Below are 57,671 nucleotides of genomic sequence, written 5' to 3'. Positions count from 1 at the left end.
ATCAACAAATATGAAAGAATAACTAAATCTGTTTCTTGAAAAAAAACCGGACATTAAGTCTAAAATTATTAATTAATTCACTTCTGTTATGAACATGTAAGATAGTAACAAAAAAGTCTGTATGCAAAAGTAGTATTTTTTTGTACAAAAAAAACAATAATACATCCAACAAAATTGTCTTTTGCCATTATCTTTACGAAAGTAATGAAAAGGTCTGTAGCCTTATTTGACACAAAAGTATTATCTTTGCATGTTTACCATTGTGCATTTCGATAAATGAAAGTATTTCAAGTTATTACTGTTTCCGAATATGGAGGCGCCCAATCAGTTGTTGCGAACTTGTTGGAGGAAATGGCTAAGGATGAGTCTAATACATTATTTGTGCTCTCCGGCGGTGAAGGTGAGTCGTGGCAGCATCTCGATTCAAACATCAAGCGTATCAAGCTGGATAAACATCGAAAGAGTATTTCGTTGAGAGACGTGCTTGTCTTCTTTAAACTCATATATTACAGGCTGAAATACCGTCCTGACATTGTACATCTACATTCCTCTAAGATGGGTGTTTTAGGCCGTTTGGCATTCAGTAAGAAAAAAATAGTATACACAATACACGGGATAGATTCCGTAAGAAAGGCGTTCCGTAAATATCTCGTCTTCGAAAGATGCCTGCAAAAAAGGTCGGCAAGTGTTATCGGGGTGAGCAAGTACGACATAGAGTGCCTGAAAGAAGAAGGCATCACCCACAATCTGTCTTTGGTGTATAACGGTGTGATAGACCATAGTGGTGAAAAAGCGAACGCCCCCAAGTTCGGGCCGGAACTGGAACGGATAAAAAGAGAATATGCTAAAGTGATAATGTGTATATCGCGCATATCGCCCCAAAAAAACTTCCCCTTGTTCATCGAAATTGCGAAACAAATGCCTCAGCATGCGTTTGTTTGGATAGGAAATAAAGAACCCGTAGATAACCTGCCCGATAATGTGTTTTGCTTGGGCGAGTGTGGTGCTGCACATCAATGCCTTACGTATTCTGACGTATTCATTCTTCCTACCAACTACGAGGGTATGCCGATTTCGGTAATCGAAGCCTTGTCGTATTCCCGCCCCACGGTTGTTTCGTCGGTGGGAGGTTTGACCGAAATATTTGACGGGACAAATGGTTTTGCTTTGGAAAATAAAGTGGAAGAATTTGTCGATAAAATCAATTATATATTAAGTTCCGACGATGTATACGCTCAAACTTCGGAGAATGCAAGGAAAACCTATCTTGAACATTTTACTATCGACAAAATGATGTCGGGGTACAAAACTATTTATGAAAGCGTATACAACAGAAATAATAAGCTAAAATAATGCAAAATAAGCCATTAGTATCGGTGTTGATGCCTTGCTATAATGCGGAAGCGTTTGTGGAAGAAGCACTTCTGTCTATATTAAATCAGACGTATAGAAACTTAGAAGTGATAGCGATTAACGATTGCTCGAAAGATAATACACTTGGGGTATTAGAAAAAATAGCGGCAAAAGATAGTCGTGTGAAAATATTCAACAACGATACCAATCTGAAGCTGATAGAAACGCTAAACAAGGGTATCGACCTATGTTCGGGAATCTACATTGCCCGGATGGATGCTGACGATATTTCGCTGCCCGAACGTATTGAAAAAGAAGTTTCTTTTCTGGAGCAAAACGCTGATTACGACATAGTAAGTACAAATTTTTCGACTTTTCGAACAGGCAAGAAAAAGCTATACCCGCATGTCAATCCATCAAAATTTGAGGATATACAGGCATTCACCCTGTTTAAGTCGTGCGTTTGCCATCCTGCGGTTATGATTCGCAAATCAATGTTTTCCCGGTTCAATTTGAGATTTGAGGAAGATTATCTGCATGTTGAAGATTATGCCCTATGGTCTAAGGCTGTTTATCTGACCAAAATAGCAAACATAAACGAATCGCTTTTGCATTACAGGGTGCATGGTTCGCAGATTTCAACAAAACATGAACAAGAACAGCTAGAAAATAAAAAAAAGGTTTTCATTATACATTGCAATCATTTGGGCTTAAGAAAAGATCCCGAATTTTTGGATATTTATGCATCTGTGGCAGAAAGTGTGCCCAAAGAATCGAGCTTCGAATATCTGGAAAAATGCGAGTCGTTTATGCTCGATTTAATAGATTTAAATAAACGTAAGCCATTTTGTTCACATACATATCTTCAAAATATGTTATCTTTGCACTGGCTTAGATGTTGTGCCAATTCTCGGTTGGGGTTGAAAGTTTTGAAAAAATGCTTTTCATCAACTTTATACCGTAAAGAGAATTATAAAACGCAAGACTATATAATTCTATACGTAAAGTGCATATTCAGGATGGAATATAAAAAGTCATTTATTTATAAGTTAATATTTAGATAGATAAAACTATAATGAAATATATCTTTCGATTACTTTTTTTCGCATTAGTTTTTTATCACATATTTCCTCAAGGATTGTCAGTCTTTGGCTCTTCTTTCATTTTTGCATCCGGAGTTATAGGCTTGGGATTATTTGTTTATGAAAGGGCTCCTGTGCCGGAAACCAAAAAGATTTTTGCAGCTTATCTGCCCATAACTTTTATGTGTCTGCTCACATTTCTGATAAATAATTTATATTACGATCCGTTTTGGTGGGACTCTGTAAAAACAATATTTGGGTACTATTTTTCGGCCTATCTGATTATCATGATATTCAATAAGCTACATCCCAACGGAAGCATTCAAACGATTGTAATCTATATTGTTGCAGCTATCATAGCTCAAGGTATCATCTCCATACTGATGGATAGAATTCCGGTCGTAAATAGTTTCTTCGAAGACTTGATGCTTATGGATGAATTGACCAAGTTTAAACGTCTGGAAACAAAAGGAGAAAGATTGCTGGGATATGGAATCGCGTTTTTTGGTGCGGGTATCATATATGGGTTTGGCCTCATTTTGCTCATATTTATTCTGATGACAAAAAAAACGAACCAATTAGGACGAATATTTTTGGCCATCTGTTATGCTTTTATTTTCTATGTCGGACTGCTGTCTGCCCGTACCACGATGATCGGAGGAGGAGCTAGTCTTGTATTGTTAATACTTCTTTTTGTTAAAGGAAAACAGGTGAAGATTTCTACCGAGCAATTGATACTCTTTTTTGTTATCATTATAGTTATATTAGGAATCGGTCAGACGCTTTGTTATCTCTATTATCGTGATTTCTACGATTGGGCGTTTGAGGCATTCACTAACTACAAAGAATCGGGAGAGTTGCGAACAGATTCGTCCGATGGACTCTCTAATATGTGGGCTTTTCCTCAAACTGTACAAGGATGGATATTTGGAGATGGACACATGTTGTTCAGGGGAACGGATATCGGATTTTCAAGGCTTCTACTATACATCGGAATTCCCGGGACATTGGCCTATTTCTATTTTCAATATGTTGTGATGAAAACTACTTTCACTCAATATAAGTCACTTAATTACACGGTTACAGTGCTCTTTCTCTATAATTTGTTTTTGAATGTTAAAGGTTTAGCGGATATAAACACCGTGACATTTATTATCTTTTTTTATGTAATGTATCACAAATACTATATTGTTATACCCGAAAGACAGAAAGTAATTGCCATGCAACGCAAAGAGGAATATTACAGGCAAAAAGAACGAAAAGAAGAATTAGTTGAGACTGAAAGAAAAGGCCCTATCTTAGAAAAAAAATGAGTCTGAAAGAATGTATCGTATTGGCAGGAGGATTTGGGACGAGACTACAAAATGTAGTGAAAGACGTTCCGAAATGTATGGCAGAGGTTGCAGGGAAGCCTTTTCTGTATTATGTGATAAAATATCTGGAAGCGCAGGGTTTTACTCATATCGTTTTATCTTTAGGATATAAGTGGGAAATTGTTGCAGAATGGCTTACAACAAATGAATTTGGTGTAAAGATATCTTACGTAGTGGAAGACGAACCTCTAGGCACAGGTGGGGCAATCGGATACGCTTTTCAGAAAACAGAGTCGGAAAACGTTTTTGTTCTGAATGGTGATACTTTTTTCGATGTCGATACAAACTCACTCTTAGACTTTCATTTGCGGGAAAAAGCGGAAATATCAGTGGCATTAAAACCTATGATAAACTTTGACCGCTACGGAACCGTTGAATTAGATCGGCACAACAGGATCAGGGCTTTTAATGAAAAGCAATTCTGTGAGAAAGGTTTAATAAATGGAGGTATTTATTTGATAAACAAGTCTGTTTTAACGAAATATCCCTTACCCCGTAGATTTTCTTTCGAGAAAGATATTCTGGAAAGTCATATCGGCGATACAAAAATATACGGATTGATACAAGACTCATACTTCATAGACATCGGTATTCCGGAAGATTATGAGAAAGCAAACAGCGATTTCTTGAAATTTGATTTATGACGCAATTCGAAAAATATAAATATTTGTTTCTCGATAGAGACGGCGTAATAAATGTTGAGCGCAAAAACGATTATGTGAAAAATATTTCGGAGTGGATATTCGAAGAAAAAGCGCAGGAAGCTATCGCAATTTTATCCGAAAAATTTGAATATATCTTTATCATAACAAATCAACGAGGTGTTGGCAGAGGAAAAATGACTGAAAACGACCTTGCCGATATACACAACGCAATGTTGGAAAGTATAGCCTCCGTTGGTGGAAATATATCATCAATATATTATTGCACAGACTTAAAGCCGGAGTCAATTAACCGTAAACCCAACACTGGCATGGCTTTCAAGGCTCAGGCTGATTATCCGTTTGTCGATTTCAGGCAGTCTGTGATGGTAGGTAACAGCAAGTCTGATATGGAATTCGGTCAGAAATTGGGTATGTATACCGTTTTGGTGGGAGATAAATACTCCCGGAATGATAAAATATATGAAGAAGTTGACTTATATTGCGATAATCTATATAAGTTTGCAATAATAACAAATGCCAAGTAATGAAATGAATATAATATCTCGAAGGTTAAAGGAATCGATTGCTGTGAAACAACTTATCATTGAGGATGTTGAGTTACAGAAAAAGATTGAAAGTTCCATTGATACCATACTTGAATGTTTGCGAAATGGCGGTTCCGTCTATTTTTGCGGCAATGGAGGGAGTGCAGCCGATGCTCAGCATTTGGCCGCAGAGCTGTCCGGACGTTTCTATTTCGACAGGCAACCACTTTCGGCGGATGCCCTTCATTGTAATACATCGTTTCTGACAGCCGTAGCAAATGATTATTCGTTCAACATGGTCTACTCCCGTTTGATTAGCGGAATAGGTAGGGCAGGAGATGTTTTGGTCGGATTATCCACATCGGGCAATTCGGAGAATATAGTGAAAGCATTTGAAAAAAGTAAAGAGTTGGGACTTAAAACAATAGCCTTTACGGGTGAATCGGGTGGAAAACTGAAGCAATTGGCAGATATCACCATTAATGTTCCATCGTCGGATACGCCACGGATTCAGGAATCGCACATCACAATAGGGCATATTATTTGCGAAGTGATAGAGGAAAAAATGTTCGGCAAGAAGTAATATGTATATCTTTAGACAATGATAATAAGAAGCAGAGCACCTTTCAGGTTAGGATTGGCAGGAGGAGGATCGGATGTTTCTCCATATTCCGACATATATGGAGGCTGTATTTTAAATGCAACAATAAGTCTCTATGCTCATGCCAGCATTGAGCCTCGCAACGATGGTAAAATTGTGTTTACTATTCCGGCACATAACGAATACTACGAATACGATTCGCTCGAATATCTCCCTATCGACGGAGGCAAAGCCGATCTGATGAAAGGTATATATAACAGGATAGTAAAAGATTATGTACATAAACCTCTGTCTTTCACCTTGACATGCAATCTTGAAGTGCCTTTCGGTTCGGGATTGGGCACATCATCCACCTTTGCGGTTGCAATGCTCGGAGCATATACCGAATGGCTGAGGCTTCCCCTTGGCGAATACGACATTGCATATCTTGCATACACAATTGAGCGTGTTGACCTGAAACAGGCCGGAGGCAAGCAAGACCAATATGCCGCAACTTTCGGCGGGTTCAACTTCATGGAGTTTTTTGGAGACGACAAAGTTATTGTCAACCCCCTGAGAATAAGAAATGAACTTATAAATGAGTTGTCTAACAACATATTATTATATTACACAAATTCGAGCCGCAATTCGGGAGACATTATTATTGAACAACAAAAAAATGTGACCAATAAGAAAAATCAGTCTATCGAGGCCATGCACCGTATAAAACAGCAGGCTACCGAAATAAAAGAGGCAATATTGAAAGGCAAGCTCGACGATATAGGATATATTTTACACGAGGGTTGGGCGTATAAAAAAGCTATGGCCGATGGTATTTCCACGCCGTTTTTCGAAGAAATATATGAAACGGCAATCAAAGCCGGAGCCATCGGAGGTAAAATATCCGGAGCCGGAGGTGGAGGTTTCGTTTTCTTCTATTGCCCTTTGAATACCCGTTATTCCGTAACTCAGGCTTTAAACAAACTGGGCGGGGGCGGACATGTTCAGCCGTATACATACACAAAAAAAGGACTTGAAACTTGGATAGCAAAATAAAAATAGCAGTTCTTATAAGAGTTTACGACAGGATTGAAGATTTGAAATACAACCTGAAAATCATTGCCGATACTTGGACCGAAAATGAGTATTTCGTGATAGTTGTCAGCAACGGAAAATCGAAAGGGTATGTTGTTGACGAATCTTTATATCCGTATATCAATAAGTTGGTTGTGTTGGAAGCCAACGAAGGGCATCTGAAAGGTAACTCGCAGCTATTGAAAGAGGGAGCGAAATTTATTCCGGCAAATTGTGATTTCACCTTGGTGTTAGAGGCTGACACATGGCTCTATGGAGACAGCCTTATATCGAAATATACTAAGATATTGACTGATTCGGATATCGTATGGGCTAGCGCCGATTGGTACGATAAATATATATCGGTGGCAACGGATTTTGCGATTATCAAGTCCGATTACATCAAAAAAAATCCCGACTTGTTCGATTTTGGACGTTTTCCGGAGTGTTATGTGTCCAACTATATGCGCGATCATCAGGACAAATCAATCTCGATAGAGGAAAATATGCCCGTACATGTGCCCAGCTATGTGTTGAAGTACCCTTATGTGCATAACAAAGAGAGGCGGTTTTATGCTTTTCCTAAATCGAAAATGGTAACACACCACGTAGAACACCTGAAAAATGGAATGTTGCAAAAGAAGCGATACTTCAATATAATTTCACAATCCGACTATTTTGAAGACGCATCTGTAAAATGCAAAAAATGGGAGTTATTCAAGATAAAATTCTGGATAAACCTCAGTCGTTTTTTTCTGAAAAGAACTTGGTACAGCAAAAAATATTATAAGACTTTAGATAACCAGAAAGATTAAGAACCGGATGTTTGTAGTTAATGGTAGATTTCTGACTCAAAAAATAACAGGTATTCAACGGTATGCTTTCGAGATATGCAACAAGCTGCACGAAATGGGTGTGGATTTTTTCGTAGCCCGGCCAAAAGAAATAAATCCTGATTATAAGTTTTCGTTCCGAACTGTCGAATGTGGTTCGCTTGATACACATTTGTGGGAACAAATAAGCCTGCCCAGATACTTGAAAAAGATTGGTAATCCATTGCTAATCAGCTTTTCGGGTTGTGGGCCTCTCAATTATGATAATCAGATAATTACAATACATGATGTTTCTCATGAGCGGTTTCCGCAATGGTTCTCAAAAAATTATAACCGGTACTATCATTTCATGATTCCACGGATAGGGAAAAAAGCACATGCCGTTCTTACTGTCAGTGAATTTTCGAAAGAGGAAATTGTTGATTCCTTGAAGATTGATGCCGAAAAAATACATGTGGTTCATAGCAATGTTCCTTTTCATGATGTGCCATCGGCAGAAGATATAATGAAATATAAGCGTCCGGAGAATATTGAAAAATATATTCTCACCGTTTCGTCTATGGACCCGCGTAAGAATTTTATTCGATTGGTGGAGGCGTTTAACCGGATTGAAGATAAATCTATAAAACTTTATATCATTGGAATGCAGTTTAAGGCATTCAATACACCCGATTTGCAGAAGCTAATAAGCGAAAATGTTGTTCTTCCCGGATATATTTCGGACGAAGAATTGGTGAAAATGTATCAAAATGCCCTGTTTTCCATCTATCCGAGTCTGTATGAGGGTTTCGGGCTTCCTCCGTTGGAGTCTATGACTTTCGGTTGTCCGGTCATAGCTTCCGATATTCCCGCCTTACGAGAAATAAGCGGTGATGCAGTCCTTTATGCCAACCCTCTTGACATCGACGATATGACCGCAAAAATGAACCAAATGGCAAATGATGAAAATTTGCGGGAGACGCTTAAAATCAAAGGATTGGAACAAATAAAAAACTACTCTTGGGAAAAATCGGCAAAGCAGGTATTGGAAATTGTTAAGAAGTACTCTTAAGAAAAAACATGAAAGTTGCTGTATTAATCCACGCTCATCGTGAACCAAACTTAGTGAAAAGATTGGTTGCATGTCTGCAACATCCTCAAATTGACGTATATATAAATGTGGATGCGAGAGTTGATATTTCAAACTTTTCGGACATAATCGCAGATGTTACTTTCATGAAGAATAGGGTAGAGGTTGTCTGGGGCAGATTTTCTCAGGTGCAACAAATACTAAATTCTTACGAAGAGATATTAAATACCAATATAAAATATTCTCATATTCTGTTTATCAGTGGTCAGGATTATCCTGTAAAATCAATGGATTATATTGTTAATCAGCTATCTACCAATATCGAAAAAAGCTATTTGGACTTTCATTTATTGAAAGATAGTTCTTGGGATAGAATGATAAGGCAGCGCTACGAATACTGGTATTTCTTGCCCGAATCGGATATCAGAAATAAGCGTTTTGTGAAAAAAATATTGAATAGATTGAAGTTCAAACGCAAATATCCGCTCACGCCTTATTACGGTTCGTGTTGGATGTGTTTGACTCTGGATGCCGTGAAATATTCTTTGAAATATACGTCCGAAAATCCCGATTTTGTGAAGTTTAATCAACACACAGGCTGCCCCGATGAACTTTATTTTCAATCTATTTTGGTAAATTCTCCCTTAAAAGACAGTTTAATAAACAACATACACCGATATATAGATTGGTCGGACGAAGGTAAAAGCCCCAAGGTGTTAACAATGAGTGATTTGGAGAAGATAAAAAACTCGGATTCTTGGTTTGTGAGAAAAGTTGATTTGGAAACAGACTCTTCTTTTCTGAATAGTCTTGACAATCTGCGAGACGAAAGTTGTAACCCGTTGAGTGTTTAGAAAACAAATGCTAACTATTTGGAATACAGTATAAATTGTTTTGTCATCCTGAGTAAAACGAAGGATCTGTTACAGAAAATATCCGAATTCTTCACTTCGTTCAGAAACAACGTTCGAGGAGCGAAGGCGACTCAAAGACAAATTTGGTATGTGATAATATTCTAAAGGTTGAATTTATAGTTCAGCCTTTTTCTTTTCTTATTTTTTGATACAAAATATTATCTTTGTTTTAGAACAATTTTAAACAACACAAGATGAAAGGAATTATTCTTGCCGGAGGTAGTGCAACACGTTTATACCCACTATCGAAAGCTATATCGAAACAAATAATGCCGGTTTATGATAAACCGATGATATATTATCCGTTATCAACGTTGATGTTGGCAGGAATCAGGGAAATTCTGATCATCTCAACACCTCGCGATCTGCCCATGTTCCGTGAATTGCTGGGTACGGGCGAAGATATGGGTATGAAGTTCGACTATGTTGTACAGGAAACACCTAACGGCTTGGCTCAAGCCTTTGTGTTGGGAGCCGATTTTTTGAATGGTGAAGCCGGTTGCCTCATTTTGGGCGATAATATGTTCTACGGACAAGGATTTTCTGCCATGCTGAAACGTGCTGCCGAAATAGAAAAAGGCGCATGTATTTTCGGATATTATGTGAAAGATCCCCGGGCGTATGGAGTTGTGGAGTTCGACAACAATGGCAAGGTTATTTCATTGGAAGAAAAACCCGAAAAACCGAAATCCAATTATGCTGTTCCGGGTTTGTATTTTTATGATAGCTCTGTGGTTGAAAAAGCAAAAAGCCTAAAGCCTTCTGCCCGTGGCGAATACGAAATAACCGACTTGAATAAAGTATACCTGAGCGAAAACAGTTTGAAGGTAGAATTGTTTGGACGAGGTTTTGCGTGGTTGGATACGGGAAATTGCGACAGCTTGCTTGAGGCGGGCAATTTTGTTGAAACAATTCAGAACAGGCAAGGCTTTTATATTGCTTGTATAGAGGAAATTGCATGGCGCAACGGATGGATTGATGATAAACAGCTTAAACTCTTAGGAGATAAATTAGACAAAACAGCTTACGGAAAATATATTTTAAGTTTATTGATTTGATTATGGCTAAGAAATATAACGAGTTGGACGATAAGGACTACGAAGACGGAACTTTTGAAGCGGAAGGACGGGTAGTAAATTATAAAAAGACAACGGTCGATTATGTCAAACAAGATTATATAAATCTGAATGAAGCAGATAAAGAGTTCATCAATTATTGTTTAGGCGATGCCGATGATCTATTGCGCACATTGCCGGATGATAAAAACCTGGAGAACTATTCTGCTAAAGATTTGGATGAATTGCTTTACAGGTGGAACAATAAAAAATACGATTTTAAGTTCTTCGACGAAGAGCAATTTGTCAATGCCATAGGTGCTGCTTTCGGAAAATTTCTGAATAAAGAATTTCAGACAATATGGAATGTAATCAGCGACGAATATGGAACCGATTATGCATGTGTTTCTACGGGAGAACATAGTTTTCAGTTGTTTCCGTTTAGTTCGGCATGGAAGGCTGTGGAGCAAAACAGGGAAGACTCTTTGGATGCAATCGTTTTGATTGTGAAGAAGAATATGGAAGAATGGAAAAAGAGCAAATAAGTAATATAATGAAATTTACAGAACAGAAAATCAAAGGAGTTTGGGTTATTGAACCTCGTGTTTTTAATGACGATCGTGGCTATTTCATGGAATCGTTCCGATTGGAAGAATTTGAAAAATATGTGGGGAAAACAGACTTTATTCAAGACAATGAATCTAAATCGACACGAGGTGTGTTGAGAGGCTTGCACTATCAGACAGGAGAATTTGCACAGGCAAAACTTGTGAGGGCAATAAAGGGCAGTGTGTTGGATGTTGCCGTTGATATTCGAAAATCGTCCCCAACCTTCGGGCAATATGTTGCTGTGGAATTGACCGAAGACAACAAAAAGCAACTATTTGTTCCCCGGGGCTTTGCTCATGGTTTTGTAGTTCTCAGCCAGGATGCGATATTCACGTACAAGGTTGATAATGTGTATGCTCCGCAACATGAAGCCTCAATAATATGGAACGATCCGGAGATTAATATTGATTGGGGAATTGATGCAGAAGAATTGTTGTTGTCGGAAAAAGACCGGACAGGGCGGCTTTTATCCGAGGCAGTTTTGTTTGATTAGTAGAAGATATGCAAAAAAAGCAATTGAAAAGAATCAAAAAGATAGCTGTTGTAGCAGCTATTTCTTTCATTTTGATTGCCTTGGCTTTTTTCTTTCTGAAGAAATATCAACAAAAGTTCAACTCATTCAACAACACGGATTATTCCAATAAATATTTTGTAAAGGGAATAGATTTGTCGCATCACAATCCCATAATAGACTGGGGGGCAGCGAAAAATGAGAATATAGCTTTTGCATACATCAAATCGACAGAAGGAATAGGCCACTTGGATAGGAATTATCCTTACAATTACAAACTGGCGAAAGAGAATAATATAAAAATAGGCTCGTATCACTTCTATACGTTTGGGGTATCGGGATATAAACAGGCTCAACATTTTATTAAAACGGCAAAGTGCCAATCGGGAGATTTGATTCCTGCGATTGATGTTGAACACTCGCCATCCAATGTCAATTCGAATGACACGGCGTATATGTCTTTGGTGAAAAAAGAACTGAAGATATTGGAAAAAACCTTGTATGAACATTATGGTATGCGTCCCATAATTTATACGAATAAGGATTGTTACAAAAAATATGTAAAAGATTTGTTCCCTGCAAATCCCATCTGGATATGCGATTTGCACAACGAACCTTCGGATAAAGAAATAAAAAACTGGATAATCTGGCAGTTTTCGCATACAGGAAAGATTCTGAAAATAAAGGAAAATATAGACCTTAACTATTTCAGGTACAGTTTCGAAGAACTTAAGAAATATACACTTCCATAATCAAACATCACTTTGTCTATGAAATATAGATTACTCATACTGATTTGTTGCATACCTCTGTTTTTTTCGTGCTTCGATGAGCAAGAATACGATAATACTAAAAGAGGAAATTTTGATGCGTTGTGGCAAATATTGGACGAACGTTATTGTTTTTTCGAATATAAGGATATTGATTGGAATGCTATTTACGACAAATATTCTATAAGAATAGATGAAACGATGAGTCAGGATGCCTTTTTTTCGATGATGGCAGAAATGCTTACCGAACTGAAAGACGGTCATGTAAACCTGTCGGCTAGTCACGATTTGGGTCGGTTTTGGGGATGGTATGAAGATTTTCCCCGCAATTTCGATTCAAATTTGTTGTATGACAACTATCTCGGAACAAATTATATGATAGCCAGTGGATTGAAATATAAGATATTGGATGACAATGTAGGCTACATTTATTATGAAAGTTTTTCGGATGGAATCGGGGACGGTAACCTTAGTCAGGTTATAGACAGGCTTTCGTTGTGTTCTGGCATAATAATTGACGTGAGAAGTAATGGTGGTGGCCAGTTGACCAATGTTGATAAAATTGTGGCACGTTTTGTCAACGAAAAAACACATGTGGGCTATATAATGCATAAAACAGGAAAAGGGCATAACGATTTTTCGAAGCCTTTCAAAAAATACATTGAGCCGTATGATGGTTTACGTTATCAGAAAAATGTTGTGGTATTGGCCAACAGGGGCAGTTACAGTGCCACCAACGATTTTGTGAATGCAATGAAGTATGCGCCCAATGCAATTATTATGGGCGACCGCACAGGCGGAGGAAGCGGGTTACCTTTTTCGTCAGAATTACCCAATGGATGGAATGTCCGTTTTTCGGCTTGTCCGATGTTAAACAGAGAGATGAAACACCTTGAGTTTGGCATCGAACCCGATTTGTACGTCGAAATGAACGAGTTGGAAAGATTGGCAGGAAAAGACTCTATGATTGAAAAGGCGAGGGAATATTTGAGAAGTACGGGAGACGCATTGTAAATGAGAAAGATACTGATATTTAATGATTGCTTTTACATGGGAGGCACAGAAGTGCTTCTGGTGAATGTTTTGAATCATTTAGCAGAAAAAAAATGCGAGGTAACACTTTTGCTTCCAAATCCTTCGGAACGTAATGTATTGTTATCGGGTGTTTCGTCCAAAATACAAATCAAATATATATATCCTAAGATGCAGAAAGGCTTTAAACATGCTTTTTTCAGGCATTTTATGATTCTTTTTCCCCGTTTATATGCAAAACTTGTCCTGAAAATGGACGGATCGGAGTACGACCAGATTGTTTGTTTCAAAGACACGCAATATTCAATTGTATTCAGCAGAATGAATATGCCTAAAATACAATGGGTACATAATCAACCATTTATACACGAATATAAGTATAAGTCGCTGAAAGTTTGGTTAGCCGTGCAGGTGAATAAACGACATTTGCGGAAATTGGAATTATCATACAACCGCTTCGATGAAGTTGTATGTGTGTCGGATTCGTGCCGGGATAAATATTTTGAGATTTATGGGCGTAACATTTTTAAAACAGACGTAAAGGTTCTGTACAATGCTTTGAACCTTGATGGCATAGCCGAAAAATCGGAATTGCAAGTGCCTGGTTTACCTGATTTTAATGGTATGGTATTCATTCTGGTTACACGCATATCTCCGGAAAAAACAGTAGACAGAACTGTGAAAATGACCCGAAAACTGATTGACGAGGGGTACGATTTTCGTGTAATGATTTTAGGCGACGGACCTGAATATGAGTATATAAATCAACTGATTAAGGATGAAGGATTGTCGGACATAATGAAAATGTATGGGCGGGTTCTGAATCCTTTTCCGTATATGAAACGTGCCGATTGGCTTTTGTGTGGATCTTCAAGGGAAAGTTTTTCACTCGTATTGCTTGAAGCCATATCGCTGGGCACGCCTGTTCTGACTACGGATTGCGGAGGTCCGGAAGATGTAATAGCCAAAGGTAAATATGGATTATTGCTCGAAAACAGTATCGATGGGGTATATCAAGGCATGAAAAAAGTTCTTGACAATCCGCAACTTAAGGATTATTACAATTCACTTGCGCCCGAAAATCTGGCTCGCTTCAATTATGACAATTGGATAAAGGAGGTGGATAAGCTTCTGCAAGTAGAGAATCTTTAAAATAAACACAATCAACGTATTAAGTCATATTTACAAGGAGGGGTGTCAAAAAGTAAATCTCAGTGTCTTTTTGTCATCCTGAACGGAGTGAAGGATCTGTTTTTAGAAAGTCCAGATTCTTCGTTGCACTCAGAATGACAAAGATGTGTAACACTTTGATTTTTTGGACAGCCCCTTGTATTTAGAGAATCGAACAATAGTCTTTATTCGATTTTAATCCAATCTCATGATATTTGCACCCAATTGATTCAGACGGGTATCAATATTTTGGTATCCCCTGTCAATTTGTTCTATGTTCAGGATTGTGCTTTTTCCATCGGCACACATAGCAGCAATGAGCAAGGCTATACCCGCACGTATGTCGGGAGAAGTCATTGTTGTTGCTCTCATCGAACGTTTCCCATTCCCGATAACTGTTGCACGGTGAGGATCGCACAATATAATCTGCGCACCCATGTCAATCAGTTTATCGACAAAGAACAAACGGCTTTCAAACATTTTCTGGTGTATCAGTACGCTACCTTTGGCTTGAGTTGCCACAACCAACAAAACACTGATAAGGTCGGGTGTCAGACCCGGCCACGGAGCGTCTGCAATTGTAAGGATTGATCCATCAATAAAGGTATCTATCTCATATTCTTTTTGTGCGGGAATGTAAATATCATCGCCTCTGCGCTCGATGGTTATCCCTAAACGACGGAACGTATCGGGAATTATACCCAGTTCGTCGTAAGCTACATCTTTGATAGTCAGCTCCGAACTGGTCATTGCCGCCATACCGATAAAACTACCTATTTCAATCATATCGGGAAGAATACGATGCTTTGTTCCTGATAAAGAGTCTACTCCCTCGATGCGTAATAAGTTGGAGCCAACACCCGATATTTTTGCACCCATCTGGTTCAACATTTTGCTCAATTGCTGAATATAGGGTTCACAAGCGGCATTGTATATGGTGGTTTCTCCTTCGGCTAATACAGCGGCCATCAGAATGTTGGCTGTCCCTGTCACAGAGGCTTCGTCCAACAGCATGTATGTGCCTTTCAGCTTATCTGCCGATATATTGTATATCTGATTGTTGACATCGTAGTCAAAATTTGCCCCAAGTTTCTGGATTCCAATAAAGTGTGTGTCTAGGCGACGACGACCAATTTTATCGCCTCCCGGTTTTGGCAGTAAGGCATAGCCAAATCTGGCAACCAAAGGACCGATAATCATTACCGAACCTCGCAATGATGCGCTTTTCTTCAAGAAATCAGGACTTTGAAGATAGTCGATATTCACATTTTCAGCTTTGAATGACCATGTATCTTCCGATAACCGTTTGGTTTCTACGCCCATATCGCTCAATAAGGCAATAAGGTTGTTTACGTCCAGAATATCAGGTATATTTTCAATAATAACTTCTTCGGGTGTAAGCAACACTGCGCATATCACTTGTAGAGCCTCATTCTTAGCTCCTTGCGGTACTATTTCTCCTTTTAGGCGACAACCACCTTCAATTATAAAAGATGCCATATTTTTTTTAGTTGTAACTGTGTTTTTATAATATTTTTACTTCCGGTTCAAGTTTTATACCAAAATCTTCTTCCACCACTTCTTGTATTTCTTCCATGAAGCCTACAATTTCATTTCCGTCGGTTGTCCCATAATTAACAATGATAAGCGGCTGATTGGGATATGTTCCGATATTGCCTATCCGTTTGCCTTTATATCCGGCTCTGTCGATCAGAAATGCGGCAGAAGTTTTCACCAAACCATTCGGTTGTGGATAGACAGGCAGGTCGGGATATATACCCAACAAGGTATCTGCTTTTTCCGGATCGATGGATGGATTTTTGAAAAAGCTGCCACAATTGGGCAGTTCTTTATGATCGGGTAGTTTTCGTTTCCTGATCTGTATTACCGCCTCCCTTACGTCTTGTATTGTTGGTTCTTCAACATCTTCCAATTCTTTGTTCAGATCAGCATATTTTGGTTTATAACTGAACGATTTTTTCAGTTGAAACACAATAGAAACGATTATGTACCGGTTTGTTTTCTTGAAAATGCTGTCACGATATCCAAACTGGCATTCCGCATTGGAAAATGACACTGCCTCGCCTGTATTTATATCAATAGCCACCACTTCACGTATACAGTCTTTCACTTCAGCCCCGTATGCACCTATATTTTGCACGGGAGAAGCTCCGACCGTTCCGGGTATGTATGATAAATTTTCAAGACCTGAAAAACCTTTATTTACGCAATATTCAACAAATTCGTCCCAATCTTCGGAAGCCATCACCTCCAAAAAAACAATATCATCATCGTCGTCGTCATCCGAAACGTCACGAATCCCTTTGATATTAGGCTTAATGACAAGGCCGTCAAAATCTTTTGTGAAAAAAAGGTTGCAGCCTCCGCCTATGATAAGTTTCTTCTCGTTTGGATACTTTTCTAAACACTCTCTCAATTCTGCCACATTATTTGGTGCGCAGAATATTTTTGCAAGAGCTTCTGTTCTAAATGCATTGTAATTTTTCAACTGGATGCTTTTCTGATGGTCGTCCATATTTACGTTTTAAAATGAATACTATGCTACTCCTTATTTTTTCTGAATTTCAATATAATCCATATAAGAAGAGCGATAACAGCAATACCACCGATGGTGTAAAGTATTGCAACTATGTTTTTTATAACAAATACAATGAGAAAAATCAATGCAACTACAACCAGGGTAATTACACAAACTTGGATAATCCGTTTTATATTTTCCTTGTTAATGGGGGAATTATCGCCCCTCGCTGTTTCTATTTCGGTTTTGTCCGGAAATATTATTTTATCGGGATAATTATTATCTGTCTTTTCTTCTTCAAATTGCCCGTTGATTATCTCCAATTGCTCCACATCATCGCCAAGAGTTGACGGGGTGGGAGTTTCGCTCAGCCTGATAACAGCATCTACACGAGACGACGCCCTTTTGGTATCAAAATCGTCTACATTTACCATTTCTATCAGTTCGTCTTCTATGGCAGGATATCTAACCATAAGAGATTGGCATGCGATTGCAAATTCACGGAACCGTTGAATTTTATCCATCCGTCCTTTTACATCGTAGCCACCATCCGATGATATATCAATGATTTTGTCAGCTAAAACAGACTTGAGTCGTTCCATTTTTTTACTATCTATTTTCGTACATCTCCTGATAATACTTCATGTAGTCGCCGGAAGTAACTTCTTCCACCCAATCCTGATTGTCAAGATACCAATAGATAGTTTTCACGATACCTTCGTCAAACATGATTTGCGGCAACCAACCCAACTCTTCTGATATTTTAGTAGGGTCGATGGCATATCGGTGATCATGCCCCTGACGGTCACGAACAAAAGTTATCAGGTCGTTATTTATCCATGAAATATCAATACTTCCGTCCGATAGAACTTCTTTTTTCTTCAAAGCTGAACGGTATTCGGGTTGTTTATCCATTATATCGTGGATGGTAGAAATCACCAGTTTAACGATATCTATATTCTTTTTCTCGTTATGTCCACCCACATTATAAACTTCACCAACTTTGCCTTTATGCAATACAACATCAATGGCCTTGCAATGATCTTCCACATAAAGCCAATCGCGAACATTGCTGCCGTCTCCATATACAGGAAGCGATTTTCCTTCCAGAATATTCCTGATAATCAGAGGTATTAATTTTTCGGGGAAATGATAAGGCCCATAGTTATTCGAACAACGGGTTATGTTGACAGGCATTTTATATGTTTCGGCGTATGCACGGACAATCATATCGGCACTAGCCTTCGACGCACTGTAAGGCGAGCGAGGGTCGAGTGGGGTAGTCTCGGTGAAAAAACCGTCATCGCCCAACGAGCCGTATACTTCGTCTGTGGATACCTGCAAAAACTTCACGCCTTTTCTCCATATCGGGTAGTTGTTTTCGTCTTTACCTTCTGTCCAGAATTGTTTTGCCGTGTCAAGTAGGTTTTGAGTACCCAATATATTTACCTGTAAAAACAGTTGGGGATCTTCGATACTTCTGTCAACATGGCTTTCCGCAGCAAAATTGATCACATAGTCAATATCATAATCCGTAAATATTTTGTTGGTTACTTCCCTGTCTCTGATATCTCCTTTGATGAACGTGAGTTTCGGATTTTTCAGATCGTTGGTCAATGTTCCCAGATTTCCCGCATAGGTAAGAGCATCAAGAACTATGATTTGCTTGTCTGTGTGAGCCGAAAGAAAATGTTTTACAAAATTGGAACCAATAAAACCGGCTCCACCGGTAACAAGGTATGACATACTATGATTAATGTTGTTTATAAATTATTTCATGCAAATGTAAAAAATAAATCTGTGCTTTAGATATTATGAAATAAATAAATGTATACTTTTGCACCTGTATATATTTGATTAAGATTATTTGATAGTTTTTAAGACTATGAGATTGTTTTTTGGGATTGTTTTCCCAATTCTCCTCTTTTGGGGGTGTAGCAATAGAAAAGATAGCAGCGGGGAAAAGGATATTAAGATCGTTGTTCCTGCCGAGGCTGCTTTCAATGTAATAGATGATACTATTATAGAGGAGATTAAATTGGCCGATAGCGATATCTTGTTACCATTTTCTAAAAACATCAACTTTTCAAAATTACGACAAGACACCTTATCTGCTTCCGGCATCAAGGGGCTGGACAAATATGCTTGCGGAAAAGATACTCTGACCTACATTCCATTTCCCAAGCAAGATACCATCAGCGTGATTGTTGTTCCGATGAAATGCGGAGGGTATGCTCATCGCTACATGATGCTCACTATATGTAAGGATAGCATTGTTTCCGACCTGATGATCGAAGCCGAACGTATCGAATCGAAAAGTAAAAGAACCAACGTTTCTTTCGTGATCGACAAAAATTACCGCATACTGGTAACAACCGTGGAGCAAGACGAAAACCGCCAGTTTTTCGACTATAAAAGCTATAAAATAAGAGGCGACGGTGTGTTTATAGTCATTCCTGAAAATGCGTTGGACGGAGATTGTTTTGAACACAGATCTGATGTAGAATATCCTATTACGTCCGAAAACCTGATGGATTTGGATTATTTTCTGTATACGTGCAACAAAGTAGACGGGATGGAAAATTACAGTTGCCATGATGGAATCAACTACATTACCTTGAAAAAAACGGAGGATAATAAATATTATGTGCTGGTCAACACCGAATGTGGCGATTATGCGTACACCGACTTGTTGGTGATACACAACAACAGGATAATATCGGGAATGACCATCGACACGGCATCGTATGACGACGGAGATGACAGCGAATATTCGGGCGACGAGACTACATTCCTGATAACGGAAGATTTGCAGATAGAACTGACCTTTTCCTCTATAAAAAACGGTCAGGTAGCATCTTCAAGGAAAGCTAGTTATAACATTGAACCGGACGGGCGGATAGTGAGAATATAATTGAGTTTATTGGGGCGTGACAACTTAAACAGTTACCCTCGAAAACGGAGCGGCATCCATCCCGCAGAATTCGCCATCCAAATATTTATAATACCCCGAAATGGCAACCATTGCCGCATTGTCGGTAGTATATCCAAATTTTGGAATGTGAATTTTCCAACCGTATCTTTTCTGAAAATCTTCGAAAGCCGAACGCAATCCGGAATTAGCTGAAACACCTCCGGCAACAGCCACTTCCTTGATATTTAAATCTTTGGATGCTTTCAACAATTTAGCCATCAAAACATCAATGATTGTCTTTTGAAGAGATGCACATAGGTCTTCTTTATTTTTTTCAATAAAGTCGGGGTCGTTTTTCAATTCGTCCCTGAGCAAATAAAGAAATGAGGTTTTCAACCCGCTGAAACTATAATCATATCCTTTTATTTGTGGTTTGTTGAATTTGAACTTATCCGGATTTCCTGATTTAGCCAACCGGTCTACGATAGGTCCACCGGGATACCCCAAGCCCATCACCTTGGCGCATTTATCAAAAGCCTCTCCGGCCGCATCATCAATAGTTTGCCCAATGATTTGCATATCCTTGTATGACTTTACAAGAATTATCTGCGAGTTTCCTCCCGAAACCAGAAGGCACAGAAAAGGAAAAGATGGCAACTCCTTTTCAGGATTGTCCGCATCCTTTATAAAATGCGCTAATACGTGCGCTTGCAGATGGTTTACATCCACCATCGGAATATTGAGCGATGTAGAAAGTCCTTTGGCAAAGGAAGTAGCAACAAGAAGAGAACCCATCAATCCGGGTCCACGCGTGAATGCGATTGCGCTTAGTTCTTCTTTGTCAACACCTGCCGATTTCAACGCTTCGTGCACTACCGGAATTATATTTTGCTGATGTGCCCTCGATGCAAGTTCGGGAACAACACCGCCAAAATTCTCGTGCACTTTTTGACTTGAGATAATATTTGAGAGTAGAACCCCGTCTCTGATAACGGCTGCGGCAGTATCGTCGCACGAAGATTCAATACCTATAATTGTAATCATTTTTTTCTCCTTGATTTTGATTTACAAAGATAATATATCTCATATTTCAAAACTAATCAAATCTCTTTATTTGTTTTTGCAATACGTAAACAAATGCATATAATGAATTGATGATAAAAAACAATAAAGTTTAAATTTTCTTTTTTTTACATAAATATATAAAAATAATACTTTGTACGTATTGTGTTTAAATAAAATTCACTCTACTTTTACGCTTCGAAACAAACACTATTACAAAAATACACTAGATTCTAACATTTTTATAGAACTTAATAAACAATCCCCGAACTTATATGTTATAAAAAGAGCAATTGATAAGGAAATTAACGAAAATTGTAATGAAATCTTTTTATATAATATTATTTGTTCTCTTTTTTTCAATAAGTGCAATCATGGCTCAGGGAAAGGATATATATAGTTATAAGGTTAAGAATATTGATGGGGAAGAATTTGATATGTCTTCTTTGAAAGGGAAAAAAGTACTCATTGTGAATGTTGCATCAAAATGCGGCTTTACACCTCAGTATGAACAATTGGAAAAATTGTATCAAATGTATAAAGACGAAAATTTTGTGGTTATCGGATTTCCATCAAACGATTTCAAGGGACAAGAACCGGGAACAAATGCCGAAATAAAAGATTTTTGCCAACGAAATTATGGTGTAACATTCCCCATTATGTCTAAAATATCAGTTACCGGGAAAAATATAGCGCCTATATATAAATGGTTAACTGAAAAAAAAGAAAATGGTAAATTAGATTCTAAAGTTTTATGGAATTTTCAAAAATATATGATTGATGAAAGTGGAAGTTTAGTGGATATGGCTCCTTCGAAAGAAAGTCCGCTTTCAGATAAAATTATAAACTGGATTGAGAAATAGCAATTTTGAATTAATAATAAATTTTTTAAACAATAAATTAAGATGAAAAAAATTATTTTATCTGCTGCGATAATGTTTACAGCAGTATCAGTTTTCTCTCAAGAGAAAGCAATTAAGGAAAACGGATTTTGGAATAACTGGTTTATCCAAGGACAAATAGGTGGATCTTATATGTTTAGCGAAAACACAAGAGATGCTAAATTTGGTGATCTTTTAAATCCTGCAGCATCAGTATCTGTTGGTAAATTCTTTTCGCCAATTGCAGGAGCTCGTATCAACGCTACCGGATGGCAAGCCAGAAGTTGGGTAAAAGCAACAGACACATATTACAAGAACGAATATGTTCAAGGAAGTGTGGACGGATTATTGAGCTTGACAAACTTATTCTTACCATACAATCCGGATAGAGGTTTCAATTTGATTGGTATCTTAGGAGTTGGATATGCTCATGGATTTAAGAAAGAAAAAGCAGGTGTTCCTGAAACAAATATGATAGTACCTCGTGCCGGTTTGGCTGTGGACTTCCGTTTCACTAACAAGTTGAGCTTTAACCTTGAAACTAATGCAAACTTGCTTAGAGATAACTTCAATGGACAAGAAGGTGGCGACAGCTACGACATTCCGGTGAATGTGATGGTAGGTCTTGCATACAGATTAGGTAAAAGCGGTTTTGAAAAAGTTGACGTAGTAGACCCAACTGTAATCAACTCGTTGAACAGCAAAATCAATCAACAACTATCTCAGTTGAATGAAAAAGACAGGTTGATTGAAAGCTACAAAACTCAATTAGCTAACAAACCTGAGCCTACAAAAATCATAACTGAAGTAGTGAAAGAAGATACAGAAGTGTTGATGAATGCAGTAGTAGTGTTTAAGTTAGGAAGTGCTAAATTGGAACACAACCAAGATATCAACGTATACAATGCGGCTAAATATCTTCAAGAGAACCAAAAAGTACAAGTTACTGTAACAGGTTATGCTGATAAGAGTACAGGTACGGCTGCTGTTAACCAAAGATTATCAGAACAACGTGCTCAAGCCGTTGCCGATATCCTTACTAAAACATACAACATCTCTCCGGATCGTATTACAGTACGTGCAAGCGGAGATAAAGAACAACCATTTGCAAAAGATGAATGGAACCGTGTTGTAATATTTACTGCTAGATAAGTTAGTATCTAAAATAAAATTTCAAAAGTCGCTTCCGGTAATAGGGAGCGACTTTTTTTTATCAAAATAAAGTGAGATGGAAAGAATAGCAAACATACCCGATCCGGGATCAAAGAAGCGGGTTGTTATTATAGGCGGAGGATTTGCGGGACTGCAAATAACAAAGAATATATCTCCCGAACACTATCAAGTAGTTCTGATAGATAAGGTAAATTTTTATCAATTTCAGCCTCTTTTCTATCAAGTGGCATCGGGAGGATTGGAACCAAGCTCAATATCTTATCCACACAGAAAGACTTTTCAGAAAAAAAACGATTTTCATTTCAGGATGTGCGTTGCCGAACAAGTGAAACCTGAAGAAAAAAGAGTTGAAACAAATATCGGTTATTTAGACTATGACTATTTGATTATTGCCACAGGTTGCGACACAAATTATTTTGGCAATGATAAGTTGAAAGACAGTACATTTGCTCTGAAATCTGTATCCGAATCTCTTTTGGCACGAAATCGGATATTGTTGAGTTTTGAAGAATCGTTGAGTGCAAAAGATGAAACGCAACTGAAAGAAATATTAACTTTTGTTATTGTTGGCGGCGGTGCTACGGGTGTAGAATTAGCCGGAGCATTGGCAGATATGAAAAAATCTATTTTGCCGAAAGATTATCCCGAAATGGATTTCTCTAAGATGGAAATACACTTGGTAGATGCTTCACCCCGATTGCTGTTCGGAATGTCGCCCGAAGCCTCGCAAGCGGCAGCAGATACCCTGTCGAAACGAGGTGTAATATTGCATCAGAATATTCCGGTGAAAGATTATGTATATCCATACGTAGAGTTGAATACGGGCGAAAAGATACGTTCCCGAAATGTTTTCTGGGTGGGAGGAATCCGTGCCAATAGTCTGGCAGGATTGAATGACGATTCTTATTTCAAGGGACGGCTTATTGTTGACAACTACAACAGGGTTAAAGGATATAGCAACATTTTTTGTATTGGAGACACAGCCATACTGAAAACGGATAAATATCCAAATGGGCATCCACAAGTGGCTCAAGTGGCTATGCAAATGGCAAAACGTTTGGCAAAAAATCTGAATTATGAAGCCAAAGGCAGTAACGAATGGCGGCAATTTGAATATAAAGATAAAGGTTCATTGGCAACCATTGGGCGTAATGCTGCAGTTGCAGATTTAGGAAAATTCAAATTTAAAGGACGATTGGCTTGGTGGCTGTGGCTATTGGTGCACTTGCTTTCTATTGTTGGCATGAAGAACAGAGTCTCTGTTTTCCTCGATTGGGTTTGGAGCTATCTTAATTATGATGTGTCGTTACGACTGTTTATCCGTCCTAAGGACAGTTCGATATATAAACATCTGGATGAAAAGGAATAAAAAAAACAGCGAAGGCATTTCTCTGTAAGAGACGCGGCAGAAGAAAAAATAGATCGAATAAAGAAGAACGTTTTTCAAATACTTGATTCGCATTATTAATATTTTTGTCTAAGTTTGTCTCGTGATACAATAACACAAAATATTTTGCGTTAATTTTATAATCAAAGCAAGAGGAATGCTACAATCATCCCGATATAAAATATTACTAACAATTATAATATGCTTTTTTTGCTTACAAGGGTATGCGCAACGCCCTAAAGTAAAGAACCAGCCTTTTGCAGACCAAAAGCTAATCCATTTCGGATTTACGATTGGTATACATGGTCAAGATTTGATCATGTCTCACACGGGAGCTTCATCGAACGGTGAAGTATGGTTTGCCGAAATCCCGTCATACAATCCCGGATTCAGCGTTGGTATTATTGCCGACAGATATATAAACCAATATATGAACCTAAGGATAGTGCCAAGCCTCCATTTCGGAGGGAAGGACTATGTTTTCAGGGAACAAGATTCGGGCGAAGAATATAAGACAACCATACGCAGCAATTACCTGACATTGCCTGTGCTTATGAAATTCAGTTCCGAAAGAAACAACAATATCCGCCCTTATGCCCTTGCCGGTATTTATGGTGCTACCGAACTGGGTTCGAAAAGCAACATGGCTATAAAACTAAAGCCTATGGACTTCGGGCTGGAATTTGGTATTGGCTGTGATTTCTACCTACCCATGTTTAAATTATGTCCCGAACTGAAATTCTCTTTCGGATTGGTGAATCTGGTTGAAAAAAACAGGACAGACCTGACGGATAAGGAACTACAGAAATACAGCGATGCCATTAAATCCGGGAAATCGAGGATGATAACTCTTACCTTCAATTTCGAGTAACGGAAAATCTTTTTATTATAGGATAACTGACAGTTTTTGCAGTCAAACAATGTTTGGCAAGAATTTTGTTTGTTGATCAATAATGCCAATCAGTATTTTGATTTACGATAACAAAAACGGATGGGAAAGGATGATTTGTAGGGGCAGGCCTCTGGTCTGCCCGAAAGTAGGGGCGTAAAATTTACGCCCGATATATTGGCAGGCAAATGCGATTTGTCCCGTACATTCCCAATTTCAAAAATAGATCGAATATAAACTAACGTTTTCAACTACTGATTTGCATCAATAATAAAAATATAATACTAAACAGATGATTGAGAACACTATTTCTTTAAAGAGAAAAATATATACATTCCTGTCAAAAAGACAGCTGAAAGATGTTTTCGAATTGTTGCACAACCTGTCTGTCAACACTCAAGACTGGCTGATATTGGAAAAGCTCAACGAACTGGAGATGACATACAAATACATGCTTAGCTATCAGTTTGAAGGGGTTGCCGACCCCGAACGGGAAAAGGTCTACAACAACATACTGCGTTCGTTATTCGAATTGACGGACGACATCACCAACGAACTTTTGTCTGCCGATTCTCCCGACTATTTCTATCAAAGAGTCAGGATTAATTCACTCAGGCAGAATATTACAATCGGTGATTACCGGAAGCAGTTAATCAGATATTCGGAAGAACTTTCATTGACCGACCTGTTGGATAGTGGAATCGAAAAACAAACGAAAAAACGAGACATTGCCGTTAAGCGTGAACGCACAGGAGCCGATATGTTTCAAGAAGTATTGGTGTCAAAAAGAAGCGAAGCAGACGATTATGAAGAATTAATACGCTTTATTAACGATATTGAACTACCTTCCCGTGAAAAATGCCTGATGGTTTCGGCCATTACCTTGAGCCTGATTCATCGTTTTGACGCACGCAAGGCTCAAGCCTTGATGCACGCTTGTCGGTCCGACATATTGGTTGTCAGGCAAAGGGCTATTGTAGGGCTTATTGTTATCCTGCAAATTTATGATTTTCGTTGGCAGCTTTATCCCGAATGTGTACAACAACTTGAGGCAATGAGCGAAGATGAAGGTTTCAAGAAAAGCGTGCTATCTATCATTAAGCAATTGATACGTTCGAGGGAAACAGAAAAAATTACTAAAAAACTTACAGAAGAAATTATTCCCGAAATGATGAGGTTCAGTTCTATGGCAAAAAGAAAACTGAACATGGAAGACATTTTAGGAGATAATGATTTTTCGGAAAAAAATCCGGAGTGGAAAAAAGAGCTGGAGGATTCGGGTTTGGCAAATAAACTTCAAGAGTATTCGAACCTTCAGATGGAAGGCGCTGATGTTTTTCACTCTACCTTTGCCAACCTGAAAAGTTTTCCGTTTTTCAATGAGATCAGCAATTGGTTCTTGCCCTACGATCCTGCGTATTCCGAACTGCAAAGCCTGAATACGAACGACGATAAAGACAATATGCTTTACACTGCGATACTGAATTCCGGACACATGTGCAATTCCGATAAATATTCGTTCAGTTTCAGTTTGTTACAAATACCATCTGGTCAGCGAGAAATGATGGTGACACAGTTCGGAGCCGAATCGGAAGAGATGAAGCAATTGCAAAAAGAAGCATTGTCCGTAAACCCGAATCTTGATCAGGAAATTGTGTCGAACCAATATATACAGGATTTGTACCGATTTTTCAAGTTGTTTTCGCAAAGAAATAGTTTCAAAGATATATTTACGCTGAAACTAAACTTTTACGAATCCAAATCCATTGCTCCTCTTATTTCAGACATCGAAGATATGAAGCAAATAGCAGCTTATTGTTTCGATAAGAATTTCTTCCCGGAAGCTCTCACTATATTCAATAAAATTGCAGTTATTGACGAAAATTCTGATGTCTGGCAAAGGATTGGTTATTGCAAACAGATGCAAAATGATTTGCACGGAGCTTTGGATGCGTATTTGCATGCCGATTTATTATCTCCCGACAATTCGTGGATATTGAAGCGCATTGCTCACATATACAGATCGTTAAAGCAAGCCGATAAAGCTATCGAATATTATCAGAAAACGGCTAAATTGAAGAATAACGACTTATCCATCGAATTGAATATTGGTCATTGTTATCTGGAACTTAAAGAATTTGACAAGGCGCTCAACAGCTATTTCAAAGTTGAAATGCTTGCCGAGAAGAATGCGATAAAAGCGTGGCGTCCAATTGCCTGGACTGCCTTTCTGATGAAACGGTTCGATTTGGCTCAGCAATATTACACGCGAATTTTGGCTGAAAAACCTAATTCGCACGATTACCTTAATGCGGGACATACCGAGCTGTGTCAAAACAATTATAAACAGGCTTTAAACTTCTATAAACAAGCTGTAAATCTGGAAGATAATAGCGTGGACAAGTTTGTCGAAATATTTAACGAAGATGTGGATATGCTGCTTTCGGTAGGTGCCGATAAAAACTTGTTTCCTCTTATTTTCGATCAATTAAGGTATGAATTTAACTAAAAGAAAAGACCTGTAAAGCAGGTCTTTCAGCATTTTATATTGAGGTCTATCAATACATTCCGAATCATTTCGTAGGTAGTTATGCGTGTTGGCACTAAGGGCAACCTTAGTTTGTTTTCTATATACCCCATCATGTGAAGCATACATTTAACTCCCGCCGGATTACCATCTACAAATAAGAGTTTAAACAACTCGCTGAAACTGTGATGTATGGTCAAAGCACTCTGATAATCACCCTCCAAGGCCAGGCGGGTCATTCTACTGAATTCCTTTGGGAAAGCATTTCCTATCACAGAAATTACCCCCACGGCTCCCAATGTAATCAGGGGAAAGGTGACCCCATCATCGCCCGATATAACATCAAAATCTTCCGGCTTACGCTTAATTATCTCGTCCATTTGAGTTATATCGCCGGACGCTTCTTTTATGGCAACAACATTTCTGAACTCATTTGCAATGCGCAAAGTTGTTTCGGCAGTCATATTTACACCCGTCCTACCCGGAACGTTATACAAAATAATGGGAAGTTTTGATGCTTCCGCAATAGCTTTATAGTGTTGATATATACCTTCTTGCGATGGTTTGTTGTAATATGGAGTAACTGAAAGGATAGCATCTATGCCAAAGAAATCGTTGTCTTTAAGTTTATCAACAACCTCACGGGTGTTATTTCCTCCTACTCCAAGAACAATAGGAATCCGTCCGGCAACTTTAGATACCACCAATTCTATAATTTCTTTCTTTTCAGTTTCGGTAAGGGTTGGGGTTTCGGCCGTTGTTCCTAGTACAACCAAGTAGTCGATGCCATTCTGTACCTGATAATCTACAAGTTTGGCAAGCGCATCATAATCAACGCTTTCATCACTTTTGAACGGGGTTATCAGAGCAACACCAACACCTCTTAAGTTTATTCTGGGCATAAAGAAATTATATATTTAGTTAGATCGGACTGTATTCTGACGACAAATTTACGAATTATTTGTGCTTCCAAACATATTGTCTAAATAAAATTTTATTTGTTCGTATGTTTCAAACAAATCTTTGTCATCCTCCTTTAGAATAATGAAATCGTATATTCTCTGTTCCAGATCTTTAATTCCAATACATAACTTACTATTATTCTGCATCAAAAGGTAAGAAAGATAGTACCGTTTCTTTGTTGTCAAATCAATCAGCGTGTCATATTCCTGATTATTAAATTCGTTAGCTACGGAACTCTTTGGCATTTGTTTCCACGACAGTTCTTTTGTCTGGTCAACCAATCTCACTTCCTGAGGAAAGATAGGCAAGTCGTCCGTTTTTATTTTCGGCTTTATTGTCCATGCAACAACACGTTTACCGTTCTTTTTCAGGTCATTAATAACTTTCTCTACAACCAGCCAGTCTTCTATATTAAATAAGATGAGTACACTTTCTATTTCATCAAAAGACCGGAACTCATGATCCCGCCGATTAGCTTTATAAAGAGCAGCTATCTTTCTTTTAATGAAATAATTAATGTTTACATTAATATAATTATTTATCCCCATGTTATTCAATCATTTTAAGAAAATCGTCCTCTTTTATTATTTGGACTCCCAACTTATTGGCTTTCTCCAATTTGGCAGGCCCCATATTATCACCTGCAAGGATATAGTTTGTTTTAGACGAAATGGAACCGCTATTTTTACCTCCGTTCTGTTCAATCAGGGTTTTATATTCATCACGAGAGTGCTTTTCGAAAGTTCCGCTAATCACAATTGTCTTTCCCTCAAGTTTATTGGTACGTTGAGACATAATCTCCTGACTAAGTTCGAACTGCAAGCCAAATCCTCTCAATTTTTCTATTAGTTCCAGGTTTTCTTCATCGGCAAAAAAATCAACAACACTTCGGGCAATCCTGTCTCCAATTTCATCCACCTGAGTTAATTCCTCTATTGTTGCCTGTTTTAGTTGCTCTATCGAAGGAAAACCCACAGCCAGTTTTTTTGCAACAGTTTCACCTACATATCGTATTCCGATAGCATAAAGAACTCTTTCGTAAGGAATATTCACCGAACTCTGGATGCTTTCGATCAAATTTTTGGCACTTTTTTCACCCCATCTTTCAAGGTGCGAAACATCTTGCCACTTTAAGGTATATAAATCGGCTATATTACTGATTAACTTTCCGTTATAGAGATGCTCTATTGTTTCCGAACCTCCGGATATATTCATTGCCTTACGTGTGATAAAATGCTCTATACGTCCTTTTATCTGCGGAGGGCATCCTTTATAATTGGGGCAATAATACACGGCTTCGCCTTCGTCTCTTTTTAGGGTTGCACCACATTCGGGACAGATGGTTATAAATTCAACCTTTTCGTTATTTGGTTTCCTCGATTTTATATCTACTTCTGTTATCTTGGGTATAATTTCACCTCCTTTTTCCACATACACCATGTCTCCGATATGCAAATCTAAGGCGTCGATGGCATCTGCATTATACAGAGAAGCTCTTTTCACCGTGGTTCCTGAAAGTTGCACAGGTTTAAGGTTGGCAACAGGCGTAACTGCACCTGTTCTTCCTACCTGAAAAGAGACAGACAACAATTCGGTCAATTCTCTTTCGGCCTGAAATTTATATGCGATTGCCCATCGTGGAAACTTGGATGTGTAACCAAGATTACGCTGCTGACGCAGAGAGTCTACTTTCAATACAATACCGTCGGTTGCAACAGGAAAATTTTTGCGTTCAACATCCCAATATTTTATAAATTCGGCTATTTCTTCCAACGATTTTGCTTTTCGGGTCGCATCCGATATTTTAAAACCCCATTGCTTGGCTTTCTTCAAATTCTCGTAATGACTGTCGGATGGCAAATTTTCGCCCAACATATAGTATAAGAAAGAATCCAGTTTACGGGAAGCCACAACTTTCGGGTCTTGCAGCTTTAATGTTCCGGAAGCAGCATTGCGAGGATTTGCAAAAAGAGGCTCTTCCTGATCGGCACGTTCCTGATTCAGTTTATCGAAAACTTTCCAAGGCATCAATATCTCACCCCTGATTTCGAACTCATCCATATAGTCATGTCCTTGCAATGTCAGCGGAATGCTGCCTATCGTCCTCACATTGGCGGTTACATCGTCTCCGACAACACCATCACCCCGCGTAACCGCCTGTTGCAGTTTTCCATCCTTATAGGTCAATGATATTGATGTACCGTCAAATTTGAGTTCACAAACAATTTCAAAATCATCGTTCAAGTCTTTCTTCACCCTGTTGTAAAACTCCTCCACCTCTTCTAGCGAATAGGTATTTGATAGAGACAACATGGGATATTTGTGGGCAACTTGCACAAATTGCTTGTTGATGTCGCTTCCCACACGTTGTGTAGGGGAATTGGGGTCGGCATATTCCGGGTATTCTTTTTCCAGAGCCTCCAACTCTTTCAATAATTTGTCAAATTCAAAATCCGTAATTGTAGGACTCGACAACACATAATAACTATAATTGTGCTGATGTAGTAAATTACGTAAATCTTCTATATGTTGTTTAGGATTTTCCATCTTATAATTCTCTTGTTTTGCAAAAATAAGAAGATTTTAATTTTAACAGTCTTCTATTTCCTTTTTTTAAGGAATAAAAAACAGTAGTAAATTTACTACTGTTATATTATTCTAATTATCAATGAGTTCTCGAAAATCTTTTTTTGTCCCGACAAAAACATTTATATCTACAAATGTTTCTATTCCTTTGAGCCTTCCTCTGTTAGCATATTGCCAGAACATCCAAGGCCGATCATTGACCAATCGGGGTTCCCGATAAATATCCCGTATCCATATCGGGTTGTCTAACAAATTGGTAACCAGATAATCGTTATAAAAGTCCTCAGTTGCGTATATTACTACTTTTTTCTCGTAATAATCTTCCACAATTTGTATATATTCCGAAATCTCGTCTATCAAATTTTCCAGATGATTATCTCTTTTGCAATTGCCACTATATTCAAGATCAATTGCGGGAGGCATATCAGACCTGTCTTTTGGTACGGTTTTAATAAAATTTTCGGCCTGCTCTTTTCCCGGCTTGCAAAAAGTAAAGAAATGATAAGCACCCACAGGAATATTCTGCTTTTTGGCTTCCCTGTAATTTCTTTCGAACAACGTATCCACATGTGTGACGCCTTCCGTTGCTTTCATGAAGACAAACTGCGTATACTTTTTGTCAAGTTTTTGCCAGTCTATAATCCCCTGATGATGAGATATATCCAATCCATGAATGGGATACTTGGCAAATGACGGATAATTCAGTCGTAAATATCCTCCATAAAAGGCAAATAATCCGCCAAAAATGACAATAAATATTGAAAAAATGCCTAAAAGTGTATATTTTATATACTTTTTTCTCACAATACTTTCTTGAATTTCTCAAGGAATACATCAGCCTGCTCTATTGTCAAGCACAATGGAGGTAGAAGCCTGAAAACGTGTGTTCCGGTGGAACCGGTAAAAATTTTCTCCTCGAAAAGAAGTTTGCTTCTCTTTTCTTTGATTGGCTCGTCCAGTTCGATACCAATCATTAGTCCTCTGCCCCGAACATCTTTGATATTAGGAAGTTTTTTTAGTTCTGTCATAAGATACTCCCCAACCTTTTGGGCATTATCTACAAGATTTTCGTTTTTCATGATATCAAGAACTGCAATAGCAGCAGAACAAGCCAAGTGATTGCCACCGAAGGTAGTTCCTAATTGCCCGTACACAGCCTTAAAAATCGGGCTGATCAATGCAGCCGACATAGGAAATCCATTGCCGATACCCTTAGCCACAGTTATAATATCGGCTTTTATATCTGCGTATTGATGGGCGAAGAATTTTCCACTACGTCCATACCCCGATTGAATTTCGTCAAGAATCAGTATTGTGCCCGTTTCGGTACATAACTGACGAAGCTGTTTCATGAAACCGTCATCAGGTATTTGTATTCCTCCCACACCTTGTATTCCTTCGATAATTACAGAGGAGAAATCCCCTTTCTGCAACTCGCTTCTTACCGCTTCAATATCGTTGAACGGAACAAAAACAACCTCCAAACCATCGTTAACAGGAGCCTGATAACTAGGCGAATCGGTCACCTTAACAGCAGCAGATGTGCGTCCGTGAAAAGCCTTTTTGAATGATAATACTTTCTTGCGCCCATTGTGAAATGATGCGAGTTTCAAGGCATTTTCATTAGCTTCAGCACCAGAGTTCACCAGAAATAGCGAATAATCGTCATATCCGCATTGCTCGCCAAGTTTCTGAGCCAGTTCTGCTTGTAATTTATTTACAATCGAATTTGAGTAAAATGCCAGTCTATTCAATTGACCTGTAACTTTCTCCACATAGTAGGGATGTGTGTGCCCTACCGAGATAACGGCATGACCACCATAAAGGTCAAGATACTCATTTCCCTTGTCGTCATAAACATAGCAACCTTTTCCTTCAACAATATTTATATCGAATAATGGATATACATCAAATAGTTTCATTTCAATTTTATTTAATAAGTGTATTCTTGGGGCAAGTTCTTAATTATTTTGGCAGGATTGCCGGCAACTACCGTAAAATCAGGTACATCTTTCGTCACCACGCTGTTTGCTCCAACCACAGCACCCCGGCCAATGGTAACGCCTTTCATTATGATGCAATTCATGCCAATCCAGGCATCGGAACATACCCGTATAGGTTTCGATTCAACTGTATCCCAATTTTTACTATAATTGGGATTTTTATGGTCAAGAACATCTTTTAACATGTTCTGATGATCTTCCCGTCTATTTTTATAATCCAGCGAATGAGAATTATTATCAGATATCAGGCATCCCCAACTTATAAGAACATGATCTTCTATTATTATTTCTTTTCGGGATATGAATGTTGAATGACCAATGATACAGCTATCCCCAATGGATATATATCCCTTATCCGACTCAAAAACTAAATTACAATCAAGAATTGAATCTTTGCCAAAATTCATATATTTCCGGCCTTCCACCGGATTATCCAACCTTGCATTGAATCCATACCTTAGTATCGACCCCTCATTTTCTATATATTTCAGATACTCAGGTGGTTCTTCTTTTGGTTTTATTCCAAATATTTTATTAAAGATTCGTTTTATCATGATATTTTCAGCTTTTAAAATCCCACAGCTTTCAACCTCAGTCCTTCCAATTCATCCAATCCAAAGATAAGATTCATGTTTTGTACAGCCTGTCCCGAAGCACCTTTCAGTAAATTATCAATACATGACAAAATTAGCAATTTATCTCCGTGTTTCTCCAAATGGATTATACATTTATTGGTATTCACCACTTGTTTCAAATCGGGATTTTTATCTGTTACAATAGTAAACGGATGCCCGTCGTAAAAATCCTCGTAAAGTTTTTTTACATCATCTATCGAACCGCTATAATTCAGGTATGAGGTAACGAATATTCCCCGTGTAAAATTACCACGCACAGGAATAAAGTTTATGCTATGGTCGAAACCATTTTGAAGTTGAACCAGAGATTGACGAATCTCGGCTAAATGCTGGTGTGTGAACGCTTTATATACTGAAATATTATTCTCGCGCCAGCTAAAATGAGAGGTAGCCGATGGTTTCACTCCTGCACCCGTAGAACCTGTAATCGCATTAACGTGTACTTCCGAATTAATCAATCCTGCTTTAGCTAATGGCAACAATCCCAATTGAATAGCTGTTGCGAAACAACCGGGGTTGGCTATGCGGTTCGCTTTCTGAATTTGTGCTTTATTTAGTTCGGGTAAACCATATACAAACTCGTGGTCCGGCGATTTTTGACGGTAATCTGTGGACAGGTCAATAATTTTCAAATGACCGGGAACTTCGTTAGCCTCCAAAAACTTTTTTGTATCGCCATGAGCTGTACAGAAAAACAGCACGTCAATCTGATCGTATGGCAACTGATCTGTAAAGATCATTTCCGTATCACCCAATAATCCTTCGTGAACATCGGTCAGTTTATTACCTGCATTGCTTGTGCTATTCACAAATACCAATTCCACCCGAGAGTGATTTATCAGTATGCGTATCAATTCTCCTGCCGTATATCCGGCTCCACCTATAATTCCTGCTTTTATCATATCTTGTTTGAATTAAAACACAGAGTCGAAAGAGAATAAAAGAGTTTAAATTGAATGTCTTTTAATTCTATCTCTCAATGATTTTCTATTCTGTGTTACTCTGTGTTGGAAAATTGAAATAATTATTTTCCGTTTTTCTTTTGCACACTATGGAAAATCTTGTTCGTCATCGAATAGATTTTAGTGAATCCTTTAGCATCGTCCGAAGTCCAAGCCTTGTTCACTTCACCATATTCACCAAAGTCGGCTTTCATCAGGTCGAAATCGCTTTCTACACCCACCAACACGTAATGATAAGGCATCAATTTCACAATAACCCTGCCTGTTACATTATCTTGAGAATTTTCGAGGAAAGCCTCAATATCACGCATCACAGGCTCTAAGTACTGCGCTTCGTGAAGGAACATGCCATACCAGTTGCCCAGTTGGTCTTTCCAGTATTGTTGCCATTTGGTAAGAGTATGTTTTTCCAACATTTTGTGAGCATTGATTATCACGACGGGAGCAGCAGCCTCAAAGCCTACACGCCCTTTTATACCTATTATGGTGTCGCCGATGTGCATATCCCTGCCTATGGCAAAAGCTGAAGTTATTTCTTCAATCTTGTTTATAGCCGCAACCTTATCTATGTATTTTGCGCCATTCACGGCAACAATCTCTCCTTTTTCAAAATCAATAGTAAGAGTTTCAGGCTCCGTTTTTTTCAATTGAGACGGATATGCTTCTTCCGGTAATGTTTGATCCGATTTCAGCGTTTCTTTTCCTCCGATGCTAGTTCCCCACAATCCTTTATTGATAGAATACTCCATCTTTGCGAAATCGGCTTCGTAGCCATGTTCTTTCAGATAATTGATCTCATATTCACGAGTCAGAATCATATCACGTGTAGGGGTTATGATCTCTATTTCGGGTGCAAGAACATCAAATGTCAGATCGAAACGAACCTGATCGTTTCCTGCGCCGGTACTTCCATGAGCCACTGCATCCGCACCTATCTCTTTAGCATAATTGATAATCGCCATCGCCTGAAAAATACGCTCCGAGCTAACCGATATGGGATATGTGCCGTTACGCATCACATTCCCGAAAATCATATATTTTATGCTCTTCTCGTAATATTCTTGTGTAACATCCAAGGTGACATGCTTCACTGCGCCTAGTTTATACGCTTTTTCTTCTATCACTTTCAACTCTTCGGGAGAAAAACCTCCGGTATTGGCAATCGCCGTATAAACATCATACCCTTTGTCTTTCGACAGATACATGGCACAAAAAGAAGTATCCAATCCTCCGCTGAATGCCAAAACAACTTTCTTTTTCATTGAGTTTTATCTTTTAGTTTTTTCATTAAATCTATTATTTCCAGTCTGTCCTCGTGTTTACGGGGATCATAGAGCATTGCCGTGCAGATGCAATATTTTCTGTCGGTCCGTGTCAGTATGTCATAATTTATACATCCCTGACACCCACGCCAGAATGCTTCATCATCGGTTAGTTGAGCAAACGTTACAGGGTAATATCCTAACTTGGTATTGATCTTCATCACCGCTGCACCGGATGTCAAACCGAATATTTTTGCATCGGGAAACATTGTCCGGCTCAAGGCAAAAGCAGTTTGTTTAATGCGCAAAGCCAAGCCATGTCCTCTATATTTGTCGTCAACTATAAGTCCTGAGTTAGCCACGAACTGTTTGTTCCCCCACGTTTCGATATAACAAAAACCAGCAAACTGATCTCCCGCCAATGCTATAATAGCTTTGCCTTCTTTCATTTTTTGCTCTATATATTCGGGGCTTCTTTTGGCTATACCCGTGCCTCGCACTTTTGCAGCAGCTTCTATTGTGTCCAATATAGTTTGCACATAAGAAACGTGGCTTTCGTTAGCCACTTCTACCGTAATTTCGTCTTGTTTGTTTTCCATTTCAGTTATTGATGAATAACTTTTAACTTCTATCATTGTATAGTTGGTATAATATCCGACAGTGATTCTAATATTTTCTCTCTACTTATATTTTCACGGGGAATGATTAGTATTGTATCATCTCCGGCAACAGTACCCAAAATTGTTGAAGTAGCTCTGGCGTCAATATCGCCAGCTATACCCATTGCATAACCTGGACGGGTCTTTATTACAGCTAAAGAACCCGAAAATTCGATACTTATAAATCCAAATGAAGATAAATTACGCGATCTCTCCGAATCGTCATTTATTGACTGGTGAGGTAATTGATATGCATATTCTCCCGATGATGTAGGAATTTTAGCTATTTTCAGTTCTTTTATATCACGCGACAATGTTGCCTGAGTTACATTAAACCCCTTTTCAATCAACATATTAAGGAGTATATCCTGACTGTTTATTGGGAGATTTGCTATTATCTCTTTTATTGCCCTATGTCTTAATGTTTTACCCATTGTTTGTATAAATATACATATAGAGTGCAAAAATATACATTTTATTTGATATTTGTTATTTTCTCACGTTTATTTTTTTATTAATAAAGCCAATCTTTTTCATCTACTGATTCGTATTAATATGGTCATCTTAACTTCATTAAGAGAATAAAAAAAGTTACTTACGATCTGTGAATTGTTAAATTCATGAATAATATTAGTATAAATTTCAGAAAAAACATCTATTCAAAAACTATTTATTTGAATATCCATTAAATTTATAAAGACTGATATTTTGAATTTTAATGATTGCCGTAATGAAAAATGATAATGTCATAACTAAGCAGGTAAGTAGATACTTTTTTATCTTATTATCTCTTTTGTATGTTCCCAATATTGAAGCTCAGAATGAATTGGAAGGAAAAAACGAACCGGATACTGTCTCGACCTCTAATTTGCAGGCAACATACCGGAACAAAATTGATACTATTTCCACAAAAAGCCTTTACAAGGCAGATTTTAAACAATACCCTCATAAGGTCAATATTTATGATATGCCCTATTCTCTTACAGCCAACTATCCCAATTACAAAAGATTAGCCTTAAACACAGGGGTATTGTATGGGGCAGGCGTCGTAACACTCGGTGTACTGGAACTATTGCCCGAAGACGCTACCAGCTGGAACAGAAAAGAAATCAGGCAGGTTAATCCTTTCCGCAGATGGGTCAGAAATGTGAAGAAAGGGCCTGTTTGGGATAAAGATAATTTTGTTTTCAATTATGTTCTTCATCCTTATGGCGGAGCTGCATATTATATGGGAGCCAGAAGCCAGGGGTTTAACCTTTTCTATTCGTTTCTTTACTCGGCCGGCATATCCACCTTGTTTTGGGAATATGGTATCGAAGCATTTATGGAAGTGCCTTCCATACAAGACTTAATTATAACCCCTATAACAGGAACTCTCATCGGAGAAGGCTTCTATCTGCTGAAACGCCATATCGTAGACAATGAATACAGATTGTGCGGGTCTCGTTTTTTGGGGTGTATGACCGCATATATAGTGGATCCGGTGAACGAAGTAATTGGAATATTCGCAGGAAACCCAAACAAGAAAAACCTTAGTTCCTCTTCTTCTTTGTCATGCACTCCATGGTTTAATAAAAATGAATACGGAGCAAATTGGGGATTTATGGTAAACCTATCTTTTTAGGGTTTCATAAAAAAGAGAGGCATAAATGATAGGAATTACTGGTTTATTTCCTGATTTTTTGTTATTTTGCAGATGAAATTAATCTTAAATTGTATAGGTCATGAATAATATAATTTTAATACTGCTTATTGTAGACCTCATTGTAGCCATAGGGTTAACAGTATTTTATTATAAGATATCATCTCAAGAGTTAAAGGCTACATCTTCTCTTGTGATGAAAATGATAGTTACTACTGGAATCATCGGATTGGGGTTGGGTACACTCTATTACTTGTATTAACGCATTGATCTGAATAAAAAAATTATGCTCAAAAAACTACTTTTCACAATACTTTACTCGTTATTCACAGTCGCACTTTTTGCCCAATCTGCACAGACAATCCATGTGAAAGTGGCTTTGTGCGATAACCTGAATCAGGGAATAGTGAAAGTTCCCTCTAAAATTGGGAATGGGCAAGATCCCGCCAACAATCTTTATTGGGGATGCGGTTATGGAATCCGCACCTATTTTAAACAAAAACCGGCATGGAAAGAAGTGAAAAGATACAAGGCCGACGGAATGATTCTTGAACGTATCGTATTCAAACACAAAACAAAACCGTACTATCTTGTGGCTGATGCTTATGACGGAAAATATATTAAGGGCTGCACTATCGATTTTCTGAATGCTTGTGCCGGAATCAGAAAAGATACGCTGATGATAAACAATGAAGTTGTGAATATTGAGGGAAATTCTAAACTTATAGCCTACATAGGTCACAACGGATTGATGGATTTCAAATTGACCGACAACTTTGAAAATAAGGATGGTAAACAACGTGATGCTATAATTTTGGCGTGTGCCAGCAGGCAATATTTCAGGCCGGTATTGAAATCGACGGGAGCAAATCCTCTGCTTTGGACAACAAACCTGATGTGCCCCGAAGCGTATACGTTATATGATGCAATCAATTCATATCTGAACGGAAACACACCGGAGACAGTCAGGACTAGTGCAGCATCCGCTTACTCAAAATACCAGAAATGTAGCTTAAAAGCTGCCAAAGGATTGTTAGTGACAGGTTGGTGAAAAGGTGAAAAAAGAAAAAATCCTGCCATGAATCAAATCAAGACAGGATTTCCGTATATTTTTCCAATAGCTTGTTAGTGACAGCCACAGCTTCCTGAGCTGCAACCTCCGGCTTCGGATTTTTCTTCGTCTCCGCAATCGCCACAGCCACAACCGCATCCACCCTGAGGTGCAAACAATGCAGCAATTTCTTCGGCAGAAGCGTCCCTTACTCCAATCACTTTTCCTGTGAAGTGAAGGTTTTCCCCTGCTAACGGATGGTTAAAATCCATAGTGATAACATCTTCTTTCACAGCCACAACCGCACCATTGAGTCTGTTGCCACCTGCGTCCATCATAGGAACAATATTTCCTTCGAAGACAACTTTTTCGTCCAATTGTCCGTCCACTTCAAATATATTGCGGGGCAGGTCAACCACATGGTCGTCGTCATATTCTCCGTACGATTCGTCAGGAGAGAGCACGAAATCGAATGTGTCGCCTTCCGACAGTCCGTCCAATTGTTTTTCAAATGATTCGAGCATCGAATTTGTTCCGAAAATAAATTCTAGCGGGTGCTCCGGTGTTGCTCTTTCCATCAACTCTTGTTGTTCTCCTTCTCCAACATTCAGGTCGTATGTCAAAGAGACATATTTATTTGTTGAAATCTTCATTTTTTTTTGTTATTTGTTTAATTTATAAGTGATTATTATCCTCGACGAAAGTTATTCATCAAATTTTATGAGTGTACTTCAATTATCGTACCAAAAATACGATATAAAACAATCAGTACAAAAATTTGATTTATTTATTAACAGCTTTAAACAGATTGTCCATAGCTCTTTCGATAACTGAACGAGGCGTTCCAATATTCATTCTCATAAATCCTTCTCCCTCTTTTCCAAACATTGAACCGTCGTTCAACGCCAATTTGGCATCATTTACAAATAAAGAAACCAAATCTTCTTGCGAAAGGTTCAATGCCTTGCAATCGAGCCATATAAGAAACGATGCTTCGGGTATGATCGCTTTTATCTGAGGTATGTTTTTCTTTAAATAGTCGTCTACATAACAGATATTTTGCCACAAATATTCTTTCGCTTCTTTCAACCACTCTTCGCCGGTTTCATAAGCAACCTGAGCTGCCAGATAAGCAAACAAATCGCCATGATTCAGTTCACTTTTTGTCAGATAGGCATGAAATTTCTCCCTCAAATCTTTATTCGGAATTACCGAAAAAGAACTGACAATCCCTGCAATATTGAATGTTTTGCTCGGAGCCATCAGCGTAATGCTATTCATTGCTGCTTTTTCCGATACACTGGCAAATGGAATATGCTTGTGATTTTGGAGTGCCAGATCGGCATGAATTTCGTCAGATATGACAAGAATATTGTTGTCGTAACAAATTTCGGCAATGTCGGAGAGTTCCTGTTTTGTCCAGACACGCCCTCCGGGATTGTGCGGATTACACAAAATCAGGACTTTACAATCGGGCGAAATAACTTGTTTCAGGTTTTCAAGATCCATACGATATTGCCCTGCTTCAAGTTTCAGAGGGTTATCCACAACTTCCCTCCTGTGCAATTCGGGTATTATGCGGAAAGGATGATAAACCGGAGGCTGTATCACAACCTTATCTTCTTTGCTGGTAAAACAATCCAGAACAAATGCTATTCCTTTCACAATTCCCGGAATGAAGCTGATCCAATCCTTTTCTATTGTCCAATTGTGCTGATTTTTAGTCCAATTTATGATAGCATTATAATATTCATCACCCTCGAAAGTGTATCCGAAAAGTCCATGCTTTGCCCTTTCTATAATAGCCTGAGTAACAGTAGGTGGCGATGCAAAATCCATATCCGCAACCCACATGGGGATGAGGTCGTCCCTGCCAAATCGTTCTTTCAATGCGTCCGTTTTTATCGCATTGGTGCCCTTACGATCTATAATCTCGTTAAAATTGAAGGAATTCATAACAAAATATTATTTTAAGTCTGTTTTTTGCCCCCAAAGATATAAATATTATAACAATTTGTAAGATTGCCGACAAATTCTTTTAAAACAATTTTCTCCTGAATTCGGCGCAAATAATAGCGGTGGCAACAGAAACATTTAAGGATTCGGAAGTTATGCGGTTTGCCGGATAATTGGGAATAAATAATTTTTCGGTAATATGTTTTTCCATCACAGGGCTTATCCCGTTGCCCTCGTTTCCCATAACTATGATGCCATTTGATGTCAGCTTCTTCTGATACATATTTTCGCCATCCAGAAAGGTTCCATAAACAGGAATGTCTTGCTTCGATTTCAAAAATTCTTCCAAATCGACATAATGCACCTTAACTCTAGCAATTGCACCCATTGTAGCCTGAACGGTTTTAGGATTGTAAATATCGGCCGAGTTTCGTGAACAAAAAATATTTTCGATTCCATACCAATCGGCTATACGGACAATAGTGCCCAGATTTCCGGGATCTTGAACCTCGTCGAGAGCTAGCGACAATCGATCATCTATATACAGGTTTTCGACATCATACTCCGGTTGATAAAAAACAGCCAGTGCATTTTGCGGATTTTTCACAAAACTAATGCGTTTCAGTTCACTAGCATCAACTTCTACAGTTTCTTCAACTTCGATGTTTCTTTTTTGAGAAAGGATAAACGACTGGGTTGCCACCAAAATCTGACACTTCATACAACCCAGAAGTTCGGACACCATCTTATCTCCCTCGGCAACAAAGGTTTTATGTTCTTTTCTGCCTTTTTTTTCTTTTAGCGACTGAATGTATTTAAGCTTATTTTTTGATAAAGCCATCGGACAAAAACGTAAGTGTTGTTAAAATCTTATTTCTTTTGAAACAAAACTACAAAAAAGAAACAATTAAATTTTTACTTTTGTAACTCAAAAACAGTAAAATATCAATCTGTTCATCTGTGGGAGAATTTTTCGGAAGGTATATCTATCTATTTATCATAATGTTTTGCGTCATTTGCATCACATCGTGCAAATCTACGAAGTTTGTACCCGATGGAGAATATATCCTGGCCTCCGTTACTATAAAAAGCGACACCAAAGACGCTACTCCTACCGATCTGAAACCTTTTGTGGCTCAAAAGGCAAATTACAAAACATTCGAATTGTTCAAGTTTCCTCTCTTTGTCTACAATTTATCGGGAAAAGACAGCACAAAATGGATTAATAAGATTTTGAGAAGCGGAGGCGAGCCTCCTGTTATTTTCGATAGAGAAATGGTAACGAAGACTGAAAACGAGTTTAAACAGATTCTTGCAAACAAAGGATACTTGTCGGCAGAGGTTAAATCGGAAGTCAGGCTGCTCTCCAACAAAAAGAAAGCAAGGGTTACGTATGAAATAATAGCAGGCGAACCGCATACAATAAACAACTATTCGGTGTTAATTCCCGATTCTGTTTTTCCCGAAAATGTATACTCCGGCACTGCTCTCTCAATTCCGAATAGAAGGCGGAATGTAAACGAAAACATGTCGTTCGACGATTTTTTGTTATCGAATACACTCGTAAAACCTCAATCTTTGTTAGACCTAAATGTTCTGGACGAAGAAAGAGGGCGCATCTCAAGTGTTTTCCGCAACTCGGGATTCTATTCGTTCAATAAAGATTACGTTGGTTTCATTGCCGACACAACCCAGCACAGAAATGTGGGTTTGGAGTTGACCATTTATCCGTTTCGGACTCGTATATCCAACAACGAACAACAAGACAGCCCGCATCAGCAATACACAATCAGAAATGTATATATATACGTGGATTATAACCCTTTAGAGGTTGGTAGCGTGAGTGAGTATGTCTCAACAAGCGAGGTGAAAAAGAACGGCTATACCATCGTTTACGGCAAAAGGAAAGAATACATAAAACCTGATGTGATTCTTAATGCCTGTTATATAATGCCCGGAAGATTGTACAGCGAAAATATGACGAATGTGACCTACGACGCAATGTCGCAATTGCGCATACTTCGCAATGTAAATATCAGTTATTCTGTAAAGGATTCTTTATATCTTGACTGTATAATTACTTGTATGCCAGACAAGAAACAAGGAATATCCATAGAGGCCGAGGGCACAAACTCGGCAGGCGACTTTGGTGTTGGCGCAGGTATCGGATACACTCACCGGAATATATTTAAAGGTTCGGAGCAGTTCAATATAAAATTGCATGGTGCATACGAAGCTATAAATGCGAGTTTTTCGAATTTCGAAGATAATTATTTTGAAATAGGCGGCGAAACATCGCTCATGTTTCCTCGCTTCATAAATCCATTCCTGACCCGAAAAATTAAGCGTCGATTGCGTGCATCGACCCAGATAACAGCCAATTTCAGTTATCAGCGCCGCCCCAATTATTTTACACGTACCATTTCGGGGGGAAGCCTGAAATATATGTGGAATCAAAGGCGTGACAATAAGATAAGACATACGCTCGATTTGCTTGATGTGAGTTATATTCACCTGCCTTATGTAGATGCTAATTTTCTGGCAGACCTTACGCCTGAAGCTCGCCTGTATAGTTTTCAAGATCAGTTTATTATGAGTGCAGGGTATTCGTATTATTACAGCAACCATAATTTTCTGAACAAAAGGCAGAATGTTATAAAAACGTTCAGGGCTTCGGTCGAAACAGCCGGCAATGTTTTGGCTCTGGCCGCCAACATAACAGATGTGAAAGAGAATGAAGACGGATCGAAGAAAGTCTTTAACACAACATTTGCGCAATACGTGAAAGCGAATATGGATTTTAGCAGTACGTATAGGCTGGATGAGAAAAACTCCATCGCATGGCGCATCGGGGGCGGCATCGCATATCCTTATGGGAACAGTAAGCTGATTCCGATACAAAAACGCTTTTTCTCAGGTGGAGCCAATAGTGTGAGAGGCTGGGGGATAAGAGAACTTGGGCCGGGTGCTTATTATAACGAAAATGATAATTTCTACTTCCACTCGGGTGATATACGTTTCGACGCCAATATTGAATATCGAAGTAAAGCATTCTGGATAGTAGAATTCGCAGCCTTTCTTGATGCCGGAAACATCTGGACGGTAAAAGAATATGAAGGACAAGAAAAGGGCAATTTCAAATTCGACAGCTTTTATAAAGAAATAGCCGCTTCGTGGGGATTGGGTATCCGTTTCGATTTCGATTTTGTGCTTGTCCGTCTCGATTGCGGATGGAAACTTCACGATCCCGCAGACAAACCCGGAAATAACCATTGGCCTGTACTTGAACCTCTTAGATTCAAGAAAAACACGGCATGGCACATTGCTATTGGATATCCTTTCTAAATTTATTATATTTACATTACAGAATAATATAATACGATAAAGTTTACATGAGCCAACCTTTAGCAGAACGTCTACGCCCCAAAAATTTGGATGAATATATCGGGCAAAAGCATCTTGTAGGACAAGGTGCCATTTTGCGCAAAATGATAGAGGCCGGTAATGTTGCCTCTTTTCTGTTGTGGGGGCCTCCGGGCGTTGGGAAAACTACTCTTGCACAGATTATAGCCAACACTCTGGAAACTCGTTTCTATACGCTAAGTGCCATAAATTCGGGAGTGAAAGATGTTCGTGAGGTGATTGACACAGCCAAAAAGAACAATTTTTTCAATACTTCACGCCCTATCTTATTCATCGACGAAATTCATCGCTTCAGCAAATCGCAACAAGATTCATTGTTGGGTGCTGTTGAAACAGGTATTATCACCCTGATAGGCGCAACAACCGAAAACCCATCTTTTGAGGTCATTCGCCCACTTTTGTCGAGATGTCAGGTATATGTTCTAAAATCGTTGGATAAAGAAGATTTACTCAAGCTACTCAACAGGGCTATCACTCAAGATATTATACTGAAAGATAAAAATATAAAGGTTGAAGAATCGGACGCCTTGCTGCGTTTTTCGGGAGGAGACGCTCGTAAATTACTCAACATTCTGGATCTTATTGTGTCAGCCGATACCGGTGAGACTATCGTTATCAACGATAAGATAGTAACGGAACGTTTGCAGGAAAATCCCGCAGCTTATGATAAGGGCGGAGAAATGCACTACGACATTATCTCGGCATTTATAAAATCAATCAGGGGAAGCGATCCCGATGCGGCCGTATATTGGTTGGCACGAATGGTTGCAGGGGGTGAAGACCCTAAATTTATAGCTCGAAGGCTTGTTATATCGGCTGCCGAAGACATAGGTTTGGCAAACCCGAATGCTCTGCTGTTGGCTAATGCCTGTTTCGACGCATTGCAAAAGATAGGCTGGCCCGAAGGGCGTATCATTTTAGCCGAAACAACTGTCTATCTGGCTACTTCTCCGAAAAGTAATTCGGCATATTTGTCTATTGATAAGGCTATTGCTTTAGTGGAAAAGACAGGAAACCTGCCTGTTCCGTTGCATTTGCGCAATGCCCCTACCAAGTTGATGAAGGAATTGGATTACGGCAAAGACTACAAGTACGCTCACGATTACGAGAACAACTTTGTAGAACAAGATTTCATGCCTGCGGAGGTAAAGAAAAGCCGTTTCTGGGAACCACAAAACAATCCGGCCGAAAACAAGATTCTGGATCACCTCAAAAAACTTTGGAAAAACAGGTATTAAAAGGAACAGACCTTTCTTATTCCTATTTTTCCCTGATAAATATATTGATAGGCGTTCCGGTCAACTTCCAGTTTTCCCTGATTCTGTTTTCCAAAAACCGTTTATAAGGTTCCTTTATCCACTGAGGAAGATTGCAGAAGAAGACAAACGACGGCACTTGCGTATTGGGCAACTGCGTGATGTATTTTATCTTTATATACTTTCCTTTGTTTGCAGGTGGTGGTGTATGCTCTATAATCGGCAACATCACGCTATTTAATTGATGGGTCGGGATTTTCGTTTTCCTTATTTTATACACTTCTTTTGCCTCTTCCAATACTTTGAGTATCCGTTGTTTGGTAAGAGCTGAAGCAAATATGATAGGGAAATCGGTGAAAGGAGCCAATCGGTTACGGATGGCGTTTTCAAAAGTTTTGATGACTATCTGTTCCTTGTTTTCCACCAAATCCCATTTGTTGACGCAAACCACTAATCCCTTCTTATTCTTTTGTATTAAAGAAAATATATTCAAATCCTGACTTTCAATACCTTGTGTTGCATCAATCATCAAGATACACACATCTGAGTTTTCAATCGCTTTTATGGAACGGATAACCGAATAATATTCAAGGTCTTCCGTCACTTTTCCTTTCTTCCTGATTCCTGCGGTATCCACCAAATAGAAATCGAGGTTGAACTTATTGAAACGTGTATATATCGAATCGCGAGTTGTGCCGGCAATGTTAGTCACAATGTTGCGTTCTTCACCTATTAAAGCATTTACGAGAGACGATTTGCCCGCATTAGGTCTTCCAACGATGGCAATACGAGGTATTTCTTCAAGAACTTCCTCTTCTGCTTTTTTGGTAAACTTAGTCAATATCAAATCGAGTAAATCTCCTGTACCCGAACCGTTTATGGCAGATATATTTATCGGATCGCCCAAACCTAGCTGATAGAATTCGGCCGATTGGAGGTGTAAGTTAAAATTGTCGGCTTTGTTTGAAACAATAATCACCGGTTTTTTTGAACGACGCAAGATATTTGCCACACTCAAGTCTAAGTCTGTTAAACCGTTCATCACATCCAACACGAACAAAATGACGTCGGCCTCCTCAATAGCAACAGCAACCTGTTTGTTTATTTCTTCCTCGAAAATATCTTCCGAGTTAACTACCCATCCTCCTGTATCTACTATTGAAAACTCTTGTCCTCCCCATTCTGTTGTTCCGTATTGCCTGTCGCGAGTTGTTCCGGCGGTTTCGTCCACTATTGCCTGACGGCTTTCTGTCAATCTATTGAACAGTGTAGATTTACCTACGTTTGGACGACCTACTATTGCAACTAAATTTCCCATATTGTTTACCTTTTCTCTGAAAAAAATGTATTTCAGGCTGCGAAGTTACACATTTTATTGCTTATTTTAATAACAGGAGAGTTAGAAACTGTTTCAAATTTAGTTAATCAAACAGTTTTGTTCTTTTTTATTATTTCTTCAATTGGCTGATTATACTACCTTTGGTCGGATAAATTTTTGTAAATATTTCTTCGGCTGTTTTTCTGTCTTCCGAAGTGGCTTTAACTAAAGCCGATACAATTTCCGACAATTTGGCGTCTCCATACAGCATGAGCAAAACCGACGACGGGCGAGCCTGATAGATAGCATCCAGATCAGTTAACGTTTCAAACAATTGTATCCGTCCTCTATTCACATTTGCCGCCATTTCGTCCAATCCCTTGCGGTGATAGTTGTACCACATCGGATGAAACGCACGCGAACTTTCTTCTGTCAGAGCCAAAGCCAAGGCATACCTGTTTTTTTCGCTGGCAAATGCTTTCCACCCATCCGTGTTCAACGATTGGGCGGCATTGGCAATGTTCATGGCTTGTTCAAAATACGGACGGCCTGCATTCAGAGCGAATGAATCGAAATCTAACCCAATGATAATATAAGCATAAAATGAAATAACGCCCATAAGGTTGCTAGTTACCATATTCTCGTTATATTCAAGAGGTTCACCTTGATTGTATTCAAATTTAAACTCCGTATCTCTGAAATTGAACAGCGAGGTAGAATACGATGAGTTGAAAACGGGACGCCGGGATGTTATCAATATTTCTGCCTCAAATTCAGAATTATTAGCAACTGAATTGATTGTTATGGTAAAATTACATTCAATACGTTCCTTTTGTTCGAAAGAAGCATTAGTCCACCTGTTTTCGTTCAACATCTGCATCATTGATGATTGCAATGTAGTGAAAACGTTGGCACTAACTCCTTGTATTTTGTCACTGTTGATTGTAACTTTTGCATTCAGTTCCTGAGCGGAAATTGCTGAAAAGCCACAACATAACAACATCAACAAAAAGTATATCTTTTTCAGGCTCATCGTCATTCCATATTATAGTTTATACTCAGCACCTTAAATTCCGTTCGACGGTTCAGCTGATCTGTTATCTCTTGCTGTTCGGGAGGAAGTGCCTCTATAAATTCGGGTGTAAGCACATCTCCTTCCTTCAAGAAATCGTATACCTTCACAATGTTTTTGGTTACCTCAACCGGTTGACTTTCCCCATAACCGGCAACTTCAAGCCTGTCGGATTCGATGCCGTGGGCAATGAGATAATCGACTACCGACTGCGCCCTACGTTGCGACAGCTTATTGTTATAGTCGTCCGATCCTTTGCGGTCGGTATGCGCCGATAACTCAATGGTTATGTGCGGATTAATATTAAGTATTCCGATCAGTGAATCTAATTCATGTTTCGATTCGTCACGCAAAGCCGCTTTATCAAAATCGTAGAAAATATTGTTCAACACTCCGGGAACAGATATAGACTGAAGTACAAAGTCTACATAATACAAAGTATCGCGTTCCACGTTGGCTGTGAACAAGTCCATCTTAGTATTCAAATATCCGTTGGCACTGGCCAAAAGCACATAGTTTGTACCCTTGTCTACCTGCAGACGGTATGTACCATCATCTTTGCTTGTAAACTTCTGGTTTATACCATCATCACCTACCACGTAAATGGATGCTCCTTGTATAAATTCATCCGCTTGGTCTACAACAAAACCTTCGAGGGTAATTTTTACGGTAGGAAACTCGAACGAATAGATATGGTCATATCCACGGGCATCGTTCCTGTTCGAGCTGAAAAATCCTTTTTCATTTTCACCGTCAAAGGTGATACCGAAATCGTCCGATTGAGAGTTTATCGGGCTTCCTATATTTTCGGGTTTCGACCATTTTTCGGTTTTGGCATCATACACCGATTTGAAAATATCCAAACCTCCCATACCGGGATGCCCGTCGGATGAGAAATACATCACGGTATCGTTTCGCATGTAAGGAAACAATTCGTCTCCGGCGGTGTTTATTTCAGGTCCAAGATTTTCAATATACTCGGTTTGCTCGTTAGTTCTCATATAGGCACGCCAGATATCTTTTCCTCCATACCCTCCGGGCATATCGGATACAAAGTAGAGAAAATCTCCTGTGGCATTTATTGCCGGGTGAGCAAAAACGGACACCGTATCTCTGCTAAGTTTCAGTTCCGTGCCTTTGCTCCACGCACCCCCCGAACGGTTAGATACGTATATGAGGGCAGATGTAGGTTTTTCCGGATCTTCGGGGCAATAAGTGTAATACATCTGGTTTCCGGTGGCAGAGAAAGAAACAGAACCTTCATCAAACTCGGTATTGACACCTTCCAGCGGTTCGGGTTTCAGCCATTCGCCTTTTTCATCTTTCCGTGCCCAGAATATATCGTTGTTTTTCAACCCTGTGATTGCGCTTTTATCATCGCCCATAGCCTGATCTCGGCTCGATGTCATGTATATGTTGTCATAATCGGGAGGAAGTAGTTTCGGACTGAATTCCGATCGGCGCGAATTGAACAAGTCCATTCCTTTTACCGTACATCTTACAGGGTTAGCCTTCATCAAAGGCGCAATTTTAGTTCCTTCCAATCCATTCTGCGCAAACTTGTTGTCGGGAAAAATCTCCAAAAATTTGGTATATTCTTTTGCAGCCTGAGCATAGTTTCCGTTTTTGTGAAGTATTCGGGCATATTGCAACGATACGAGGCTGTCGTTGTTCAAATACCGTGCAGCATTTGTGTATGCGGCGTTTGCTCGGGCAGTGTTATTAATCAGCCTGTAACATTCGCCCATCTTAAAAGCGGCTTCGCCCCTCAAGTCTTTATCCTTAGGCTTGGCTTTCCGGTATACTTTCTGATACATAGACGCCGCTTCAAAGTATTCACCCTGAGAAAACTTGAAATCGGCTTCACTCATCTTCACCGTTTTACACGAAAACAGGAGTATGACTGAAGAAAAGAATATCAGTATATTATGTAGAATATTTTTATTTCTCAAACTAAATTGTATGTTTTAAACTTCCAATAGAGATTCCCCCTCGCATTGCTCAGGACAACAAGCCTGTAATTAAATTTAAATCGTTATAAACCTATTTTCGTCACAAAGTTATGAAACTATAACGGATAATTTATTTATTTAGTATTCAAAAATAGTTGATTAAAACTAAAGTCGTATCAAAAATCTTTTAACAATATACGGCTTTATTCTCAGGAAAAGAGTATTTTTGTAACAATTATACGCAAAACCGAACTTAGACTTCTGATTATGAAAAGACTGTGTTTTTTTCTTGTGCTCACTTTCTCTGTGCTGGTTTCTTCCTGTATACAAAATATGGAAGAATACAGCAATCAGCTTGAACAAAAAGTAGACAAAGCCGTAACTATAATTAATGTATACGACCAGTCGGTGAAAAATGCCCTGATGACAAGCAACATGTCGGATATAGAACGGCTGTCGGCAGACACACATCAGGCAACCAATCAGATAGTGGAGCAAATAAATTCGATGCAAACACCTCCTAAAGGTGAAGAGTTGAAAAAAGCGGCAATAGAATACATTGTTGCATTGCAGAAATTTGCGAAATCACAAGAACTTTATTCTCAATACAATGACACCATATCTGCAGAACAGGCAGAAGACTTGGACAGTAAGGTGAGCAATGTATACGACGAAGTTCAGCATAAGTTCGATTTATACGCAAAACAACAAGCATCTCTGTTGAAGTAATTATTTCAGACGAAAACAACTCTAAATAATCCAACGTGCCTGATATTAAACGAAAGATTATCAATGATCCGGTGTTCGGGTTCATTACCATTCCGAACGATTTTCTGTACAATATAATAAAGCACCCTTTTTTGCAACGGCTCAACCGTATACGGCAAATGGGGTTGGCGGCTTTCGTATATCCCGGGGCGCAACATACACGGCTTCATCATTCCATCGGGGCCATGTATCTTATGAATGAGGCGTTAACAAGCCTCAAAGCAAAGGGGCACGAAATAACCAAAGACGAATACAACGGAGCTTTGGCATGTATTCTGCTTCACGACAGCGGACACGGACCATTCTCCCACGCATTGGAAAACATATTGGTAAGGGATATTCGCCACGAAGACATATCACTGCTGATGATGAGGCAGTTGAACGAAGAACTGAACGGGGCTTTAGATACCTGTATTTCTATTTTCAGGAACACGCATAAGAAAAAATTCCTGCACCAACTGGTCAGCGGGCAATTGGATGTGGACAGGTTGGACTACCTGCGTCGCGATAGTTTCTATTCGGGAGTTACGGAAGGCAATATAGGCTCGGACAGGATAATAAAAATGCTTGATATACGTGACGACAAGCTGGTTGTGGAATCGAAAGGGATATATTCGGTCGAAAACTTCCTGCTCTCGCGTCGTTTGATGTATTGGCAGGTATATCTTCACAAGACAGCCGTGGCTGCCGAAAAGATGATAATAAAGACTTTGCTGAGAGCCAAAGAATTGGTGTCTCAAAAGCGTGAACTTTTCGCCTCGCCTGCTTTTATGTATTTTCTGGAAAATGAGATCAGTCTCGACGATTTTCACAAAAAAGGCAACAAGGCTTTGGAACACTTTGTTAATCTGGACGATAATGATATTTGGTGTTCGCTCAAGGTATGGTCTAACCATGACGATAAGGTACTATCCTTGCTAAGTAAATCTATTGTAGAGAGAAACTTATTCAAGATAGAAGTGTCGGCAACCCCGAAAACCGACGAAGAGATACAAATTCAGTTGAACAAGTATATTGATAAATACGGAATCCCGGAACACGAAGCCAGATATTTGATTTCTTACGACGTTATTTCGTCAAACATGTATAATCAGGCGGACGACAGCATCGACATCTTATACAACGACGGGACAATAAAGAATATATCGGAAGCATCGGACATGCTCAACATTGAACTTCTCTCGAAGAAAGTGGAGAAGTATTACTTTTCCTTCTACCGCATTTAACAAATAGGAATTACTATTTTTTAATTTTATTAGTGGCAGAAATTTATCTACCTTTGTCGTCAATTTTTATAATATCTCAAGATCAAATTTAGAAAACAATGGATTTTTTACATACAGCTTGGAACTTCATACACGAATTGTTGTTCAACACGCAAGATGCCCTTAATTATCTGGTAAACAGATACGACACTTGGGTTTATGCAATTCTGTTCCTCATCATTTTTTGTGAAACGGGTTTGGTGGTAACACCCTTTCTTCCGGGAGATTCGCTTCTTTTTCTGGCCGGTACGATAACTGCCATGCCGGGCAATCATCTTCATATATATTGGCTTTTGATCATACTAATGATAGCCGCTATAATTGGCGATGCCATGAATTATACCATCGGGCGTTATTTTGGAGAAAAACTGTTCAGCAATCCTAATTCGAAAATATTTAAGCAGGAATATCTTGAAAAAACACACCATTTTTACGAAAAACATGGTGGAAAAACAATCATTATTGCGCGTTTTGTTCCCATTGTCCGCACTTTTGCGCCGTTTGTTGCCGGAATGAGTAAAATGACGTACAAACACTTCTTTTCGTTCAATGTAATCGGAGGCATTGCATGGGTTGCTATCTTCTGCCTGTTGGGATATTTTGTGGGTACAATGCCAATTGTGCAAAACAACCTGAAAGTGGTTGTAGTACTGATCATTGTATTATCAATTATGCCCGGTATTTATGAAGTGGCAAAAGCAAAATTGAAATCGAAAAAGGAGGCAGGAAGCCAATCATAAACATTCTTTTCTTTAAAATATCGATTCGGTATAGCCTTTCGCTATGCCGTTTTTTTTATCTTTATGCGGATGAAAAAAGAATTTTACATACTCTTAAGTTTTGTTGCTATCTACGTTTGTTCGTGTGTTTCTGCTCCTAAAGATTTTACATATAAATATTCAGGTTCCGATACCGGATTGGGTTCTCTGATTGATATAAACGGATACTATATCACTCAACATGAGGTTGATACTGCACTGCTGTCTATATTTATGTTCTATCCCGATGGATTATTCACCATAGCCACAACAAGTAAGATGATTCCCGAATTGATCGACTGTTTCGAAAATGGTGGAAAATCGGCAATATGCAAATATCCGCTCTGGGGCACTTATCGGGTGAAGGAAGATACAATAATTACACAAACCATCCGACAAGAGGGGGTTGGTATATGTACCATCTTCAGGAATTATAAGATACTGCCTGATAAAAGTATTGTAAATATTTGCGACTATGTGATTCCCGAAAATACAAAAATCGGCAATATGGTCAATTATCCGTCATTTTATATAAATTTGCGTATGGAAAAAGCTCGTTTTTTTCCTCTTGATACAAAACGAAACAAAAAGGAATGTCCTTTTATCAATAAAAAATGGTTTAAGGGCAACTGAGGCTATACATGAAAAAAATACTCTTATACTCTTTGCTTGTTGTTGTGGTTTCGTCTTTCACCTCTTGCATGGTATCAAAAATAGACTATTACTTTGGCACATTGGATAGTGATACTCCCGGTGTGAAAAAGTTTTCATACAGAGAAGAATACGATAATGGTGTAGGGGGAACAATCGCAACATTTTCCGATGTAGTAGAAATACCCGGAAAAGATGGGAAGAGGAATGATTCTGTTTATATCGTTACCGAGTTCCTTTCTTACAGTCCGTATAAAGAAAATTATCACTCTCCGTATTTGAACGTAAAATTCAAAAATACGACAAAAATTCATATCGATTTTGCTAAAACAAGAATGTATGTGAATGGCACTCCTTACAATATATCCGGAACCAGTAGCATGGATGGAAATAAAGATATTATTGTTACTAATTATCCGGCTCATTATTACGAAGATAAAGCGTATTTTACTCTTAGCGAATTGAATCTGTCGGAGCAATACAAACAATATACTACACAGCAATACGATTCGGTAGAATATAATGAATGGAAATATCCGGTCATAACATTCAACAAAGACAATTCGCCTCTGAAGATGGAGTTTGAATTTGTCTTCAACACATCAAATTCGAAAGAAGAATACAGGTACAAAATGAATTTATATCAGACCAATCTGTTCAAGTTGAAAGACATATCCAATGAGTGGGATGGTTGGAGCAGTTTTCCTCTGAAAGATACGGCTTTCTATCAAAAAGAGATTACCCGCAAAAAAATATCGTGGAGAAAAATTGGCAAAGGGATAGGTAGTATACGATATCTACCTCTTTTGATAGTATATCCGTTCTTCATCCTGTTTGGCGGATCAACACAATAAAGGTTATAGACAAAATGAATCAAAAACACTTTTTATTCTCATTTCTTTTTATATTGATCTCCATTTTATGTAGTGCTCAAACATACGCTGAACTGAAAGAAAGCATTGTCGATAGAAAAACGGAATTGAAAAAGGCATTCAACGACAATAAGGGCAATTCGGAAAAACAAGATTCGATAATCAAGGTTGCGGAACAATACCTTTTGTGCATATCCGACTCTTATTTTAAGGCTTGGTACCAAACGCCTTGGAATTTTAACGGAACAACACAGATACCGAAGAAAGGAACAATAGCCTGTGGATATTTCATTACCACAACCCTCAGAGACATGGGGTTCAACATTCCCCGTGTTAAATGGGCGCAACAAACATCCGAATATATGATCAAGAAAATGACATCCGACATCAAACGTTTTCATAAAAGACCTATGAGTGAAGTTGTAGACTACATAAAAGCCAGAGGAGAAGGACTTTATGTTGTAGGATTGGATTGTCATGTCGGATATATCTATTATTGGAACAATAAAATGAACTTTGTCCATTCCAACTACTATCAACCACAAATAGGAGTAATGTCGGAACCTCTTGTAGGAAGAAATCCCCTCAACGACTCTAAATATAAGGTCATCGGGAGAATATTTGATAAAAAAATGATTCAAAATTGGTTTCTCGACATAGCATATTCACAATAATTTTGTTATATTTGTTTTTAGGATAATTTAAAAAAATTAAGGATCATGAAAATATCAATCATTGGCGGAGGTAATATGGGTAGCTCTATTGCCTGCGGTTTGGCTTCCGGAAGTGTTCTTAAACCTTCCGAAATAACTGTTGTAGACCAAGATCAACAAGTAGTTGAAAACATTGGCAAGCTCAATAAGGATATAAATGTCGCTATCAAGGATTATAGTTCTATTAGCAATGCCGATGTTGTCATCATTGCCGTTAAGCCCTGGTTGGTAGAAACTGTGCTGAAAGCTAATCACGATAAATTTGATTTTAGCAAACAGCTGATCATCTCGCTTGCTCCCGGCATAACCCTGATGCAGTTGCAAAGCTTAACTTCGGTTGAAGCTAAGCTTTATCGCATCATACCTAACACTGCCGTTGCCGTACGACAAAGTATGACATTCATCTGCCAGGACAATACTACTGCCGAAGAAGACAAGATTGTAAGAGGGTTCTTCGAAAAACTGGGTAAAGTAGAATTTATCAAAGAATTCATGATTCCGGCCGTAACCGCCCTAAGCTCGTGCGGAATAGCCTATGCCTTCCGATACATACGTGCATCCATGGAAGGAGGCATAGAATTGGGAATATCGGCAAATCAGTCGAAAGACATTGTATTGCAAACGCTCAGAGGGGCAATTGAACTATTGGAGGCAAACGGATCCCATCCCGAAGCCGAAATAGATAAAGTGACCACTCCGGGCGGCATTACTATCAAAGGATTGAACGAAATGGAACAAGCAGGCTTTTCTTCTGCCGTAATCAGAGGACTGAAAGCTAGCAACGTGAAATAGACAAATACCGGGAGAAACAAGAAATGGCGTCTGATGAAATTCAGATGCCATTTCTTTTGCTTTTATGTTTTTTATATATATTTTCACAATATTCTTTATGGTGTGGCTACCCGAAATTAAGGAAAAGAATAGTAATTTTGTTGTGACCATGCTAAAAGAAAATGGCATCTTCACTTATCCCGATAAATATCTTAGGCTATTAGAATAAATATAATTTAACCTGTGGTGCATTTAGATAATAATGCCAATCAGTAGTTGAGTTTGTTATAATAAAAAGGTTCTTTTTTATTCGATATTTTTCACTGCCGCGTCTCTTGCAGAGACTTGTCTTCGTTCATTTTGTCTTGACACAAAACGAACCAAAAAGTCAAGGCTTAGCTTCTCGGCGACCCGTTACAAGCTTACAGGCTAAATTGAAAAAACTCGCTTCGCTCAAACAACTTTCAATTTTACGCCTTGTTTCGCTTAACGTGTCCCCGCCTACGAAGCAGATGCCATTTCGCCTAACGGGTGTAAACGTGACATTTGGCTAATTGACGGGGTACCCACACAGCGCAGATAAGCGACTAGAACAAAAAGCTGTTTGAGCATAACCAAACCACTCTGATTTTGACAGACTTTTGGTGCGAGTTATTTTTTGTTCAGCTTATAAGCTGTAAAGTGGGTCGGCAAGAAGCCTGAGTCACAGAAAGCCTTTTTGATTCCTTTTGAGGCTTTGGTCAAAAGGGATGCAAGTAATCTTTGATTACGCGCAGCATGTTGTTGAAATTAAACTAATACTTTGTTATACACAGATTTTTCACTTCGTTCAAAATGACAAAACAGATATAAATCTTATAACAAAAGAGTTAACATCAAAGGCTCAAATCAATAAGATACAATTCGTGTAGGGTCGGGTGGGGGATATAATGCAAGATTCGTATATGGCTGATATAGCAGGCAAATTATTATTAAATACAAGAATTAACAATAATTCACACAAAATGGACGTGAAAAATTATACGAACGGTGTTTATATAGTAGACATTATATTCAATAAAATTATATATGATTAAAAATCAATGAATTTGTAATTCTAAAATTATGCAGACCGCAAGCAATAATCATGACTAAATCGTCAAAACCA

56 protein-coding genes (1 of these 56 running past the window's edge) are annotated in these 57,671 nt (G+C 38.7%); 34 read left to right on the top strand and 22 right to left on the bottom strand.

Annotation, left to right across the window (positions count from 1 at the left end; all coding sequences use genetic code 11):
* A protein-coding gene (locus tag D0T56_RS06115; protein ID WP_163319258.1) for a sugar transferase crosses the window boundary here: on the bottom strand, positions 1–54 show its 5' end (the start). It extends 1,314 nt beyond the left edge of the window; 54 of the gene's 1,368 nt are visible here — the first part of the coding sequence; the start codon lies at positions 52–54; its stop codon lies beyond the left edge, outside the window.
* Between the two features lie 222 nt (positions 55–276).
* On the opposite strand from D0T56_RS06115, the gene D0T56_RS06110 reads away from it, so the two are divergent.
* The 16 genes from D0T56_RS06110 (at position 277) to D0T56_RS06035 (ending at position 14,596) form a co-directional block, all read left to right on the top strand.
* Complete coding sequence (locus tag D0T56_RS06110) at positions 277–1,353, top strand: glycosyltransferase (RefSeq protein ID WP_163319257.1); 1,077 nt, start codon at positions 277–279, stop codon at positions 1,351–1,353.
* Positions 1,353–2,417 (top strand): glycosyltransferase family 2 protein, encoded by a 1,065-nt coding sequence (locus D0T56_RS06105; RefSeq protein ID WP_163319256.1) that lies wholly within the window; start codon positions 1,353–1,355, stop codon positions 2,415–2,417. Before D0T56_RS06110 ends, D0T56_RS06105 begins: the two co-directional genes overlap by 1 nt.
* Before the next feature lie 11 nt (positions 2,418–2,428).
* Positions 2,429–3,748 (top strand): hypothetical protein, encoded by a 1,320-nt coding sequence (locus D0T56_RS06100; protein WP_163319255.1) that lies wholly within the window; start codon positions 2,429–2,431, stop codon positions 3,746–3,748.
* Positions 3,745–4,452, top strand: coding sequence for a nucleotidyltransferase family protein (locus D0T56_RS06095; protein ID WP_185153844.1), 708 nt, complete (start codon positions 3,745–3,747; stop codon positions 4,450–4,452). The genes D0T56_RS06100 and D0T56_RS06095 overlap by 4 nt, the downstream gene beginning before the upstream one ends.
* On the top strand, positions 4,449–4,997 hold the full coding sequence (locus D0T56_RS06090; protein ID WP_163319254.1) for an HAD-IIIA family hydrolase: 549 nt from the start codon (positions 4,449–4,451) through the stop codon (positions 4,995–4,997). Before D0T56_RS06095 ends, D0T56_RS06090 begins: the two co-directional genes overlap by 4 nt.
* A gap of 4 nt (positions 4,998–5,001) precedes the next feature.
* The gene (locus D0T56_RS06085) at positions 5,002–5,580 is read left to right on the top strand and encodes an SIS domain-containing protein (protein ID WP_163319253.1); all 579 of its coding nucleotides are present in this window, start codon (positions 5,002–5,004) and stop codon (positions 5,578–5,580) included.
* 18 nt (positions 5,581–5,598) lie between these two features.
* Positions 5,599–6,633, top strand: coding sequence for a dehydrogenase (locus tag D0T56_RS06080; protein WP_163319252.1), 1,035 nt, complete (start codon positions 5,599–5,601; stop codon positions 6,631–6,633).
* A complete protein-coding gene (locus tag D0T56_RS06075) occupies positions 6,618–7,466 on the top strand; it encodes a glycosyltransferase family 2 protein (protein ID WP_185153843.1) in 849 nt (282 codons plus the stop codon). Before D0T56_RS06080 ends, D0T56_RS06075 begins: the two co-directional genes overlap by 16 nt.
* Positions 7,467–7,473: 7 nt before the next feature.
* The gene (locus D0T56_RS06070) at positions 7,474–8,535 is read left to right on the top strand and encodes a glycosyltransferase family 1 protein (RefSeq protein ID WP_163319251.1); all 1,062 of its coding nucleotides are present in this window, start codon (positions 7,474–7,476) and stop codon (positions 8,533–8,535) included.
* Positions 8,536–8,543: 8 nt separating this feature from the next.
* Positions 8,544–9,407, top strand: coding sequence for a beta-1,6-N-acetylglucosaminyltransferase (locus tag D0T56_RS06065; protein ID WP_163319250.1), 864 nt, complete (start codon positions 8,544–8,546; stop codon positions 9,405–9,407).
* A 254-nt stretch (positions 9,408–9,661) separates the two neighbouring features.
* A complete protein-coding gene (gene rfbA, locus D0T56_RS06060; protein ID WP_163319249.1) occupies positions 9,662–10,525 on the top strand; it encodes a glucose-1-phosphate thymidylyltransferase RfbA in 864 nt (287 codons plus the stop codon).
* 2 nt (positions 10,526–10,527) lie between these two features.
* A complete protein-coding gene (locus D0T56_RS06055) occupies positions 10,528–11,067 on the top strand; it encodes a DUF3806 domain-containing protein (RefSeq protein ID WP_163319248.1) in 540 nt (179 codons plus the stop codon).
* Positions 11,068–11,075: 8 nt separating this feature from the next.
* A complete protein-coding gene (gene rfbC / locus D0T56_RS06050; RefSeq protein WP_163319247.1) occupies positions 11,076–11,624 on the top strand; it encodes a dTDP-4-dehydrorhamnose 3,5-epimerase in 549 nt (182 codons plus the stop codon).
* 8 nt (positions 11,625–11,632) lie between these two features.
* Entirely contained in the window at positions 11,633–12,394 is a 762-nt protein-coding gene (locus D0T56_RS06045; protein WP_163319246.1) for a glycoside hydrolase family 25 protein, read from the top strand.
* An 18-nt stretch (positions 12,395–12,412) separates the two neighbouring features.
* Positions 12,413–13,426 (top strand): S41 family peptidase, encoded by a 1,014-nt coding sequence (locus tag D0T56_RS06040; RefSeq protein ID WP_163319245.1) that lies wholly within the window; start codon positions 12,413–12,415, stop codon positions 13,424–13,426.
* The gene (locus D0T56_RS06035; RefSeq protein WP_163319244.1) at positions 13,427–14,596 is read left to right on the top strand and encodes a glycosyltransferase; all 1,170 of its coding nucleotides are present in this window, start codon (positions 13,427–13,429) and stop codon (positions 14,594–14,596) included.
* A 213-nt stretch (positions 14,597–14,809) separates the two neighbouring features.
* On the opposite strand, the gene murA is transcribed toward D0T56_RS06035, so the two are convergent.
* Genes murA through rfbB form a run of 4 tightly spaced genes read right to left on the bottom strand, consistent with a single transcriptional unit; the run spans position 14,810 to position 18,899 of the window.
* Entirely contained in the window at positions 14,810–16,114 is a 1,305-nt protein-coding gene (murA, locus tag D0T56_RS06030) for a UDP-N-acetylglucosamine 1-carboxyvinyltransferase (protein WP_163319243.1), read from the bottom strand.
* Between the two features lie 25 nt (positions 16,115–16,139).
* Complete coding sequence (murB, locus tag D0T56_RS06025) at positions 16,140–17,150, bottom strand: UDP-N-acetylmuramate dehydrogenase (protein WP_163319242.1); 1,011 nt, start codon at positions 17,148–17,150, stop codon at positions 16,140–16,142.
* A 26-nt stretch (positions 17,151–17,176) separates the two neighbouring features.
* Complete coding sequence (locus tag D0T56_RS06020) at positions 17,177–17,755, bottom strand: hypothetical protein (RefSeq protein WP_163319241.1); 579 nt, start codon at positions 17,753–17,755, stop codon at positions 17,177–17,179.
* A 7-nt stretch (positions 17,756–17,762) separates the two neighbouring features.
* Positions 17,763–18,899, bottom strand: coding sequence for a dTDP-glucose 4,6-dehydratase (rfbB, locus tag D0T56_RS06015; protein ID WP_163319240.1), 1,137 nt, complete (start codon positions 18,897–18,899; stop codon positions 17,763–17,765).
* Between the two features lie 139 nt (positions 18,900–19,038).
* On the opposite strand from rfbB, the gene D0T56_RS06010 reads away from it, so the two are divergent.
* Positions 19,039–20,067 carry a hypothetical protein gene (locus D0T56_RS06010; RefSeq protein WP_163319239.1) on the top strand — a complete coding sequence of 343 codons (1,029 nt, stop codon included), beginning with the start codon at positions 19,039–19,041 and terminating at the stop codon, positions 20,065–20,067.
* A gap of 24 nt (positions 20,068–20,091) precedes the next feature.
* On the opposite strand, the gene tsaD is transcribed toward D0T56_RS06010, so the two are convergent.
* Entirely contained in the window at positions 20,092–21,111 is a 1,020-nt protein-coding gene (gene tsaD, locus D0T56_RS06005; protein ID WP_163319238.1) for a tRNA (adenosine(37)-N6)-threonylcarbamoyltransferase complex transferase subunit TsaD, read from the bottom strand.
* A gap of 338 nt (positions 21,112–21,449) precedes the next feature.
* Between tsaD and D0T56_RS06000 the strand changes: the two genes are divergently transcribed.
* From D0T56_RS06000 to D0T56_RS05980, 5 genes are all read left to right on the top strand, one after another.
* Positions 21,450–21,992: a glutathione peroxidase gene (locus D0T56_RS06000; protein WP_163319237.1), complete on the top strand. Its 543-nt coding sequence runs from the start codon at positions 21,450–21,452 to the stop codon at positions 21,990–21,992.
* 42 nt (positions 21,993–22,034) lie between these two features.
* Positions 22,035–23,162, top strand: a complete 1,128-nt coding sequence (locus D0T56_RS05995) for an OmpA family protein (protein ID WP_163319236.1) — start codon at positions 22,035–22,037, stop codon at positions 23,160–23,162.
* Between the two features lie 76 nt (positions 23,163–23,238).
* Positions 23,239–24,552, top strand: a complete 1,314-nt coding sequence (locus D0T56_RS05990) for an NAD(P)/FAD-dependent oxidoreductase (protein WP_163319235.1) — start codon at positions 23,239–23,241, stop codon at positions 24,550–24,552.
* Positions 24,553–24,727: 175 nt separating this feature from the next.
* Entirely contained in the window at positions 24,728–25,441 is a 714-nt protein-coding gene (locus D0T56_RS05985; protein ID WP_163319234.1) for a porin family protein, read from the top strand.
* 310 nt (positions 25,442–25,751) lie between these two features.
* Entirely contained in the window at positions 25,752–27,968 is a 2,217-nt protein-coding gene (locus D0T56_RS05980) for a tetratricopeptide repeat protein (RefSeq protein WP_163319233.1), read from the top strand.
* A 26-nt stretch (positions 27,969–27,994) separates the two neighbouring features.
* Here D0T56_RS05980 and dapA read toward each other — a convergent pair whose 3' ends face one another.
* The 10 genes from dapA to argR form a co-directional block, all read right to left on the bottom strand.
* Positions 27,995–28,888, bottom strand: a complete 894-nt coding sequence (dapA, locus tag D0T56_RS05975; RefSeq protein ID WP_163319232.1) for a 4-hydroxy-tetrahydrodipicolinate synthase — start codon at positions 28,886–28,888, stop codon at positions 27,995–27,997.
* Positions 28,889–28,936: 48 nt separating this feature from the next.
* Complete coding sequence (locus D0T56_RS05970; protein ID WP_163319231.1) at positions 28,937–29,497, bottom strand: hypothetical protein; 561 nt, start codon at positions 29,495–29,497, stop codon at positions 28,937–28,939.
* A gap of 1 nt (position 29,498) precedes the next feature.
* A complete protein-coding gene (gene ligA, locus D0T56_RS05965; RefSeq protein ID WP_163319230.1) occupies positions 29,499–31,496 on the bottom strand; it encodes an NAD-dependent DNA ligase LigA in 1,998 nt (665 codons plus the stop codon).
* 111 nt (positions 31,497–31,607) lie between these two features.
* Positions 31,608–32,339, bottom strand: a complete 732-nt coding sequence (locus D0T56_RS05960) for a GH25 family lysozyme (RefSeq protein ID WP_163319229.1) — start codon at positions 32,337–32,339, stop codon at positions 31,608–31,610.
* Positions 32,336–33,457, bottom strand: coding sequence for an aspartate aminotransferase family protein (locus D0T56_RS05955; RefSeq protein ID WP_163319228.1), 1,122 nt, complete (start codon positions 33,455–33,457; stop codon positions 32,336–32,338). Before D0T56_RS05955 ends, D0T56_RS05960 begins: the two co-directional genes overlap by 4 nt.
* Positions 33,458–33,468: 11 nt before the next feature.
* Positions 33,469–34,092 (bottom strand): acyltransferase, encoded by a 624-nt coding sequence (locus tag D0T56_RS05950; protein WP_163319227.1) that lies wholly within the window; start codon positions 34,090–34,092, stop codon positions 33,469–33,471.
* A gap of 14 nt (positions 34,093–34,106) precedes the next feature.
* The gene (gene argC, locus D0T56_RS05945) at positions 34,107–35,075 is read right to left on the bottom strand and encodes an N-acetyl-gamma-glutamyl-phosphate reductase (RefSeq protein WP_163319226.1); all 969 of its coding nucleotides are present in this window, start codon (positions 35,073–35,075) and stop codon (positions 34,107–34,109) included.
* A 122-nt stretch (positions 35,076–35,197) separates the two neighbouring features.
* Positions 35,198–36,397, bottom strand: coding sequence for an argininosuccinate synthase (gene argG / locus D0T56_RS05940; protein ID WP_163319225.1), 1,200 nt, complete (start codon positions 36,395–36,397; stop codon positions 35,198–35,200).
* On the bottom strand, positions 36,394–37,032 hold the full coding sequence (locus tag D0T56_RS05935; protein ID WP_163319224.1) for a GNAT family N-acetyltransferase: 639 nt from the start codon (positions 37,030–37,032) through the stop codon (positions 36,394–36,396). The genes argG and D0T56_RS05935 overlap by 4 nt, the downstream gene beginning before the upstream one ends.
* A complete protein-coding gene (gene argR, locus D0T56_RS05930) occupies positions 37,029–37,490 on the bottom strand; it encodes an arginine repressor (RefSeq protein WP_185153842.1) in 462 nt (153 codons plus the stop codon). Before argR ends, D0T56_RS05935 begins: the two co-directional genes overlap by 4 nt.
* Positions 37,491–37,786: 296 nt before the next feature.
* Here argR and D0T56_RS05925 point away from each other — a divergent pair, with 296 nt between their 5' ends.
* From D0T56_RS05925 to D0T56_RS05915, 3 genes are all read left to right on the top strand, one after another.
* On the top strand, positions 37,787–38,680 hold the full coding sequence (locus D0T56_RS05925; protein ID WP_163319223.1) for a DUF3943 domain-containing protein: 894 nt from the start codon (positions 37,787–37,789) through the stop codon (positions 38,678–38,680).
* Positions 38,681–38,780: 100 nt separating this feature from the next.
* Positions 38,781–38,960: a hypothetical protein gene (locus D0T56_RS05920; RefSeq protein ID WP_163319222.1), complete on the top strand. Its 180-nt coding sequence runs from the start codon at positions 38,781–38,783 to the stop codon at positions 38,958–38,960.
* Positions 38,961–38,984: 24 nt separating this feature from the next.
* Positions 38,985–39,749, top strand: a complete 765-nt coding sequence (locus D0T56_RS05915; protein WP_163319221.1) for a hypothetical protein — start codon at positions 38,985–38,987, stop codon at positions 39,747–39,749.
* A 74-nt stretch (positions 39,750–39,823) separates the two neighbouring features.
* Here the strand turns inward: D0T56_RS05915 and D0T56_RS05910 are convergent, their stop codons facing one another.
* The 3 genes from D0T56_RS05910 to D0T56_RS05900 all read right to left on the bottom strand — a co-directional run bounded on the left by D0T56_RS05910 (position 39,824) and on the right by D0T56_RS05900 (position 42,546).
* The gene (locus D0T56_RS05910) at positions 39,824–40,402 is read right to left on the bottom strand and encodes a peptidylprolyl isomerase (RefSeq protein WP_163319220.1); all 579 of its coding nucleotides are present in this window, start codon (positions 40,400–40,402) and stop codon (positions 39,824–39,826) included.
* A gap of 130 nt (positions 40,403–40,532) precedes the next feature.
* On the bottom strand, positions 40,533–41,705 hold the full coding sequence (locus D0T56_RS05905; RefSeq protein ID WP_163319219.1) for a MalY/PatB family protein: 1,173 nt from the start codon (positions 41,703–41,705) through the stop codon (positions 40,533–40,535).
* Positions 41,706–41,787: 82 nt separating this feature from the next.
* Entirely contained in the window at positions 41,788–42,546 is a 759-nt protein-coding gene (locus D0T56_RS05900; protein ID WP_163319218.1) for an RNA methyltransferase, read from the bottom strand.
* Positions 42,547–42,665: 119 nt separating this feature from the next.
* Here D0T56_RS05900 and D0T56_RS05895 point away from each other — a divergent pair, with 119 nt between their 5' ends.
* Entirely contained in the window at positions 42,666–45,050 is a 2,385-nt protein-coding gene (locus D0T56_RS05895) for a BamA/TamA family outer membrane protein (RefSeq protein WP_370458790.1), read from the top strand.
* Positions 45,051–45,097: 47 nt separating this feature from the next.
* The gene (locus D0T56_RS05890; protein WP_163319217.1) at positions 45,098–46,366 is read left to right on the top strand and encodes a replication-associated recombination protein A; all 1,269 of its coding nucleotides are present in this window, start codon (positions 45,098–45,100) and stop codon (positions 46,364–46,366) included.
* Between the two features lie 22 nt (positions 46,367–46,388).
* Here D0T56_RS05890 and der read toward each other — a convergent pair whose 3' ends face one another.
* From der to D0T56_RS05875, 3 genes are all read right to left on the bottom strand, one after another.
* The gene (gene der, locus D0T56_RS05885; RefSeq protein WP_163319216.1) at positions 46,389–47,702 is read right to left on the bottom strand and encodes a ribosome biogenesis GTPase Der; all 1,314 of its coding nucleotides are present in this window, start codon (positions 47,700–47,702) and stop codon (positions 46,389–46,391) included.
* A gap of 130 nt (positions 47,703–47,832) precedes the next feature.
* Entirely contained in the window at positions 47,833–48,735 is a 903-nt protein-coding gene (locus tag D0T56_RS05880) for a DUF4835 family protein (RefSeq protein WP_255491065.1), read from the bottom strand.
* A 2-nt stretch (positions 48,736–48,737) separates the two neighbouring features.
* Entirely contained in the window at positions 48,738–50,645 is a 1,908-nt protein-coding gene (locus tag D0T56_RS05875; RefSeq protein WP_163319215.1) for an OmpA family protein, read from the bottom strand.
* Positions 50,646–51,059: 414 nt separating this feature from the next.
* Between D0T56_RS05875 and D0T56_RS05870 the strand changes: the two genes are divergently transcribed.
* From D0T56_RS05870 to proC, 7 genes are all read left to right on the top strand, one after another.
* A complete protein-coding gene (locus tag D0T56_RS05870; RefSeq protein WP_163319214.1) occupies positions 51,060–51,455 on the top strand; it encodes a hypothetical protein in 396 nt (131 codons plus the stop codon).
* 35 nt (positions 51,456–51,490) lie between these two features.
* Positions 51,491–52,720 carry an HD domain-containing protein gene (locus tag D0T56_RS05865; RefSeq protein WP_370458789.1) on the top strand — a complete coding sequence of 410 codons (1,230 nt, stop codon included), beginning with the start codon at positions 51,491–51,493 and terminating at the stop codon, positions 52,718–52,720.
* Between the two features lie 98 nt (positions 52,721–52,818).
* A complete protein-coding gene (locus tag D0T56_RS05860; RefSeq protein ID WP_163319213.1) occupies positions 52,819–53,499 on the top strand; it encodes a DedA family protein in 681 nt (226 codons plus the stop codon).
* Positions 53,500–53,568: 69 nt separating this feature from the next.
* Positions 53,569–54,150: a hypothetical protein gene (locus tag D0T56_RS05855; RefSeq protein WP_163319212.1), complete on the top strand. Its 582-nt coding sequence runs from the start codon at positions 53,569–53,571 to the stop codon at positions 54,148–54,150.
* An 8-nt stretch (positions 54,151–54,158) separates the two neighbouring features.
* Positions 54,159–55,022 (top strand): hypothetical protein, encoded by an 864-nt coding sequence (locus tag D0T56_RS05850; protein WP_163319211.1) that lies wholly within the window; start codon positions 54,159–54,161, stop codon positions 55,020–55,022.
* A gap of 14 nt (positions 55,023–55,036) precedes the next feature.
* The gene (locus tag D0T56_RS05845; RefSeq protein WP_163319210.1) at positions 55,037–55,714 is read left to right on the top strand and encodes a hypothetical protein; all 678 of its coding nucleotides are present in this window, start codon (positions 55,037–55,039) and stop codon (positions 55,712–55,714) included.
* A 45-nt stretch (positions 55,715–55,759) separates the two neighbouring features.
* On the top strand, positions 55,760–56,545 hold the full coding sequence (gene proC, locus D0T56_RS05840) for a pyrroline-5-carboxylate reductase (RefSeq protein ID WP_163319209.1): 786 nt from the start codon (positions 55,760–55,762) through the stop codon (positions 56,543–56,545).
* The last annotated feature ends 1,126 nt before the right edge of the window (positions 56,546–57,671 follow it).

This window comes from Dysgonomonas sp. 520, from assembly GCF_010501095.1.
In the GTDB taxonomy this organism is placed as follows: Bacteria; Bacteroidota; Bacteroidia; order Bacteroidales; family Dysgonomonadaceae; genus QVMP01.
This window is presented reverse-complemented; position numbering and strand designations above follow the sequence as displayed.

Bases quoted from the DNA above. Each gene is read 5' to 3' on its own strand.
- D0T56_RS06110 (WP_163319257.1), top strand. From the start codon at position 277: ATGAAAGTATTTCAAGTTATTACTGTTTCCGAATATGGAGGCGCCCAA.
- D0T56_RS06105 (WP_163319256.1), top strand. From the start codon at position 1,353: ATGCAAAATAAGCCATTAGTATCGGTGTTGATGCCTTGCTATAATGCG.
- D0T56_RS06100 (WP_163319255.1), top strand. From the start codon at position 2,429: ATGAAATATATCTTTCGATTACTTTTTTTCGCATTAGTTTTTTATCAC.
- D0T56_RS06095 (WP_185153844.1), top strand. From the start codon at position 3,745: ATGAGTCTGAAAGAATGTATCGTATTGGCAGGAGGATTTGGGACGAGA.
- D0T56_RS06090 (WP_163319254.1), top strand. From the start codon at position 4,449: ATGACGCAATTCGAAAAATATAAATATTTGTTTCTCGATAGAGACGGC.
- D0T56_RS06085 (WP_163319253.1), top strand. From the start codon at position 5,002: ATGAATATAATATCTCGAAGGTTAAAGGAATCGATTGCTGTGAAACAA.
- D0T56_RS06080 (WP_163319252.1), top strand. From the start codon at position 5,599: ATGATAATAAGAAGCAGAGCACCTTTCAGGTTAGGATTGGCAGGAGGA.
- D0T56_RS06070 (WP_163319251.1), top strand. From the start codon at position 7,474: ATGTTTGTAGTTAATGGTAGATTTCTGACTCAAAAAATAACAGGTATT.
- D0T56_RS06065 (WP_163319250.1), top strand. From the start codon at position 8,544: ATGAAAGTTGCTGTATTAATCCACGCTCATCGTGAACCAAACTTAGTG.
- rfbA (WP_163319249.1), top strand. From the start codon at position 9,662: ATGAAAGGAATTATTCTTGCCGGAGGTAGTGCAACACGTTTATACCCA.
- D0T56_RS06055 (WP_163319248.1), top strand. From the start codon at position 10,528: ATGGCTAAGAAATATAACGAGTTGGACGATAAGGACTACGAAGACGGA.
- rfbC (WP_163319247.1), top strand. From the start codon at position 11,076: ATGAAATTTACAGAACAGAAAATCAAAGGAGTTTGGGTTATTGAACCT.
- D0T56_RS06045 (WP_163319246.1), top strand. From the start codon at position 11,633: ATGCAAAAAAAGCAATTGAAAAGAATCAAAAAGATAGCTGTTGTAGCA.
- D0T56_RS06040 (WP_163319245.1), top strand. From the start codon at position 12,413: ATGAAATATAGATTACTCATACTGATTTGTTGCATACCTCTGTTTTTT.
- D0T56_RS06035 (WP_163319244.1), top strand. From the start codon at position 13,427: ATGAGAAAGATACTGATATTTAATGATTGCTTTTACATGGGAGGCACA.
- murA (WP_163319243.1), bottom strand. From the start codon at position 16,114: ATGGCATCTTTTATAATTGAAGGTGGTTGTCGCCTAAAAGGAGAAATA.
- murB (WP_163319242.1), bottom strand. From the start codon at position 17,150: ATGGACGACCATCAGAAAAGCATCCAGTTGAAAAATTACAATGCATTT.
- D0T56_RS06020 (WP_163319241.1), bottom strand. From the start codon at position 17,755: ATGGAACGACTCAAGTCTGTTTTAGCTGACAAAATCATTGATATATCA.
- rfbB (WP_163319240.1), bottom strand. From the start codon at position 18,899: ATGTCATACCTTGTTACCGGTGGAGCCGGTTTTATTGGTTCCAATTTT.
- D0T56_RS06010 (WP_163319239.1), top strand. From the start codon at position 19,039: ATGAGATTGTTTTTTGGGATTGTTTTCCCAATTCTCCTCTTTTGGGGG.
- tsaD (WP_163319238.1), bottom strand. From the start codon at position 21,111: ATGATTACAATTATAGGTATTGAATCTTCGTGCGACGATACTGCCGCA.
- D0T56_RS06000 (WP_163319237.1), top strand. From the start codon at position 21,450: ATGAAATCTTTTTATATAATATTATTTGTTCTCTTTTTTTCAATAAGT.
- D0T56_RS05995 (WP_163319236.1), top strand. From the start codon at position 22,035: ATGAAAAAAATTATTTTATCTGCTGCGATAATGTTTACAGCAGTATCA.
- D0T56_RS05990 (WP_163319235.1), top strand. From the start codon at position 23,239: ATGGAAAGAATAGCAAACATACCCGATCCGGGATCAAAGAAGCGGGTT.
- D0T56_RS05985 (WP_163319234.1), top strand. From the start codon at position 24,728: ATGCTACAATCATCCCGATATAAAATATTACTAACAATTATAATATGC.
- D0T56_RS05980 (WP_163319233.1), top strand. From the start codon at position 25,752: ATGATTGAGAACACTATTTCTTTAAAGAGAAAAATATATACATTCCTG.
- dapA (WP_163319232.1), bottom strand. From the start codon at position 28,888: ATGCCCAGAATAAACTTAAGAGGTGTTGGTGTTGCTCTGATAACCCCG.
- D0T56_RS05970 (WP_163319231.1), bottom strand. From the start codon at position 29,497: ATGGGGATAAATAATTATATTAATGTAAACATTAATTATTTCATTAAA.
- ligA (WP_163319230.1), bottom strand. From the start codon at position 31,496: ATGGAAAATCCTAAACAACATATAGAAGATTTACGTAATTTACTACAT.
- D0T56_RS05955 (WP_163319228.1), bottom strand. From the start codon at position 33,457: ATGAAACTATTTGATGTATATCCATTATTCGATATAAATATTGTTGAA.
- D0T56_RS05950 (WP_163319227.1), bottom strand. From the start codon at position 34,092: ATGATAAAACGAATCTTTAATAAAATATTTGGAATAAAACCAAAAGAA.
- argC (WP_163319226.1), bottom strand. From the start codon at position 35,075: ATGATAAAAGCAGGAATTATAGGTGGAGCCGGATATACGGCAGGAGAA.
- argG (WP_163319225.1), bottom strand. From the start codon at position 36,397: ATGAAAAAGAAAGTTGTTTTGGCATTCAGCGGAGGATTGGATACTTCT.
- D0T56_RS05935 (WP_163319224.1), bottom strand. From the start codon at position 37,032: ATGATAGAAGTTAAAAGTTATTCATCAATAACTGAAATGGAAAACAAA.
- argR (WP_185153842.1), bottom strand. From the start codon at position 37,490: ATGGGTAAAACATTAAGACATAGGGCAATAAAAGAGATAATAGCAAAT.
- D0T56_RS05925 (WP_163319223.1), top strand. From the start codon at position 37,787: ATGAAAAATGATAATGTCATAACTAAGCAGGTAAGTAGATACTTTTTT.
- D0T56_RS05920 (WP_163319222.1), top strand. From the start codon at position 38,781: ATGAATAATATAATTTTAATACTGCTTATTGTAGACCTCATTGTAGCC.
- D0T56_RS05915 (WP_163319221.1), top strand. From the start codon at position 38,985: ATGCTCAAAAAACTACTTTTCACAATACTTTACTCGTTATTCACAGTC.
- D0T56_RS05910 (WP_163319220.1), bottom strand. From the start codon at position 40,402: ATGAAGATTTCAACAAATAAATATGTCTCTTTGACATACGACCTGAAT.
- D0T56_RS05905 (WP_163319219.1), bottom strand. From the start codon at position 41,705: ATGAATTCCTTCAATTTTAACGAGATTATAGATCGTAAGGGCACCAAT.
- D0T56_RS05900 (WP_163319218.1), bottom strand. From the start codon at position 42,546: ATGGCTTTATCAAAAAATAAGCTTAAATACATTCAGTCGCTAAAAGAA.
- D0T56_RS05890 (WP_163319217.1), top strand. From the start codon at position 45,098: ATGAGCCAACCTTTAGCAGAACGTCTACGCCCCAAAAATTTGGATGAA.
- der (WP_163319216.1), bottom strand. From the start codon at position 47,702: ATGGGAAATTTAGTTGCAATAGTAGGTCGTCCAAACGTAGGTAAATCT.
- D0T56_RS05880 (WP_255491065.1), bottom strand. From the start codon at position 48,735: ATGAGCCTGAAAAAGATATACTTTTTGTTGATGTTGTTATGTTGTGGC.
- D0T56_RS05875 (WP_163319215.1), bottom strand. From the start codon at position 50,645: ATGAGTGAAGCCGATTTCAAGTTTTCTCAGGGTGAATACTTTGAAGCG.
- D0T56_RS05870 (WP_163319214.1), top strand. From the start codon at position 51,060: ATGGAAGAATACAGCAATCAGCTTGAACAAAAAGTAGACAAAGCCGTA.
- D0T56_RS05860 (WP_163319213.1), top strand. From the start codon at position 52,819: ATGGATTTTTTACATACAGCTTGGAACTTCATACACGAATTGTTGTTC.
- D0T56_RS05855 (WP_163319212.1), top strand. From the start codon at position 53,569: ATGAAAAAAGAATTTTACATACTCTTAAGTTTTGTTGCTATCTACGTT.
- D0T56_RS05850 (WP_163319211.1), top strand. From the start codon at position 54,159: ATGAAAAAAATACTCTTATACTCTTTGCTTGTTGTTGTGGTTTCGTCT.
- D0T56_RS05845 (WP_163319210.1), top strand. From the start codon at position 55,037: ATGAATCAAAAACACTTTTTATTCTCATTTCTTTTTATATTGATCTCC.
- proC (WP_163319209.1), top strand. From the start codon at position 55,760: ATGAAAATATCAATCATTGGCGGAGGTAATATGGGTAGCTCTATTGCC.